37 protein-coding genes and 1 riboswitch are annotated in these 49487 nt (G+C 54.2%); of the genes, 26 read left to right on the forward strand and 11 right to left on the reverse strand.

What is annotated here, in order from left to right:
• The first annotated feature begins 191 nt into the window (after window positions 1–191).
• Window positions 192–1400, forward strand: a complete 1209-nt coding sequence (locus IM700_RS20690; RefSeq protein ID WP_193418818.1) for a hypothetical protein — start codon at window positions 192–194, stop codon at window positions 1398–1400.
• A gap of 243 nt (window positions 1401–1643) precedes the next feature.
• Here the strand turns inward: IM700_RS20690 and IM700_RS20695 are convergent, their stop codons facing one another.
• Together IM700_RS20695 and IM700_RS20700 are read right to left on the reverse strand one after the other, a co-directional pair.
• Entirely contained in the window at window positions 1644–2900 is a 1257-nt protein-coding gene (locus tag IM700_RS20695; RefSeq protein ID WP_193418816.1) for a Fe-Mn family superoxide dismutase, read from the reverse strand.
• 67 nt (window positions 2901–2967) lie between these two features.
• The gene (locus IM700_RS20700) at window positions 2968–3999 is read right to left on the reverse strand and encodes an alpha/beta hydrolase (protein ID WP_155607226.1); all 1032 of its coding nucleotides are present in this window, start codon (window positions 3997–3999) and stop codon (window positions 2968–2970) included.
• Between the two features lie 242 nt (window positions 4000–4241).
• Between IM700_RS20700 and IM700_RS20705 the strand changes: the two genes are divergently transcribed.
• Window positions 4242–4994, forward strand: a complete 753-nt coding sequence (locus IM700_RS20705) for an IclR family transcriptional regulator (protein ID WP_193418828.1) — start codon at window positions 4242–4244, stop codon at window positions 4992–4994.
• 124 nt (window positions 4995–5118) lie between these two features.
• On the opposite strand, the gene IM700_RS20710 is transcribed toward IM700_RS20705, so the two are convergent.
• From IM700_RS20710 to IM700_RS20720, 3 genes are read right to left on the reverse strand one after another with little or no spacing between them, the layout of a single operon-like run.
• Window positions 5119–6744, reverse strand: a complete 1626-nt coding sequence (locus tag IM700_RS20710; RefSeq protein WP_193418814.1) for an alpha/beta hydrolase family protein — start codon at window positions 6742–6744, stop codon at window positions 5119–5121.
• A gap of 23 nt (window positions 6745–6767) precedes the next feature.
• Window positions 6768–7874, reverse strand: coding sequence for a DUF1648 domain-containing protein (locus IM700_RS20715; RefSeq protein ID WP_193418812.1), 1107 nt, complete (start codon window positions 7872–7874; stop codon window positions 6768–6770).
• Window positions 7875–7880: 6 nt separating this feature from the next.
• Window positions 7881–8267 carry a GntR family transcriptional regulator gene (locus tag IM700_RS20720; protein WP_193418810.1) on the reverse strand — a complete coding sequence of 129 codons (387 nt, stop codon included), beginning with the start codon at window positions 8265–8267 and terminating at the stop codon, window positions 7881–7883.
• 125 nt (window positions 8268–8392) lie between these two features.
• Here IM700_RS20720 and IM700_RS23465 point away from each other — a divergent pair, with 125 nt between their 5' ends.
• Complete coding sequence (locus IM700_RS23465) at window positions 8393–9268, forward strand: GNAT family N-acetyltransferase (protein WP_193418808.1); 876 nt, start codon at window positions 8393–8395, stop codon at window positions 9266–9268.
• Between the two features lie 39 nt (window positions 9269–9307).
• Here the strand turns inward: IM700_RS23465 and acnA are convergent, their stop codons facing one another.
• Entirely contained in the window at window positions 9308–12022 is a 2715-nt protein-coding gene (gene acnA / locus IM700_RS20730) for an aconitate hydratase AcnA (protein WP_155607222.1), read from the reverse strand.
• A 236-nt stretch (window positions 12023–12258) separates the two neighbouring features.
• On the opposite strand from acnA, the gene IM700_RS20735 reads away from it, so the two are divergent.
• The 8 genes from IM700_RS20735 to IM700_RS20770 all read left to right on the forward strand — a co-directional run bounded on the left by IM700_RS20735 (window position 12259) and on the right by IM700_RS20770 (window position 19323).
• Window positions 12259–13263 (forward strand): amidase domain-containing protein, encoded by a 1005-nt coding sequence (locus tag IM700_RS20735; protein ID WP_193418806.1) that lies wholly within the window; start codon window positions 12259–12261, stop codon window positions 13261–13263.
• A gap of 40 nt (window positions 13264–13303) precedes the next feature.
• On the forward strand, window positions 13304–14398 hold the full coding sequence (locus IM700_RS20740) for a D-alanine--D-alanine ligase (protein WP_193418804.1): 1095 nt from the start codon (window positions 13304–13306) through the stop codon (window positions 14396–14398).
• A gap of 54 nt (window positions 14399–14452) precedes the next feature.
• Window positions 14453–14776 (forward strand): hypothetical protein, encoded by a 324-nt coding sequence (locus IM700_RS20745; protein WP_193418801.1) that lies wholly within the window; start codon window positions 14453–14455, stop codon window positions 14774–14776.
• Window positions 14773–15774 carry a UV DNA damage repair endonuclease UvsE gene (gene uvsE, locus IM700_RS20750; protein ID WP_193418799.1) on the forward strand — a complete coding sequence of 334 codons (1002 nt, stop codon included), beginning with the start codon at window positions 14773–14775 and terminating at the stop codon, window positions 15772–15774. Before IM700_RS20745 ends, uvsE begins: the two co-directional genes overlap by 4 nt.
• Window positions 15775–15873: 99 nt before the next feature.
• Window positions 15874–16644, forward strand: a complete 771-nt coding sequence (fabI, locus tag IM700_RS20755; protein ID WP_155607217.1) for an enoyl-ACP reductase FabI — start codon at window positions 15874–15876, stop codon at window positions 16642–16644.
• A gap of 256 nt (window positions 16645–16900) precedes the next feature.
• Window positions 16901–17713, forward strand: a complete 813-nt coding sequence (locus tag IM700_RS20760) for an inositol monophosphatase family protein (RefSeq protein ID WP_155607216.1) — start codon at window positions 16901–16903, stop codon at window positions 17711–17713.
• Window positions 17714–17770: 57 nt separating this feature from the next.
• Window positions 17771–18019, forward strand: a complete 249-nt coding sequence (locus tag IM700_RS20765; RefSeq protein WP_155607215.1) for a hypothetical protein — start codon at window positions 17771–17773, stop codon at window positions 18017–18019.
• Between the two features lie 35 nt (window positions 18020–18054).
• Window positions 18055–19323, forward strand: a complete 1269-nt coding sequence (locus IM700_RS20770) for a stalk domain-containing protein (RefSeq protein WP_239484097.1) — start codon at window positions 18055–18057, stop codon at window positions 19321–19323.
• A 277-nt stretch (window positions 19324–19600) separates the two neighbouring features.
• On the opposite strand, the gene IM700_RS20775 is transcribed toward IM700_RS20770, so the two are convergent.
• Window positions 19601–20515: a transposase gene (locus tag IM700_RS20775; RefSeq protein ID WP_239484098.1), complete on the reverse strand. Its 915-nt coding sequence runs from the start codon at window positions 20513–20515 to the stop codon at window positions 19601–19603.
• Window positions 20516–20816: 301 nt separating this feature from the next.
• On the opposite strand from IM700_RS20775, the gene IM700_RS20780 reads away from it, so the two are divergent.
• The 8 genes from IM700_RS20780 to IM700_RS20815 all read left to right on the forward strand — a co-directional run bounded on the left by IM700_RS20780 (window position 20817) and on the right by IM700_RS20815 (window position 33254).
• Window positions 20817–23135, forward strand: coding sequence for a glycoside hydrolase family 65 protein (locus IM700_RS20780; RefSeq protein ID WP_193418793.1), 2319 nt, complete (start codon window positions 20817–20819; stop codon window positions 23133–23135).
• Complete coding sequence (locus IM700_RS20785) at window positions 23132–25462, forward strand: glycoside hydrolase family 65 protein (RefSeq protein WP_193418791.1); 2331 nt, start codon at window positions 23132–23134, stop codon at window positions 25460–25462. Before IM700_RS20780 ends, IM700_RS20785 begins: the two co-directional genes overlap by 4 nt.
• A 211-nt stretch (window positions 25463–25673) precedes the next feature.
• Window positions 25674–26318 (forward strand): beta-phosphoglucomutase, encoded by a 645-nt coding sequence (pgmB, locus tag IM700_RS20790; RefSeq protein WP_193418789.1) that lies wholly within the window; start codon window positions 25674–25676, stop codon window positions 26316–26318.
• A gap of 258 nt (window positions 26319–26576) precedes the next feature.
• A complete protein-coding gene (locus IM700_RS20795; RefSeq protein ID WP_193418824.1) occupies window positions 26577–28367 on the forward strand; it encodes a sensor histidine kinase in 1791 nt (596 codons plus the stop codon).
• Window positions 28368–28387: 20 nt separating this feature from the next.
• Window positions 28388–29713, forward strand: a complete 1326-nt coding sequence (locus IM700_RS20800) for a response regulator transcription factor (protein ID WP_193418787.1) — start codon at window positions 28388–28390, stop codon at window positions 29711–29713.
• 104 nt (window positions 29714–29817) lie between these two features.
• Window positions 29818–30756, forward strand: coding sequence for a carbohydrate ABC transporter permease (locus tag IM700_RS20805; RefSeq protein WP_418888801.1), 939 nt, complete (start codon window positions 29818–29820; stop codon window positions 30754–30756).
• A gap of 1 nt (window position 30757) precedes the next feature.
• The gene (locus IM700_RS20810) at window positions 30758–31624 is read left to right on the forward strand and encodes a carbohydrate ABC transporter permease (RefSeq protein ID WP_155607209.1); all 867 of its coding nucleotides are present in this window, start codon (window positions 30758–30760) and stop codon (window positions 31622–31624) included.
• A 175-nt stretch (window positions 31625–31799) separates the two neighbouring features.
• Window positions 31800–33254 (forward strand): ABC transporter substrate-binding protein, encoded by a 1455-nt coding sequence (locus IM700_RS20815; protein WP_193418785.1) that lies wholly within the window; start codon window positions 31800–31802, stop codon window positions 33252–33254.
• Window positions 33255–33680: 426 nt separating this feature from the next.
• On the opposite strand, the gene IM700_RS20820 is transcribed toward IM700_RS20815, so the two are convergent.
• From IM700_RS20820 to IM700_RS20830, 3 genes are all read right to left on the reverse strand, one after another.
• Window positions 33681–34652: a bile acid:sodium symporter family protein gene (locus IM700_RS20820; RefSeq protein WP_193418820.1), complete on the reverse strand. Its 972-nt coding sequence runs from the start codon at window positions 34650–34652 to the stop codon at window positions 33681–33683.
• A gap of 145 nt (window positions 34653–34797) precedes the next feature.
• The gene (locus IM700_RS20825; protein ID WP_193418782.1) at window positions 34798–36108 is read right to left on the reverse strand and encodes a glutamate-1-semialdehyde 2,1-aminomutase; all 1311 of its coding nucleotides are present in this window, start codon (window positions 36106–36108) and stop codon (window positions 34798–34800) included.
• 283 nt (window positions 36109–36391) lie between these two features.
• Window positions 36392–37504: an LCP family protein gene (locus IM700_RS20830; protein WP_193418780.1), complete on the reverse strand. Its 1113-nt coding sequence runs from the start codon at window positions 37502–37504 to the stop codon at window positions 36392–36394.
• A 130-nt stretch (window positions 37505–37634) separates the two neighbouring features.
• Here IM700_RS20830 and bcp point away from each other — a divergent pair, with 130 nt between their 5' ends.
• The 6 genes from bcp to guaA all read left to right on the forward strand — a co-directional run bounded on the left by bcp (window position 37635) and on the right by guaA (window position 45989).
• Window positions 37635–38123: a thioredoxin-dependent thiol peroxidase gene (bcp, locus tag IM700_RS20835; protein WP_193418777.1), complete on the forward strand. Its 489-nt coding sequence runs from the start codon at window positions 37635–37637 to the stop codon at window positions 38121–38123.
• Window positions 38124–38302: 179 nt separating this feature from the next.
• Window positions 38303–39667: a polysaccharide deacetylase family protein gene (locus tag IM700_RS20840; RefSeq protein WP_193418775.1), complete on the forward strand. Its 1365-nt coding sequence runs from the start codon at window positions 38303–38305 to the stop codon at window positions 39665–39667.
• 119 nt (window positions 39668–39786) lie between these two features.
• The gene (locus IM700_RS20845) at window positions 39787–40755 is read left to right on the forward strand and encodes an AAA family ATPase (protein WP_193418773.1); all 969 of its coding nucleotides are present in this window, start codon (window positions 39787–39789) and stop codon (window positions 40753–40755) included.
• Window positions 40752–41984 (forward strand): DUF58 domain-containing protein, encoded by a 1233-nt coding sequence (locus IM700_RS20850; protein ID WP_193418771.1) that lies wholly within the window; start codon window positions 40752–40754, stop codon window positions 41982–41984. The genes IM700_RS20845 and IM700_RS20850 overlap by 4 nt, the downstream gene beginning before the upstream one ends.
• The gene (locus IM700_RS20855; RefSeq protein WP_193418769.1) at window positions 41971–44373 is read left to right on the forward strand and encodes a DUF4129 domain-containing transglutaminase family protein; all 2403 of its coding nucleotides are present in this window, start codon (window positions 41971–41973) and stop codon (window positions 44371–44373) included. The genes IM700_RS20850 and IM700_RS20855 overlap by 14 nt, the downstream gene beginning before the upstream one ends.
• Window positions 44374–44450: 77 nt before the next feature.
• On the forward strand, window positions 44451–45989 hold the full coding sequence (gene guaA, locus IM700_RS20860) for a glutamine-hydrolyzing GMP synthase (RefSeq protein ID WP_193418767.1): 1539 nt from the start codon (window positions 44451–44453) through the stop codon (window positions 45987–45989).
• Window positions 45990–46060: 71 nt separating this feature from the next.
• On the opposite strand, the gene IM700_RS20865 is transcribed toward guaA, so the two are convergent.
• The gene (locus IM700_RS20865; protein WP_204801188.1) at window positions 46061–47311 is read right to left on the reverse strand and encodes a hypothetical protein; all 1251 of its coding nucleotides are present in this window, start codon (window positions 47309–47311) and stop codon (window positions 46061–46063) included.
• Between the two features lie 199 nt (window positions 47312–47510).
• A riboswitch (purine riboswitch) is annotated at window positions 47511–47611 on the forward strand.
• Window positions 47612–47843: 232 nt separating this feature from the next.
• Between IM700_RS20865 and IM700_RS20870 the strand changes: the two genes are divergently transcribed.
• Entirely contained in the window at window positions 47844–49244 is a 1401-nt protein-coding gene (locus IM700_RS20870) for an NCS2 family permease (RefSeq protein ID WP_193418764.1), read from the forward strand.
• Window positions 49245–49487: the final 243 nt, after the last annotated feature.

The following is a 49487-nucleotide window of genomic DNA, read 5'->3' on the forward strand; positions in this document are numbered from 1 at the left end:
GATTATGCCTCGTTAACTGAAGGTTTTTTAGTTTTGAGATGGGTTTGCGTATCATTATCCTATTTAGAAATCTGGTTAAGTATGGAAGGAAGAAACTGAAAAAACAATATATTGATATAGAATACATAAATGGTATATAATAACAATAAAGGATCTGGCCGGAACCTATTATATTATAGGAGGCTTCGTCAATGAAACTAAAAGCTATAGTATCATTTTCCTTAGCACTATTTTTTGTTACCTCAAGTTCAAGTGCCTACGCTGGTTCAAATATTACGAATATCAAGGAAAAGATAATCGTTATCACAGACCAGATACATGAAGTAGAAAAAAGAGTACAATATAAAGTTTCGGAAGATAATGCAATGAATAACTTTAGAAATAACTATGAAATAAGCTACAATGAAGAGATTCCGCAAGATAATTTTGACGCTATAGTTATCTCATGGGAAAAAGCAGAAAGCAATATGAATATTCTACAAAATATCATAAGTAATGGTCGGGAAGTCTTTGTTTTTGGTGAGAATCTGGATTCTAATAAAATCTCAAAATTTACTCCAAGTAGAATAACAGATCAAGCAAGAGAGAAAGAATCAAAAGAAGAGATGAATGAAGTAATTAATGATAAGGAAGAGTCTTGGAATTTAATCGGATATGTAGATGGTGAACCTAAATTTTTTAGTAATATTCAGTCGTACACATATGAGGGGAAGAAAAAGGCGCTTTATGAGGATGTCGTACTTCAAGAGATTTCACAATTTGGAAAGGATAATGCTGAAGATATCGCATCTATACTTAGCTATGGCACAGATACAATTATTACTAGTGGTTATAATCTCAATAGTTCGTTATATAGAGATGATGCAAATGGAAACTCGATACTACGGGCTACATTAAATGCTGACTACATTTTGAAAAGAAACACAACCGAAGATCAGGATCCCAAGTATGATTATCTTTATCTGAGAAATAATGTAGAATTAACTTCTTATAGTACGGTTACGTCTCTTGAAACAATAGACATAGATCATAGCTTAAAATACCCCTCTTCGGATAATATTTTGGATTGGGGGCCTGACTCGACCAATAATGCGAATGGAAATTCAATTACTGTAGGTTTGCCTTGGGCAGTTTCATGGTCATTCACTCCATCAAATGTATCGACGGATATTTCTGTGTCTGGGGGGCAAACTTCAGATTCATTGCATTGGAGTGTTTACAATGAGGCATTTACAGGATTGAGGTACTCCTTAGGTAATCCGACAAGAATTCAACCTGGTACTGCATGGGCGTCTACTGGATCTTTAGCTTCCATCAACATGGATAACTCTGCTAAAGTTAAGTATGGGACTACGGATTACTACTTGAGTATCTATAAACAAATAGAATATGATTATTAATAAATACATGTATACGTTGAGGATAAGATCATGAATAAGAATATTACCCCGAATAAATTAATACTTATTTTGACGATTCTAATCATAGCAGTCTTATATTTTGTAGTAACGATGAGCTACGCTGAAAATGGGTACGGACTCCTTATCCAACAATTAAATAACACTATTATTATTTTGTTATTAACTCTTATCCTCTTCAAATTGAGTAAATGAAAGTGAATAGTGTGAACAAAATGGCAGCCGTTAAAACGGCTGCCATTTTAATTTTCTTGCCGCCTCGAACCGCTTGGCGACGGCCGGCCAATAGACGACGTTCCACCAAGCTTTGATGTAGTCGGCACGCATGTTCTGATGCTTCAGATAATAGGCGTGTTCCCATACGTCGAGCGGAAGCAACGGAACGACGTCCCATTGCGACAGGTTCTGGTGTTTCTCCGCCGTGAGGATCTCCAGCCGGTGGGCACGCGGGCTCCACACGAGAATGGCCCAACCGCCGCCTTCCACCTTCGCGGCCGCTTCGGAGAACTGTTTATGGAAAGCGTCGTAGCTGCCGAAGTCGCGTTTGATCTGCTCTAGCAGTTCACCTTCCGGTTTGCCTCCGCCTTTTGGACTCATGACATCCCAGAAAATCGTATGAAGATAATGCCCCGCGCCGTTAAAGGCCAGTTCTCGCTCCCAATGCTTCACTAAATCGAAGTTGCCGGATTTGCGGGCTTCCTGGAGCTTCAGCTCCGCTTTGTTCAAATCGTCGACGTACGTCTTATGGTGTTTGTCGTGGTGGATGCGCATCGTCTGCTGATCGATGTGCGGCTCCAGTGCGTTATAAGGGTAAGGTAAAGGAGGAAGCGTATGCCCGCCGATTGGGACGGGACGCTCCGGCGCACGTGCTGCGGCTTCTTCAGCGTTGTCGTTCGCAGCCGGTTCTTGGCGAAGAGGTGCATCTTCCTGCACGGCTTCCGCCTCGAAGTTCTCCTCAGAAGTATCGTAGGTGTCCTCTCTGTTTAACGATGCGGGGAGGGGGGCAGCAGGCGGATAAGGATAGGGTGTCGCTCCGGCCATGTTGCCGGCAATTCCCCCCGGCCGGTTCAACCGCTCGAGGACCTCGAGGAAATACGCCGATTCGCGAATGATATGCTGAAGTACGACCGGAGCGAGCGGTACCATCTTGACGGCATGGCTATGATTCAGCATGATTTCTAGCTGGCGGATGAATTCCCTCGATTGCTGGAACGAGGCTTGCAGAAGCCGTTCCGTCTGCCGGACGACCTCAGGGCTGGAGGCGGCGGAAGGGGTCGCCAAAGCGTATTGCAACAGCCTGTCGGCCGCGGTCTGTGTCCCTTCAAATACGGGCTTCCATTCCTCCAGAAGCTGGACGTAATTGGCCTCCAGGCCGGGAACAATGGCTTGGATCACCTCCGTATGCTCCGCTTCCTGTTGCTTCCAGAAACGGATTTCCTCCAAAATGCGCACAGGCAAAAAAGGCCCGTAAACGAACAACATCGGCCTACCTCCTCAAGATTAAGAAGTACATTACTACTAACTTATGAGCGAGGAGGGTTGGCTTATGCTATTCAGATACAGACCCGATTTGCACATTGGTATTTTGGGATGCTAGCTTGATTTTTCCGAGGAACAACGACACTTTGCGCAAATACTCCTTGGGATGCTCACGGAAAATCAATTCATGATGAGCTCCGTCCACGATCCACACGCCGGAATCGGGGTTGGTCTGGTTGGCTGCGAGTTTCTCCGCGATGGGGTAAGGGGCCTTTTCATCTTCAGTGCCGTGAATGAACAGAGTCGGAAAAGGATAGTCCTCCGATTTAACCTGAGCGTACGGAATTTGCCGCAGGCTGGTCCCGTTTAGCACCGGCAACAGCATGCCGATGATCTCCAGCGAAGGATGGCGGGGCAGCCCGATATGCTGACGGATGTTGTGGTACATCGTATCCGGCTCAAGCAGGAACGTACTGTCAAGGATCATACCGTCAATGTCCGGGCTTTTTAAAGCAGTTTGCAATGCGGTCCCGGCTCCCATAGAGAAGCCCCAGACGATGATTTCCTGGCCGCCTCGCTGCTTGGCAACCTGAATCGCTCCGAGCAGCTGTTGGGCTTCCTTTTTGCCGCCGGTGGCGACTTCCTTGCTGTTTTGCGCGGCAAAGCCGTAATCAAACATCAGGACATTGAAGTTCAACCGATGGGCGAAATTGGCCAGATCATACATCGGAATCCAGGTTTCTTCACGGTTGGCTCCATACCCATGGCTAAAGACGATGGTTTTGACGGAATCCTCCGCAGGAATATACCACCCTTGCATTATTCGGCTCCCGTCGGCTGCGGGAAAAGCGATGTTCTCGTATTCGAGGTTGATGGACAGCTTTGGATTAGAATAAAGCGGTGCCACCTTTGGATTGGACAATACCCAGGCGATATACCCGTGCAGCGAGACAAAACAAAAAATCAGGAAGAACAGCACGGACAACAGGAGAGCTACGAGGATATTTTTAATGCTGACGCGCCGGGTAGTCGCCGCGGGAACATCGTCGGTAACGTAAGCCGAAGAAGGCAAGGGAAGGTCATTTCGGCCAGTGTGGCTCATGCGCTTCCCTCCCAATACTGGATTATATGATTGCAAAAGCGGACAGTTTACCGTTAAGAAAACGCTTTTATAGCAGGTGAACCGGAGAAAATGTCGAAATAACGCGATTCTCCTGAATTTAATCGTAAGTCGATCCCTTATTAATGTCAATGGAAGGTGTTTCATTGACGGAAATTCGCTTCTTTCATATAATTTATGTAACCGAGTTTCATATAGTGAAACCTAAGGAGAGTAGATGCCGGATGGAAGACCGGAAGCTGACAGTGCGCGCGGTCGAGCGGGCTTTGGATATATTGGGTTGCTTCACGAAAGCAAGCGATTTGGGGTTGACGGAGATTGCCGCCGAAATCGGCCTGCATAAAAGCACGGTCCACCGTTTATTGACCACGTTGGAGGAGCGAGGTTTTGTCGTTCGTGATCCGGCGACGGAGAAATACCGCCTTGGTCTTAAGGTCTGGGAGCTGTCGACGCATATGTCCCACAGCGACGACCCGGCCGTGCTGCTGCTGCCGCAGATGGAGCGGCTGCGTGATCGGCTCGGGGAGACGGTCAGCCTGTATTTGCGCGACGGCATCGAGCGGTTGCGGATCCAGGCGGTGCAGAGCAACCAGGCGATCCGCCGGGTCGCGCCGGTCGGTGCGCGACTGCCGCTGTACGTGGGCGCGTCCAGCAAGGTGCTCGTCGCCTACTCGGGCGACGAAGTGCTCCAGGCGGTGCTGGACAGCCCGGATTGGCCGCCGACGGTTGACCGGGCGGCCTATGTGGCGCAGCTGGAGGAGATCCGTAAACACGGATATGCCACCAGCTACGAGGAGCGGGAGCCGGGGGCATCCGCCGTCTCCGCGCCGATCTTCGACCGGACGGGGAAGCTCGCCGCCGCCCTGTCCGTGTCGGGGCCGGTCAGCCGCTTGACGTTGCAACGGCTGGAGGAGTACGGGCCGATCCTGGTGGAAGCGGCCCGGGAGATGGGCCTGATGATGGAGCCAATAAGGTAAGGTGATTAGATCACCTTATTTGTGACTCCGTGTTTCGCGGCATCCTGTGTCTTGAACACGCAAAAGCCCGCCCCTTATGGGGCGGGCTTTGTTGGCATCGAGGGGGCAGTAAGCACAGCGCGGCTTACTTGGTCCCGCGAACCCAAGCCGCGATATCGCCGACGATCTCTTTGGACACGTTGGACGGCTGGTTGTATTCGGCGCCGATGGAGAGGCCGTCCACTTTGGCCAGAAGATGATTGACCTGTGGATACGACTTGAACGTGACGTCTTTGCGGTTCTGCATCGCCGTTTTCCAACCTTCGAACTGTTTCATCGTCACCTGCCAATCGTTCTCGCCTTGCAGGATCAGCATCGGACTGGATTGCCGTTTGGCGAGCTCGGCCGGCACATAGTTTTTCTGCTCGAACCACCAGTAAGCAGGCTGGGACGGGAATTGCTCCGGCATATGGTCAACCGTATACTGCGGGTCGTTGACCATCGCGGCGATCGACGTGTACACAGCCGCTTGCTGCTCGTAAGGCGCCGGGTCCTGGCCAAGCTGCTTCACACGGTTGACGAGTTCGGCTTGCTGCTCTGCCAACACGTCGGCGAATTTGCCGCTCGGCCCGGACAGCAAAATCGTCCCGGCGATGTCGCCGTTAGCATCGCCTGCGGTAATGAGCGGCATAGCGTAACCGCCTTGGCTGTGACCGGCGACGAAGATGCGAGAAGCATCGATCTCCGGCGTTTGTTTCAATAATGCGACCGCCTTCAGAGCATCGTCGACGGTCTCTTTCTTTAGTGTGAACTTCGGATCCGCTGCAACCTTGAACGTATGCTCGTACGACACCTTGTCGTAGCGCAGCACGGCGATGCCTTGCGCAGCCAAACCAACCGCGAGGTCACGGAAGGGCTTGGAGCTGCCAATCGCCTCGTTCCGGTCGTTCGTGCCGGAGCCGTGCACGAGCACTACTGCCGGGTAAGGACCTTTGCCCGCGGCTGGCAGCGTCAATGTGCCCGGGAGGGCCATGGCGCCTTCGCCAACGGTTACTTCTCGCTCGGTGTAAGCGGCAGCGTCGTCGTAGGTGGGTTTTTGGTATGCCGAGCTGGTCGCAGCGGCGATATACATATCATCGACCTCCCCGGCGGTGTTAAGCCGAAGCGTCAGGTTCACCGGAAACGCCGCCGTTTGGAACGCATACGTTACGTTGCGATGTATCGAGTTGGTCGTTTCGCTTTTGGACGGAGCGCCCGCCGCTTTGCCAAAAATCGTTTCATAGTTGGCCCACAGCTGGTTCAGCATGGCGGCCGGGAGGGCATAGGACGAAGAAGGGCTGACATATTTCGCTGCTTCGGCACCGTTTCCGGCAAGCAGCGCGTTCAAGAACAAGTCGGCGTGATCTTTCGCCCCGACTTCAGGCTGATTCGTGCTCTTTACTTCAAACGCCCCAGTAAGAAAATCAGCGTCAACTAGCGCGCGGCCGTCAGCAACGCGTACCGGCTCGTCTAAAGTAACGCGGTTACCGTCAAGCTGAGCCTCCGCCGAACCGATCGTTAGCACCAGTTTATGGTCGTCCTTCGTCACAAGGATCGTAGCGCTCCCGGACTCCCAGCGGACTTGTGCGCCAAAGCCTTCGGCAGTTTCTCGTACCGGGGCCAGCGCCGTGGCGCTTTGCTTCGCCGCAAAGGCGGAAGCGGACGGAAGGGTCAAGCTGAGCGCCAGCGTTGCGGCGGCAGCGTTTTTCAACAATTGGGATCGTTTGGTCATCGTAATCTCCTCCTTAATAACTTTTATTTTGCGAGCCAGGCAGACCAACCGATGACGGCCAGAATGCCAAGCAGGGTAATCCAGGATAGCGGATTAGCAAAATTCATCGTCCAGCCGATGCCGCTTCGCTTCTCGACAAATAACGATGGGTCTTGCGGATTGAAGTAAATGGAACCTAGCTTCCAGTAGCGGTCATCCGGAACCGGTGCTGTGCTTGTACCGGTAGCTGCTGCGGTACCGCGGCCGATTCGGCTTCCGCCTTGTCCCGTGGTGAAGGATAACACCAACGCGAACAGCACGATGAAGACAGGGACGGCCATGCTAACTAGCGTGATAATGTTCTTGTCCATCGGGCGAATCAGGTTCACTTGCATGAAAGAGAACATCAAGATCAACGCCAGCGAGGACGCGAGTGTAAAAACGGACCATCTGCGACGGAACGCGACGTTTTGGCGGAGTGAACGTTCCGGGTCGGCGGCTTGAAGCTGCTGCTTGCTGTGTTGAATCGACCAGTTGACAAACCCGAACAATATAGTCATAATCACCTGCATCACGTTGGGAAACAACACGACGCGGTAAGATTTGGTGGCGCTGCGGACTACTTCCCCGGAGAAGTCAAACTTCATCGCGACGGGATCTGGTATGGCGGCGTATTGGCTTAACACCAAGGCTACACTGGCGGCAATAATCCCTGCGTGGATCAAGAACCACTTGCCGGAAAGCGCCAGCTTTTGCCGGCGAAAGCCGGTGTCCACCGCCAGTAGAGTGGGAGCGGAGGAGGCGACTGGCAAGGCCGGACGGATCTTTTTCATACGGAAATAAAATACAAGGTAGAGGGCCGTAGAGAAGATAATCGTCAATCCGATATAAACGCTAAACCAGACTCCTTGGGCGTTCCCGTCCTTGTTCCATACACTAAGCAGGCACGCAATCAGCAACAGGGAATAAATCCCCCCGCTCACAGCGGCATATTGCCGACGTAACCGACGGATCGGTTCGCTCCAATACTGCTCCGGGCTGACCGATACGCCGAAGCTTACCGTTTCCCAGGTCAAATAAGGCATGAAGGCCAGAGATGCTACCAGGGGTACAAACATAAGCAGCAATAACAAGGTAGATAGAAACATCATAGGGCACTACTCCTCTCGAGTAATTTCTTGGTGGATTTGTTCCACTAGGGAGAGCAACTCGTCCTTCTCGATCCCGCGGCAGATGGCCTCCGCTACGATCGGACGCAGTTCTCGCCGTTGTTTCTCGCGGAATTCGGGAGTCACCGGGGGCATACCCTCCGGATCAATGACGACGCCTTTTTGGCGATGGACCTGAATATATCCTTCCTGCTTCAGCAGCGTGTAGGCTTTGTTCACGGTATGCAGGTTAACGCCGATGTCGGAAGCCAGACTTCGTACCGATGGCAGGGGCTCCCCCAATTGAAGCTGCCCGCTGGCAATTCCCTCAATAATTTGATGGACCAGCTGCGTATAAATCGGGACATCCGATTGTAAATCCAGCTGTATAATCACAATGTGGCATCTCCTTCTCTTGTTCTAACTGTTATACTTATAATATAACAGATGGTTGTTGTAGTGTAAAGTAGTCGTTTGGTTTTATTAACATGTTCTTTTACAAATAGAAGGGGGCTGAATCGGTGCCATCCTATATCATCGTAAAGCTATCGGAAGTTACGCCGGAATTGCTGGAACCGATTCACTGGCTGGAGCAAGTTTGCCGTCAAGCGGACGGGTCAAAATTGAACATCGGCCTGGATAACTTGAGCAAAGAAAGCGGCGATCACGCCTATCTCTACCAGGTGGAAGGGAGTTTGCGCGGATATTTAGGTTGGTATACCGCGGATGGGGTGGAGGCGAACTTAATCGCCATGGTTCACCCGGAATCGCGCCGCCAAGGCGTATTCCGACGGTTGCTGGAGGCTGCGATCACGGAGATGGACGAGCAGGGGATCCAAACCTACCGGTTTAAGGTTCCCGCCGATTCCGAACCCGGCTTACGCTGTGTGGAGCATCTGGGCACGCGGTTTGACGGCTCGCAGTTCGCCATGGAACTCACCTCCTGGCAAGAAGATTCAGCCGGTCACGCGGACCTGACGCTTCGTCCGGAGGAGCTTGAGGATTTTGGCTTTATGGTACGTTGCTTGTCGCAGGCGTTTGGCGATACCGAGGAGTGGACTATTCTGTATTTGGGCCATACTCGGGAGCCCAGCCGCCACAACTATATCGGCTGCTGCGGGGAAGAGCGGATCGGCTTGATTCGCGTCAATCTTCTGGGGAACGAAACGGCGGTGATCCACGATTTTTGCGTGCTTCCGTCCCAACAGGGGCGTGGGTATGGAGGAGAGATGCTAGCCCAAACCGTGCGGTTGCTTCTGGCGCAGGGCCGTACGAGGATCCGCTTGAGCGTGGCCGCAGATAACCGCAGCGCATTGGAGTTGTACCGCAAGACTGGTTTTGCAATTGTATCGGAATCGCGATACTACGTCTGCAAAAGAAAAGAGTTCCCTTCATAAGGTTGAAGGGAACTCTTTTATATAGAGAAGGTTGGACGATCAGTTTGAAGCAATCATTTGACGCAATACCGTTTGCAGGATGCCGCCGTTGTGGTAGTAATCGACGTCAACCATGCTGTCGAGACGGGCGATAGCCGGGAATTGGAACGTAGTCCCGTCCGCGCGAGTTGCCGTTACGGTCAATTCTTGACCCGGCTTCACGTCATTGCTGAGTCCGTCGATATCAAACGTTTCGGTACCGTCGATGGCCAGCGTTTTCCAGCTCACGCCTTCCTGGAACTGCAGCGGCAGAACGCCCATGCCAACCAGGTTGCTGCGGTGGATCCGTTCGAAGCTCTCGGCAATGACCGCTTTGACACCCAGCAGATACGTGCCTTTAGCTGCCCAGTCGCGGGAGCTGCCGGTGCCGTATTCTTTGCCGGCGATGACGACGAGGTTCTGGCCGCCTGCTTGATATTTCATCGAAGCGTCGTAGATGGACATCACTTCATCCGTTGGCAGATACTTGGTTACGCCGCCTTCTGTGCCCGGCGCCACTTGGTTGCGGATACGGATGTTCGCGAATGTGCCGCGCATCATGACCTCGTGGTTACCGCGGCGGGAACCGTAGGAGTTGAAGTCCTTCCGTTCGACGCCATGATCGGTCAAATATTGACCCCCAGGGCTGTTTGGTGAAATGTTACCCGCCGGGGAGATATGGTCGGTCGTGACCGAATCGCCAAGCAGGGCCAGTACGCGAGCGCCGCGGATGTCGGCGATGTCGGACAGCCCCTCGCCAATCTTCTCGAAGAATGGCGGGTTCTGGATGTAAGTCGATTTCTCATCCCACTCGTACAGCTCGCCTTGCGGAACCGGAATCGAGTTCCACCGTTCGTTTTGCGTGAAGACGTGCTCGTATTTGCTGCGGAACATCTCCGGACTCACCGATTGGCCGATCGCTTCCTTGATTTCCGCGGAAGAAGGCCAGATGTCCTTCAGGTAGACCGGCTGATTGTCGCGATCGTAGCCGATCGGATCGTTTTGCAGGTCGATGTTGACTGTGCCGGCCAACGCGTAAGCGACGACAAGCGGCGGGGAAGCCAGATAGTTGGCTTTCACCTGGGCATGGACGCGACCTTCGAAGTTCCGGTTGCCCGAGAGGACCGCCGCAACGGTCAGATCGTTATCGGCGATTGCCGTGCTGACTTCGTCCGGCAATGGCCCGGAGTTCCCGATACAGGTTGCGCAGCCGTAACCGGCAACGTGGAAGCCGAGAGCTTCCAGCGGCTCGATCAGGCCGGCTTTTTGCAGGTACTCGGTGACCACGAGCGAACCTGGCGTCAAGCTGCTCTTCACGTAACCCGGTTTGGTCAGACCGCGTTCTACGGCTTTCTTCGCCAGCAGGCCGGCGCCGACCATGACGCTTGGGTTGGAGGTGTTCGTGCAGCTCGTGATCGCCGCGATGACAACCGCCCCGGCTTTCAGTTCGCTGGTCGAGCCGTTCGGATGCTTCACCGGCACGGACTGTTCGATTTTTTCTTCGCTGAGGCCGTAGCCGCCTTTCTCAACCGGCGTGCGGATGATGGTGTTGAAGCTTTCCTTCATCGCAGTGAGCTCGATGCGGTCCTGCGGACGTTTAGGGCCAGCTAAGCTTGGTACAACGGAGCCAAGATCCAGCTCGATCAGATCGGAGAATTCCGGATCTGGCGTATCGTTCGTGCGGAACATGCCTTGCGCTTTGTAATACGCTTCAACAAGAGCGATTTGCTCTTCGGAGCGGCCGGTGCCGCGCAAGTAAGCGAGCGTTTCCGTATCTACCGGGAAATAACCGATCGTTGCGCCGTATTCCGGGGCCATATTTGCCACGGTCGCGCGATCGGCGAGGCCGATGTTCGCCAGGCCCGGGCCGTAGAATTCTACGAATTTGCCAACGACGCCTTTCTTGCGCAGCATTTGGGTTACGGTCAGCGCCAGGTCGGTCGCGGTTGCGCCTTCGGCTAGACTGCCGGTCAGCTTAAACCCGATGACTTCCGGCGCAACAAAATAAAGCGGTTGTCCCAGCATGCCGGCTTCGGCTTCGATTCCGCCAACCCCCCAACCAACGACGCCAAGGCCGTTGATCATCGTCGTATGGGAGTCGGTACCGACGAGGGAATCCGGGTAGACAACCGTTTCCCCGTTCACCGTCTTGGTAGCGGCCACGGAAGCCAGATACTCCAGGTTCACCTGGTGAACGATCCCGGTAGCCGGAGGTACGGCACGGAAGTTGTTGAAGGCGGTTTGCGCCCAGCGCAGGAAGCGGTAACGTTCCTCGTTGCGCTCAAACTCGACCTTCATGTTATACTCGAGCGCATCCGGGGAACCAAACGCGTCGACCATAACGGAGTGGTCGATAACGAGATCAACAGGCACGAGCGGGTTGATCTGCTTCGGATCGCCGCCGGCTTTCTTTACGGTATCGCGCATGGCGGCGAGGTCAACGACAACCGGCACGCCGGTGAAATCCTGCAAAACAATACGAGCGGGGATAAACGGAATCTCCTTATTCTCATCGCGGCCTTCGCTCCAACCTGCGATTTGCTTCACATGCTCCTGAGTAATGGCTCTGCCGTCGTATTGACGTACAGCGGCCTCAAGCAGCACTTTAATCGAGAACGGCAACTTGGAAATGCTGCCAAGCCCTTGTTGCTCGAGAGCCTGCAGGTCGAAGTAACGGTAGCTCTTGCCGCCGACTTCCAGCGTACGGGCAGAGGAGAAAAAATCGTTCGCTGACATGAATGAACCTCCTTAGTAAGTTTCACCTAATGAAACATAATTTCAAATTTTCTTTGATTTAAGTATACCTTCCCTCACGTGGTGAGTAAAGTACTTTTTGTACCCAAATCTCACCTTGTTTAGGCTGCTCCGGTGCGGATGAATGGGTTTTCAGACCCCTCCGGGACAGGTGCAAAACATACTCCCTCCGAGGCGTTCATATAATGACTAACAGTGGAAAAAGGAGGCGTGGACGTATGGCGGATGAATGGAAAAAGACGTTATCGGTTTACGTAAACGAACAAAACCAGGATGAAGTGGACTATCGCACGCCTAGCGGGGGCACGGTCGTAACCGATGTGGATTATTTGCTGCAACGGGGCGAACGGAAGCGCTGGCTGGAGAGTTGGTATCGTGTTCGAGGGGCTGCGCCGCTGCGCTGCGAGACTCGGGCCAAGCTGGTACGCGAAATCGAAAACCGCGAGGGCGAGATCGAGGTCGATCTGCAACTATCGCGTAAAATATACTATGAAAAAGGAGGCGCCCGCCACCAGGAGGAGCGAATCGATAAGCAGCGCCTGACTTTGGCGCGGGACGGTGCGGGCTGGACCGTCATCAAGGTAGAGCAGCCGGTTCCTGAACGACATCCGGCGTTGGTGCTCCCTGCTAATGATGAGGGCGAAGCGACAGGCCATAAAGGGGCTGTGCCGAGGCCGTTTTTAAACCGCGATGTCCTTGGGGGCGGCAGTGCCCGCAGCATCGCCTACCGGCGCGCGGAAGCTGTTATATATGCCGATCGGTGGTGGGACAGTTTTAATCCGGAGTTCGCCGCCTTCGAGGTCGACTGCACGAACTATATCTCCCAATGTCTCTTTGCAGGCGGAGCCCCAATAAACTATACTGGAAAAAGAGAATCGGGCTGGTGGTACAAAGGCCATGTCGGCGGGCGGGAGCTGTGGAGCTACAGCTGGTCTGTCGCCAATGCGCTGGAACGCCATCTCGGCCAAAGCCGAAACGGGCTTCGCGCCGAGTTGCTCGAACGTCCGGAACAACTCCAGCTCGGAGACGTTATCGCCTACGACTGGGACGGAAACGGCACGTTTCAGCATAGTACCATCGTAACTGCGTTTGACGCCGGCGGAATGCCGCTGGTCAACGCCCATACGACGCCAAGCAAACACCGCTATTGGGACTACCGGGATTCCTATGCCTGGACCGACAATACGGTGTATCGTTTTTTTCATATCGCGGACCGGTTCTAAAGTCGGCTGAGAACTACCTATTTAAGGAAAGAGGTTTATTATGGGACAGGATAGAATCACCGTAGGACTTATCTACGGAGGCAAATCGGGAGAACATGAAGTTTCGCTACAGACAGCTTTTGCCGTATCTAAGGCATTTAATTACGACAAATACGAACTGCTTCCTTTTTATATCGACAAGCAGGGGAAATGGAAGGTCGGCGGTAAGTTAAGCGCGCCGTTTGCCGCCCTGGAGGATTTGAAGCTTGGGGAGAGCGCAGGGGATACGTCAGCCGCAATGGGGCTCTTGTTCAGCAAGCTTTCGTCTGGTCAATCCAACATTGACGTGGTATTTCCACTTCTGCATGGAACGAACGGCGAAGATGGAACCATCCAGGGGCTCTTCGAAATGGCCGATTTGCCTTACGTCGGAGCGGGGGTGCTCGCTTCCGCAGCCGGAATGGATAAGGTCATCATGAAAAAACTGTTCGCCGAAGCAGGTCTCGAACAATGCGCTTACTGCTACTTCACCGCTACGGAGTGGGAGCGATCCAGTCATACGCTGGTACAAGGAATTGAAGAGAAGCTCGGTTACCCCTGCTTCGTCAAACCGGCGAACTTAGGCTCTAGCGTCGGGATCTCCAAAGCGAGAACACGTGAAGAATTGCTGGCATCCGTGGCGCTAGCTTTCCGCTACGATGTGAAGGTAATCGTTGAGGAATTCGTTGACGCCCGCGAAGTGGAAGTTGGGGTGCTCGGCAACGACGAACCGCTTGCCTCCGTGCCGGGAGAAATTGTCTCTTCCGGAGAATACTATGATTACCAGGCCAAATACCTGGACGGTAAATCACAGATGCTGATTCCTGCGTCCCTCGATACCGAACTGGCTGATCGAATTCGCGACTTGGCGGTCAGAGCGTTTAAAGCCATTGCCGGCAGCGGGTTGTGCCGGGCCGATTTCTTTGTGCGGAAATCGGATCACAAGATTTGGATTAACGAAGTGAATACGATGCCGGGCTTCACTCCCTTCAGCATGTATCCGCTTCTGTGGCGCGAAACTGGAGTAGCCTATGAGTCGTTGTTGGATCGGCTGATCGAACTGGCACTGGAGCGTTACGCGGCCCGGCAAGAACTGGAATTCGAAAGCGGCGTATAGACGGCGGCGGTCATCGCTGCCCGGACGAACGGCTAAGGAAAGGAAGGGATGACGATGGGGTTTCAAACCGAATTCAATTCGGTCTGTAAATTCAAGAAAGAGCAGGAGCTTTACGAACTGCTGGAATATGGCCGCGGCAAAATGCTCAAAGAAGGGCTGCGCGTCTTTCCGACAGGTCAAAAGGTGATTGCTTATTCGCCCGAAAATAAGGCGGTAGCCATTGTGAAAATCACCGCCTGTGTTGCCGAAATTAACTTCAATGGAGAGGAAGTTACCTCGGTTGAGCTGGAGTTGGTCCGTCCGCTGACGGAAGAGGAGATCGCGGTGCAGACCGCTCTGGCGTATGAAATGTTCTTCGGAGATCCGGACCGAAAATGATCGTGCGCTTTGGTTATGTAGCGATGTCCACTGTGATCGATAACGCTTCGCCGTCTAAGACGATGACGCTGAAGACGTTTAACGGAATTGCCGACCGTGAGGCGGCGATCCGGAAACTAGAGACGATTGCCGGGGATAATCTACATAACACACTTCGCCTGCTTCGACATAACGTCGGCAATGATATTCAGGTCTATCGCTTCTCCTCGAAGCTGATTCCGCTTGCGACCCACGAGTCGCTTTCAGACTGGAATCCCTTCGAAGCGTTGCGGGAGCCTTTTGCTGCCGTGGGGGAATATGTCAAGGAGCACGGCCTTCGGGTGTCGTTTCACCCGGACCATTTTACGGTACTAAGCACGCCGCGGCCTGAGGTACTGAAGTCTTCCATCCGCGACCTGAATCATCATGTCGCTATGTTTGACGCCATGGGCCTGGACGCCCGGGCGAAGAACAATATTCATGTCGGCGGCGCTTACGGGGACAAGCCTTCTGCAGGAGCCCGTTTCCGAGAGAATGTGGCGGCTCTTCCGGAGCGCATCAAGCAGCGACTTACGTTTGAGAATGACGACAAGACATTCAACGCGACCGAGACCTTGGAGCTATGTGAAGCGCTGGGCATTCCGATGGTGCTCGACATTCATCATCAGTGGGTGAACAATGAAGGCGAGAGTCCGGCCGAGCTGTGGCCGCGGATCCTGGCGACATGGCAAACGCCGTACGCACAAGCCGATTCGCCGGTAGACGATCCGCTTCCGCCGAAAATCCACGCGTCCAGCCCAAAAAGCGCCAGCGATCCGCGTGGACATGCCGATCATGTCATCGTCCTTCCGCTGCTGGAATTTCTGCGCAGCATCGCTCCGATCACCGATCGGGTCGACGTCATGCTGGAGGCGAAGCTGAAAGACGGGGCATTATTTGCGTTGATGGAGGACTTGGCACGTTACCAGGGGGATGGCGTTGAGATTTTAGACGGAGCCAGCGTGCGCATCAATCCGTAATTGTTGGACAAGCCGCGCTTGTCTCCCGTCTCTCTTGAAAAATGCAGGGAAATAAGGTAAGTTGTACAAAATGAAAGCGCAATTTAGAGGAGGATATTCATGGGTGATTTATTAGCGGGGAAAAATGTGATCGTGATGGGTGTTGCCAATGAACGCAGTATCGCTTGGGCGATCGCGCAAAGTTTGGCAGAGCAAGGCGCCCGTTTGGCTTTTACATATGAGAGCGAACGTGTGGAAGGCCGGGTACGTAAGCTGGCCGAAACGATTCCGGGTTCGCTGATCTTGCCGTGCAACGTGACGGTGGATGAGGAGATTGACAAGCTGGCCGACACGCTGCGCGGCGAATTTGGCGTGCTGCATGGTCTCGTGCACAGCATCGCGTTCGCTAAAGGCGAAGACTTGGCGGGTGAATTTGCCGATACGTCTCGCGAGGGTTTTGCATTGGCCAACGACATTAGCGTTTATTCGTTGGTGGCTGTGTCGAAGCGCCTGGCTCCGCTTATGACGGAAGGCGGCAGCATTATGACGATGACGTACATGGGATCGGAGCGCGTAATGCGCAACTACAACGTGATGGGTGTAGCCAAAGCCGGGCTGGAAGCTTCGGTTCGTTATTTGGCGAACGATCTGGGACCGAAGAATATCCGCGTCAACGCGGTATCTGCCGGGCCGATCCGTACATTGGCAGCCAAGGGCATCAGCGATTTCAACTCGATCCTCAAGCAAGTCGAGGAGAAAGCACCGCTTCGCAGAACGACCGAAACGGCAGAAGTCGGCGACACGGCGATGTTCCTGATCAGTCATCTGTCCCGCGGCATTACCGGCGAGGTTATTTTCGTGGACGGCGGGTACAATATCGTAGGCGCATAATGTAAAGACCGCATGTGGTCAGTCAGCTGAAAGTTCGTTTCCAGCGGGGCGAAACCCCCGCTTTTGGACACGGACTTTTTGCATATAGTGCAAGGCGTTCGCTTTATTCTGCGCCAGGACAGGCGAAAGGACGCAACTTTGCAATTTCAAAGACGTATAGTTTTTAAGGAGTAGATTATCAGTTTACGATGAAAGTAGAGTGAATCGATTGGAATCGAATCCGAAAGTTCCATATGTGGTAGGTAGTAAAAGTCCGATGGCCGTAGCGATCAATTGCGCCGCAAAAGCGGGAGAATGGATCAAGAGCCGGCTTGGGGGCTACCAAGATTTGAATACGAAACAGTCGCCCCAAGACTTGGTGACGGACGTGGATAAAGGCGCGGAGGCGATGATCCGCAAGCTGATTCTGACGCATTTTCCCGATCATGCGATCCTCGGCGAAGAAGGGGTGGCGCCGGGAGCGGCGGCATCTGCTGCGGCACTGAAGCAGGCTAGCAAATCGGAGTATTTATGGATCGTTGATCCGGTGGACGGAACGACCAATTTTGTGCACGGATTTCCGTTCTTTTGCGTATCGATTGCGCTGGCATATAAAGGTGAAATCATTATCGGCGTCATTTATGACCCGATGCGCGACGAGATGTTTGTGGCGGAGAAAGGCAAAGGCGCGTATATCCATGGGCAACCGTCAAAAGTATCCACCGATGCGTCTTTGTCCGGCAGCATCGTTGCCGTTGGCTTTAACCCGGACCGGGAGTTTGCGCTGCCGGTGAACATGCGTGGCCTGAATGCGTTGTCCGGTGAAGTGCGCAGTCTGCGCGCCGCTGGATCGGCAGCCCTGCATCTGGCTTATGTGGCCGCCGGTCGGCTGAGCGGTTATTACGAGGTGGGGCTAAACGCCTGGGACGTTGCCGCGGGTGCGCTGATCGTGAAGGAATCGGGAGGAATAGTGACCGATACCACAGGCAACCCTTATCACATCGGCGTACGTCATTTGATTGCCAGCAATGGCAAAATCCATGAAGAACTGCTTGGTGTGGTCCGGGCCGCGGATGCGACAGGGCTGTAAAAGCCAGCTTTCACAGCAGGTACGCTTGATCTCAGAATACCGGAAGGAGTGTCCAGGATGAGCGATAGCAAGGATTTGGAACGCGAGCTCAGCGAGATGCTGACCGAAGGGGAATACGGCAGCGAGGAAGAACGCCGCGAGGAAGAGCGCAGAAAATTGTCACCGAAGTACGAGATCCGCATTCAGACGACGTTGGATCCGATCGTGGAAGAGACGTTGAATTACCGAAAAATGGCCAAGGAAATCGATGGCCGTTATGATGATTATTTGAAAAGAACCGAACGCGTAGAGAAGAAGCCGGATTAACGGCTTCTATCTACTATTTAAAGGAGTTGAAAAGCTTGTTGAAGAACATTCGCTTAAACTTGGCTTCCGTCCTGGCGGGAGCGCTTGCTCTGATCCTTTTCCTATTCAACGTCACCGCCGCCGCGCCGGTTAAAGCCGCTGAGGCGGTCCAAGCCGACGACTACCTTATCGTAGCGCTTGGCGATTCCATTACCGTCGGGTACGAGCCGGGGATGACTGAAACGAGCGTTCCGTACGGCTTCGTCGATCGTTTGAAAGAACAAGGACTGTTCCATGGCCGAACTTCGGCGGTTAATTACGGCATCCTCGGTTTGACCAGCGAAGGCTTGAAGAACTACATAACGGCGATTCAGGCAGGCTCACCGGTTACCGCTGCCGACATTCAGGCGAATGTGCCGGATCCACGGATTGCTTCATTTGCTTCCGGTATCGCGCAAGCGAAGGCCGACCTGCAGAAAGCCGATTTGATCACGATCACGATCGGTGGGAACGACTTGCTTAAGCTGCTCCCGGATGTGAAAAACATCTCGCTCGAGCAGCTCCGTGCCCAAAGTGAAGTGGTGTTGAAGGCTTATGGTGACAACCTCCGCGAGGTTATCCGCGTCCTGACGGAACTCAATCCGTCGGCGCAAGTCGTGGTTGCCGATCAATATCAACCGGTGCCAAAGCTTGCCGACGCCTCCATTTACGAGGAGCTGCAGCAGTTGGCTGGCAAGTTTACTGCGATCGTGGATGGCATTGTTGCCGATCATGCGAACGAAGCAAAGCCGGTGAAGGCAGCTCATGTGGCAGCAGCTTTTACGGGACGCGAAATATCGCTGACGCATATTTTTTCCGATACGGATATCCATCCGAATCAAGCTGGATATGAAGTGATCGCCAAGACTTTCGCCGAGACGGTTTGGGGCAGCTTCCGTACAACAACGGCGAAGTCAGGCGGTGCGCCGATATCCGTTGTGGTCAAAGGAAATGAACTAAACACGCCATATCCGCCGATCCTGAAAAACGGTCAAACGTTTGTGGCGATCAAGGACATCACCGACGCGGTTGGAGCGTTAAGCAAATGGGATACCCGTAGTTCCACTGCCACGATCACTTACGGCAGCCGGACGGTTGTCATTCCGGTGGGCTCCAAGCAAATCCAGGTGGACGGCACGCCAGCCGCCACAGCGACTCCGGCCTTCCTTCAAAAGGTTGGTAAGGAGAACAAAACCTATGTGCCACTGGCCTTGCTCGTGCAGGGACTAGGTCTCGATGTACAATATAGCGGAAAAATGAAGACGGTATTTATCAACGAAATCTAATATTGTCGTTAGGGTGGGCGGTAGAGCAGCATATGCTTTACCGCTCTTTTGCATGATTATCCCGTTTGATCAGGTTATAGATAATCGAGATGTACAGAGCACAGGGAATGAGATGCTCAAAGAGATGAAGGCAGGCAAGCTTAGGAAAGATAAGATAAGCGGAAAGAAGTAGTAGGATAGGTTGGGTTGAGGCATTGGTGTAGTAGACAGGAAATCGGCCCAAAGAGCAGCATAAAGGGATCAAGAAAGCAGGACCAAGGAGGTAGGAGTGTCCCGATCAGGCAGCTGCCACGGGCAAAGGGAAGATTTGATGGCGATGGCGCGTAGTTAGCTGCCGATAAGAAATCGTTGGAATGGCTGCACACATATGCAGCAACTCTTGGCGCATCGTTCTTTCTCCCCCGGACTGCCGCAATCGGCGTCGTCCCGTGTACTCGTTCAGGTATGCTTGGAGATGCTTGCGACCCAAAGCTACATACGTACACTTCAGCGATTGCCAAGCCTCGCGGACCACTTTCCGCAAGGGTGCGTATAGTCGAAAGGCCAAGGGAAACAATTGCACTTCAGATGCATGAATATCTACATTTCCGGTGATGAACTCGGCGAGATCGTGACGACTCGCCCTTTCTCCGTATGTTCTGTTTTGTGGGGGGACTAGATGAATTTTAACTCGTTCGGGTTCGCCAGACTCCGTTACTGCGCATCCTGCCACGACCACCGAGGCATGAGGGTGCGAAAGCTGACAACGCGACGGATCATATCCGTACAGATCGTTGTTGACCTTCACTACTCCGCTTAGCAATTCCCGAGCATCGAATTCCCCCATGGCATGACGTATTTTGTGCAACATTAACCAAGCGGTCTTGTAGGTAACCCGGATCACCTGGCTCAGACGCATCGCCGAAATGCCGTCGGGGAGCAGGAACAACTCCAAGGCTTGAAACCACTTCAACAAGGGCAAATGGGTTCCCTCAAAAATCGTACCGATTAAAGGTGACGTTTGGTGCCTGCAATTCCCGCACTCGAACAAAGGGATGCGTCGGGTGGTGAGACGGCTGCAGTGGGTATGAGCACAGCGCGGGCAGATAAAGCCGCCCGGCCATTTCATCGCAATAATCGCCGCCGCACACTCTTCCTCATTCTTGTAAAGGATGCTAAAGTCTTGAGAATCAATTCCCGTATGTATCCCCATGTCCGCCCACCTCCAAGTCATCGCAATTCGTACGTATGTTCTCTTTTTTTATTATACCAAACATATGATCCCCTATCAAGAAAAAAATCCCAATCTCCCTTAACTTCGCCTCCTGAACTAAAGGGATAATCATGCAAAGAGAGGCCAAGAAGGGATCCCGGACTTCAACACGGTTGATCCAACTCCGTAATATCGCACATAAGCTCCTTAGTCCTGGACATTTGGAGGCGGCGGACGTTTCGCTAATCTGAATGATGAGCGGACTTATCGCATGAGTAAACATAAAAGGAGAGGGCGGAGCATGCCGAAAATCGCGGATAAATATTTGCAGGTCGACCCCTGGAAGGTCGTGGAGGAAGGCTTTGATCCGGGACGCAACCGGGTCAGCGAGTCGATTTTTTCGCTGGGGAATGAATATATGGGGGTCAGGGGTTACGCTGAAGAGGGGTATAGCGGGGATACGCTGCTGGGCAGTTATTTCAATGGGCTCTACGAAGAGAGTCCGGTCACGGCTCATTATAAAGGCATCATTAAATCGCTGCGGTTCATGGTAAACGCGGTCGATTGGCTGCATACGCGGATCACGCTTGACGGCGAGACACTGGATTTGGCCGAGAGCAAGTTCAGCGGATTTCGTCGGGAACTGGACTTCCGAACTGGAATTTACACCCGGGAGTTGGTGTGGCATACGGCCGGCGGGAAGGACGTGTTGCTTACGTTCGAACGCTTAGTCAGCATGAAAGTGTCGCATCTCGGGGCACAGCGGATCACCTTAACGCCGCTGAACTTCTCCGGTATGGTCCAGGTGCGTACCGGATTGAACCTCGCGGTGATCCATGAGGATCAGCAACGCTATTATTGGAAACAGCTGAAGCAGGGAGAAGCATCCGTATCCAGTGGAGCCGGGATCTCAGGGATCCTGGGGGAGACGGTGAACACTGGGAACCGATTGTTTTCCGGTTTTCGCGTAGATACATCGGACGCCGTGAGCAACCAACTGGTACAGGAGGAAAACTACATCGGTCGTGAACTGATCCTGAGCCTGCAACAGGGGAAGCGCAGCGTGCTGGACAAACTGGTCATCAACGTGGCGGAGAAAGACCCTGCGACCCGTAGCGACGACCTCTGGCAAAGAGGGATCGAACTCGCGACTCGGCATGCGCAGTCGGGATACGATGCGGTAGCGGCCGAACAGCGTGCTTACTGGTCCCAAGTGTGGGCCGAATCGGACATCGCTATCGAAGGCGATCCAGAGAATCAACAGGGAATCCGCTTTTGTATTTTTCAGCTGTACCAGACTTACCACGGGGATAATCCCGGTTTCAATATCGGGGCGAAGGGGCTGACTGGTGAGGCTTACCGGGGGCTGGCTTTCTGGGACACGGAATCGTATTGCTTGCCGTTTTATATTTTCAACAATCCGAAAGCGGCGCGCAGTCTGCTCGAGTTCCGTTACCAATCGCTACCTGAAGCATTAAAGCGAGCCAAGGAATTGGATTGCGAAGGGGCATTTTATCCCATTGCAACGATCGACGGGACGGAAAGCTGCGACCTGTGGCAACACTCCAATCTCCAACTGCATGTCGGTACGGCAGTAGCCTACGGGTTGCGTCATTATGTGAACATTACGGGCGACAGAGCGTTCCTGTTTGAAAAAGGCGCGGAAATGCTAGTCCAGATCAGCCGTTTCTACGCGACTCGGGGGCAATGGGGGCAGCAGTCAGGGAAATACGGTTATTTCGGTGTCATGGGGCCCGACGAATTTCAACTGATGGTTAACAACAACTGTTACCTCAACCTGATGGCCAAAAAGCTGTTCGAGTACACACTTGAGGTGCTGGGAACGATGCGGGACGAAGCGTCTGCCGCATATGACGAGCTGGCAGCGCGACTCGGCTTGACGGGGGAAGAGCAGGAGGATTGGCGGAACAAGGCGCAGCACATGAAAATTCCTAAGGATGAGCGGACGGGGATTTTCGAAGAGCATGACGGTTTTTTCGACTTGCCTCATTTGGACATTCATGCGATTCCCGTGACGGAATTCCCGCTCTATTCGCATTGGTCGTATGACCGGCTATACCGGTATGACATGATTAAGCAGCCGGATGTGTTGATGTTCATGTTCCTGTACAACAGTGAATATTCGCTGGAGGAGAAACGCGCGAACTACGATTACTATGAATCGCGCTGCATTCACGAATCCTCGTTGTCGCCGTCGATCCACTCCATTCTGGCGGCGGAAATCGGGCGTTCGGAGGAGGCATATAAGTTCTTCGAGTTTGCGACCCGTCTGGATCTCGACAACTATAACCGGAATACGCGGGAAGGCTTGCATACAACGTCGATCGCTGCAGCCTGGATGAACATCGTGTACGGGTTCGGCGGGATGCGTTCGGATGGAGATCGGCTCGCATTAAACCCGAGTATCCCGGAACGTTGGAAGAGCTATCGGTTCATGATCACCTACCAAGGTGTGAAGCTGCTGGTGGAAGTGGATCAGAACCAGGCCTCCATCCGCGGGATGTCCGGCCGCGAGGTGGAAATCTCGGTGTATGGGAACCTGGTTAACGTCGGTGAAGCAGGCATTCGGGTGCCGCTGCGAAAGGCGGTAGTTCAATGAGCTGGATCGTTAGAGAAAGCGGGTTCGACCCGGAACGAATCGCACATCACGGCAACAAGTTCATGATCGGTAATGGGGTCTTGGGTTATCGGGGAACGTTGGAGGAGTTCGGCAAAAGCGAGCTGACCGCCACCATCGTCGCCGGTCTGTACGACAAGGTTGGGGATAAATGGCGTGAGCCAGTGAATGCCCCGAACGGGCTAGCGACGACAGTCGATTGGGAAGGGAAGCCGCTGAGCGTGCTGAAAGCCGGACCCCGCGTAGAGGCGGATGGAAACGGCGGTGGTCCGGAATTGGTGGCTCACGAGCAGTCGCTGGACCTGCGCCGCGCCTTACACCAACGGCGATCGGTGTTCCTCATGGCGGACGGCACGGAAGTAACGATCACGTCGGAGCGGTTTTGCAGCGCGGTGCGTTCGGAGCTGATCGTATGCCGTATCGCGGTGGAGAGCAGCCGGGACGGCGCGCTGACGATCGTCACCGGGATTGACGGTGACGTCTGGGATATCAACGGCCCGCATCTGGAACGGATGGAGAGCGAGTCGGATGCGACCGGAGAAGTCGTGTTGCTGACCGCGTGGACGCAGGAGCTTGGCGTGCCGGTAACGGTGGCGGAAACGGCGGACATCGTTGGTGAGGGGAGAGGGGAGCTTCTGCGCGAGGAAACCTCAATCCGTCGCAGAATCCACATCAATTCCCGGGCCGGCGAACCGGTCGAGCTTGTTAAATACGTCGCCATATTCACGGGGCAAGACGGGGCTCCTGAAGAAGATGTTCGGGCGTCAGCGGTGCAGTCCGTCTCGGAAGCACGGCAACTCGGTTACGACCGGCTGCTGCTCGAGCACGCCGAGCGCTGGGAGCGTAAGTGGGAAGCCTCCGACATGAAGGTCGAAGGCGATGACGAGGCTCAGCTGGCGTTGCGCTACAGCATGTACCAACTGCACATCATCGCACCGGATCGTTCGGAGCGCGTGTCCATCCCGGCCCGCGGATTGTCCGGGCAGGTGTACAAAGGTGCGGTGTTCTGGGATACGGAGATGTTTATGCTGCCTTTTTTTCTGCATACGGAGCCGGAGGTAGCCCGCAATTTGATGATGTACCGGGTGCATACATTGGACGGCGCGAAACGCAAAGCCGCGGAATATGGCTATGATGGGGCATTCTATGCTTGGGAAAGCCAGGAGACAGGGGACGATGCCTGTACGCTGTTTAACGTCAACGACGTGTTCACGGGGCGCCCGATGCGTACTTATTTTCGCGACAAGCAAGTGCATATCAGCGCGGATGTGGCTTACGGGATCTGGCAGTATTACGCGTTTACCGGTGATGTAAGTCTGCTTCTGGACGGCGGGGCCGAGGTGGCTTGGGAGTGCGCCAAGTTCTTTTACTCGTACGGGTACTTCAATCCGCGGAAGCAGCGGTACGAAATCCTAGACGTTACCGGACCTGACGAATATCACGAGCGGGTGAACAACAACGCGTTTACCAACCGGTTGGTCAAGGAGTGCCTGCGCATCGCATTGGATGTCATGGGGATTCTGCGAACGCACAACCCACGTCGGTACGAGGCGCTTGCGGCGGGGAGCTCCGTTAGCCCGGAACAGATCCGCGACATGCATGACCGGCTGTACGTTCCACAGCCGGACGTCGAGACCGGCTTGATTGAGCAGTTCGATCGCTATTACGCGCTTGAGGACGTCTCGCTGCCGGATTTGAAGGCTCGGATGCTTCATCCGCACGAATATCTCGGTGGAGGAAACGGCCCTGCGACAACGACGCGAATTTTGAAGCAAGCGGACGTGGTGCTGATGCTGCACCTGTTTAAAGGCGATTACGACCGGTCTGTCAAACAGATGAACTGGGCTTACTACGAGCCGCGCACCGAGCATGGGTCTAGCCTCAGCGCCTGTATCTATGCCATGGTGGCGGCAGATACGGGATCTCCGGATTGGGGTTACCCTTACTTTATGCGAACGGCAACGATCGACCTCACCGGGGAATCGAAACAATATGTCGGTGACCTCTATATCGGCGGTACGCATCCCGCGGCGAATGGCGGGGCTTGGATGGCGGCAATACTGGGATTTGCCGGCTTGCGATACGATGGCCTTAAAGCAGCGCTTCGGCCCGCTTTGCCTTCCGCTTGGCAAGCGATGGAGTTCCCGGTCCGCCTTCGCGGCGGTTCCTACCGGATTCGCATCAGCCGGGAAGAGGTGAGTATTGCGGCACATAGCGATAATCCGACCGCTATGCGGTTTATCGTGGGGGATAGGGAGCTGGCGGTGGCACCGGGGCAGGACGTTTGCGTCCCATATGAAGTTGACTGAAAGTTTGGATAGATATATACGAAAAATCGAATAGAATTTGCTGATTCCGGCGACTTTGGCTTAATGTATATGAAATTTCATGCTTAATTGGTTCATAGGGTGATGGAAGCCGAGAATCTGTATGAAATATCGAATAGAATTCGCCAATATTGTCGTTAGTAGCGAATTGTATTCGAAAAATCGAATACATTCATCGAAGGAGAATTCAAACATGCTGGAAACGATGAAAGGCGCGATCTTCGATCTTGACGGCGTGATCGTCGATACGGCCAAATACCACTATCTCGCCTGGCGGGCGCTCGCACGCCGTCTCGGTTTCGAATTTACCGAAGCCGACAATGAGCGGCTGAAAGGCGTTAGCCGCATGGAGTCGCTTCGCATCTTACTTGAGGTGGGCGGTGTGGAAGCGACGGAGGCAGAACGCGAGCAAATGGCCGCGGACAAAAATGATGAATACGTCGATTCGATTTCCAAGCTGGAGCCTTCGGAAATTTTGCCGGGGGCGAAGGAATACTTGCTGCAGCTGCGCGAGCGCGGCGTGAAGATTGCCCTCGGATCGGCGAGCAAGAACGCCGCGTTCATCTTGGCCCGGCTTGGCATCGCGGAGCTGTTCGACGCGGTGATCGACGGCACCAAGGTGTCCAAGGCGAAGCCGGACCCCGAGGTGTTCCTCGCCGCCAGCGCGGCGTTGGCGTTGCCGCCGTCCGACTGCGTCGTGTTTGAGGACGCGGAGGCGGGGGTACAGGCGGGCATAGCCGCCGGTTGCCGCGTCGTGGGCATCGGCAGTCCGCACATTTTGGCAGCGGCTGACCTTGTTGTCAGCGGGCTGCATGAGCTGGTGCAATCGGTAAGATGACGACTTGCGCCAAATGGAATAAGGTCCCCCGGACGTTGACCGGGGGACCTTTTATTTTTTGCTGGCAAGATTCCCAAAATCCCCTACACTAAGAGGTAAGGCACAGAGGCCCAGACCTACGCGAGTTAGAATCGGAGAAATCGCCACGATCTTCGTAGGATCGCGCATCCTTGCCGATTTTGATTATTGCTATATTTGAATTGCCGGAGGTGCATTTCGTTGAAACCAGGCAACCGAACTAGAAACCCGTTCGCCAACATGAACGTCAAACAGCAAATGATTCTTCTGTTCGTCGTGATGGTGATTCCCTTATTTATCCTGAATGCCTACGGCAACTACAAAGCCGATCAGATCTTGAAGCGGAACGTCACCAATGCTTATATCGAGCTCAACAAACAGAACTTTCGGCTGATCACCCGGGACATTGAAGCGATCAACAAAGTAACGTCTACCGTGTTCCAGCATCCGTTGCTTCAGCAGCTGAATCCCAGTGGCGAAGGGACGGAAACCGTCCTGGAGCGGGTCAAAAATTACGAAAAGCTGGAGACGTTGCTGTTCAATTATTCCCAGGAAACCGACCAGCGCGAGCCGCTGTATTATTCCCTTTACGTGTATGATCCGTCCAACGCGTATTTTTTTGCCCCCTATTATCCGGAGGCGCGGAAGGCGGGCGTCTATTTCTTTCTCGAACAGGAGAAGCCGGAGTGGTTTGAGGAAGCTGTCGCAAAAAAAGGAAACGGTTACCTACGCCTGATCGATCATTTGTCCCCGCCTACGCAAGGGCAGCAAAACCAAAAAACGCTTGCGTATGTCCGGGCGATCAACAGCATTTACAAAAACGGCACGATCGGCGTGCTCGTCGTCTCCAACGTCGACGGCCGCATCGGCGAATCGTTGCAAACGGTCTCGATCCCGGAAGGGGAGCTGTATTTTACCGATTGGGGCAACCGCATCCTGACTTCGACGCCAGCGGAGACGCCGTCCGGGGCAATCCTGAATCTGCCGCCGGAGGCCGATCTGGGGGATTCCCTGATTGGAGTGAAGGACGTCATCACCGATGATTTTATTTATGTCATTAATTATAATTACGTCCTACAGCAGAAGCTTGTTTATAAAGTGCCTGTCAAGGCGCTGTTACAGCAACAAAACGAAATCAAACGAATCATCCAGCTCATCTCTATCGCTTATTTTGCGGTGGGTCTGGTGCTGATTTTGTATTTCTGGCGGTCGCTCATGACCCCGATCCAGAAGCTGGTTTATTTCGTCCGCCGCTACGAGCCGGGCAACGTAGTGCCGGAGACGCCGCACCGCGATCGCAATGACGAGGTCAGCGTGTTGATCTCCACGATTTACGAGATGGCGCGCCGGCTCAACGGGCTGATTCATTATAAATACCAGATGGACATCAAGCAGAAGGAAGCCCAACTGCAAATCCTGTACCAACAAATCAACCCGCATCTGCTGTACAACACGTTGGAAAGCATCTATTGGAAAAGCGCCATGGAGGGAAACAACGCCTCCGCAGAAATGATCAAGGAGCTGTCTAAGCTGATGAAGATCAGCCTCAGCCGCGGCCGGGAGCTGATCACGCTGGAGGAGGAGCTGGAGCACGCCTCCGCTTATATCAAGCTGCAGGAGCATCGGTACGAGTACGGATTCCGCGTGACCTGGGACGTGCCGGCCGAGTTGAATGCCACTGTCATTCCCAAAATCACGCTCCAGCCGCTCATTGAGAATGCCATCATTCATGGTGTTAAGCATATGGGGGAAGACGGCGAAATCGCCATCCGCGCCGAAGCGGACGATGCGCAGGGCCTAGTTCGCATAACAATAACCGACAATGGATATAAACCGGTTGATTTCGAGGCGATCGACAGGCTGCTTAATGACGAGACGCCAAGCCCGTCCTTCGGTTATGGGATCCGCAACATCCATCAACGGCTCCGGCTGCACTTTGGGGCGGAGTACGGCTTGAAGTACGCGGGGAGAGCTGAAGGCGGCACCGCAGTTACGATTACCTTGCCCCTCGCGGCCGACCGAAACGAATGACGAACAGGGGGAACAAGCACATGTATAACATTTTGGTCGTCGACGACGAACCGTTGATTTGTAAAGGATTATCCGGGCTATTGACCGCCTCGGGTCTTGATATCGGCCAGATCTACACTGCATATAACGGGCATGAAGCGCTGGATTACGTGAGGATGGAGGATATCGATTTGCTGGTCACCGACATCCAGATGGGGGAAATGAACGGGATCGAGCTGATGCAGCAGGCGAAGCTGATCAAGCCATGGGTACAGACGATCATTATCTCGGCGCACGAAACGTTTCAATACGCGCAAATGGCAATCCGGCTAGGGGCCAAGGATTATTTGATCAAGCCGCTGAACAGCGAGCAGTTCCTCGATTCCGTGCGCAACGCGCTACTGAAGATGGATAAGCCGATGCCGCAGACCGAGGAGTGGTTGTCCGGGGGAGCAGAACACTTCCGCATGGTGGAGCCGCTCCCGGAATCTGGCGATCGGCTGAGCCGCCTTTTGCGCGAACCCTCCGAAGGAGATCAAGAGCAGCAGACCGCCGAAGCCGAGCGGTTGGGGCTTACCGGGCCGTATTTTTCCGTGATCAAGATCAAGCTGGTCATCCCCGCTGAGAAGGAGCCGTCGGCTGACCAGGACGAGGATACCCGCCTATTCCGCTACGCGGCGCTGAATATTGTCAACGAGCTGCTGCATCAGGAGTGGCGGGCGGCGTCTTTTTACACTCGGAGCCTGGAGATGGCCCTCATCCTGCAGTGGAACGAAGCGGAGTATGCCGAGCCAAACCTCAACAAAATCAACCAGCTCGAAATGCTGGGCCGCAGCCTGCACCATCATATTCACAAGTATCTTGGCTTGCTATGCACGGTTGGGATCAGTCAAATTCTCAAGGGCGCGGGGTTCTTGGATGCACTGAGCCGGCAGGCGGACAAAGCGATGTTGTGGGGTGGGGGACACGGGGATTACCATGTGTTTTATTACGGCGACTTCAACTGGCATAACTATACCCAGGACCCTTCCACCGAGGAGTTGACGACACAGAGCAACCGGATCGTGGAGAGTGCCAAGAAGTATATCGAGGAGAACTACCGGCAGAAAGGGTTAACTATTCATGAGGTGGCCCGCAGCAACCATGTCAGCCCCAATTATCTAAGTTACCTGTTCAAGAAAAATACCGGCTATAACCTTTGGGAATATGTCATCAAGCTGCGGATGGAGGAAAGCAAAGCGCTGATTCTGAACACGGACCTGCGTCGATACGAGATTGCCGAACGCGTGGGCTACGAGTCGCCCGAGCATTTTAGCAAGATATTCAAGAAGTATTTCGGTGTCAGCCCCACGGAGCTGAAGAAATAACGATGAAGTAAGAACGACTATAGTTCACATAGTTTTAGACATGTTCGCCTGGGATCCTCTTTTTTACAATGGATAGAGACACTACGTAGAAAAGAGGGAGAAAGATGGGGGAACCCGTGATTTCACCGGGGAACATGCAGCAGGACACGGTTAGGGCGGACGTTATGCGGTCGCCGCGGCGGGGATCAAACTGGAAGAAGTACATGTGGGGTTATCTATTCCTGATTCCGGCGATTGCCATATTTATCGTGTTCTTATGGGTCCCGATCATCAAAGGGATGGTTTACAGCTTTTATAATATCGATTTCGTCAAAGGCAACACGTTTGTCGGAATGGACAATTACGTGAAGGTGTTCAACAACCCCGACGTACTTCTGTCGGTTCGCAACACCTTGTATTATATGCTTCTTTGCTTGGTGATCGGCTTTTGGGTACCGATCGCCGCATCGATCGCGATTTCCGAACTTCGCTGGTTCCAGGGCTTCGCGCGCATTGCGGCGTACCTCCCGTTTGTCGTGCCGGGCGTCGTCCTGTACGGGATGTGGCGCTGGATGTACGACCCGGTTGGGCCGATCAACGCATTGCTTGGATGGTTTGGGGCCGATCCGGTATCCTTCGTCTCCGACGGCAGGTGGTCGATGGTCTCGATCGTCTTTATGGAGACGTGGCAGCAGTTCGGTTCGGCGATGCTGATTTATTTGGCCGGGGTGCTGAGCATTCCGCGGGACTGGTACGAAGCGGCGGAAATCGATGGAGCCGGCGTCTGGGCCCGGATCAAATATATTACGCTGCCCTCGATGCGGAACTTGATCGTGCTGATGTTGATTCTGCAACTGATTGGCACTTCTCAGGCTTACCAATCGCAGCTGGCTTTGCTGGACGGCGGTCCAAACAAAGCAACGTTGACCTACGCGCTCTTGACGGTCAAATATGCCTTTACCCAGCTCGACTATGGGGCAGGGACTGCGCTGGGCGTCCTGATGTTCCTCGTGCTGAGCGTGCTTGGCGTGCTGCAATACAAGCTGAACAAGGAGGAGTACTGATATGAAAGAAAGAGGCATCCTGTCGCCCTCCGATTTGCAGAAGCCGCTTAATAAAATCGTTTACGGATTTATGGTGTTGTGCATCGCGGTTATGGCTTTTACGATGTTATATCCAATCGCAATGACGATGTTCAACGGGCTCAAAAGCAATCAGGAGGTCAACTCGTTCCCGCCGCGGTTTTTGCCGCAGGAGTGGCATTGGGACAATTTTCCGAAAGCTTGGGGTTATATCGATCTGCCGATGTTTTTGAAAAATACCCTGCTGATCTTCGGCGGTAACCTGCTGATGACCATCCTGGTACTGGGCCTCGCCTCGTTCAGCATTTCGCGTATCCGCGTGCCGTACAGCCGGGCGATATACTTCTTCATTCTGCTCACGTTGTTTATTCCGGCCTCGAGCTACATGATCCCGAACTTCGTGAACCTGAAGGAGTTGGGGCTGTTGAACTCTTACTGGGCCTTCTGGTTGCCTGCCGGGGCAAATGCGTATTATTTCCTTCTGATGAAAAACTTCTTCGACGGCATCCATCCAGAAATCTTCGAGGCAGCCCGGATTGACGGGGCTTCCGAGTGGACCAGTTACTTGCGGATCGCGGTACCGCTGTCGGTGCCGATCTTTGCGACGCTGGCGATCTTTATTTTCTCCACGGCCTGGAATGACTGGTTCTGGCCATCCCTGGTCATGCATACGGAAGACAAGTACACGCTGGCGACGGCGATTTACAAGTATGTGATTAACGCGCGGAATATGGACAGTAGCCTCAAGTTCAGCATTTTGTTCATGGTCATGATTCCGCCGATCTTCGTGTTCCTCGGGTTCCAGAAGTTTATCATGCGCAGCGTCAACTTGTCCGCGGTCAAAGGATAGGTAGTTCAAAAAGTAATCTTTCCATGACGAAGCAGAAAACCTGACTTTTTGAACCTTCATTGTAACGATCGTAGGCCTGCACATGAAAGTCATAAGATCACACATCGATTGCGAAATCGTTCTCTTTTATGATGAACATGCAAGATAACCTAACTTTTAGAAAAGGGGAGTTTCAATGCGCAAGTTTTCAGCGGTGTTGATGTGCCTGATGCTGTTCGGCTCGTTGCTAGCGGCCTGCGGTGGAGGAAACAACAAGGAAGCCCAAAATAACGGCGGGAATGTGGCGGCCACGGGCAACAACGGGGGAGGCAATGCCGAACCGGCTGCGGGAGAAGCCGATGACATCACGCAGCGCAAAGTTACGATCAAAATCCACTATCCGCTGCCGGACGAAACGACGCTCCGCCAGCAGGAGGACGATAAAATCGCTCGCTTTCAGGCCAAGTACCCGAACGTAACGATCGTGAAGGACGACTGGCAGTATAGCGTCAACGAAATCGGCGTGAAGATGGCGTCCAACGAAGCGCCAACCTTCTACAATACTTGGGCAACGGAAGCCCAGTTCCTGGTCGAACGCGGCTGGGTTGCCGACATCACGGAGCTGTGGAACAACTGGGAGTACAAGGACGAAATTAACCCGGTGCTGCAAAACCAATTTATCGTTGACGGCAAGGTGTACGGGATCACCCAAAACGGTTACGTCACTTCGACCGTAGTCAACAAGAAGCTGCTGGACGATAAAGGGATCGCTGCTCCAGCGTTCGACTGGACTTGGGATGACATGTACAACGTAGCCAAAGGCGTCGCTGATCCGAAGAAGGGCATTTCGGGGATCGCTCCGATGGGCAAAGGCAATGAAGCGGGCTGGAACTGGACCAACTTCCTGTTTGAAGCCGGCGGCGACATCGAAACGAATGAGAACGGCAAAGTGACCGCCGTCTTTAACTCCGAGGCCGGGGTGAAGGCGCTGGATTTCTACAAGAAGCTGAGATGGGAAGCCAACGCGATCCCGCAAGACTGGGCGCTGGGCTGGGGCGATGCCGTCAGCTCCTTCCAACAAGGCCGGACCGCGATGGTGATCGCCGGGGCGTTTGACGTCATTCAAGCGGCGCTGAACGAAGGCGGCATGAAGCCGGAGGACGTCATTGCTTACCCGATGCCTGCTGCAGAGAAGGGCGGCAAACATTATGGCGTTCTGGGCGGCAATTACCTCGTCATCAATCCAAATGCCACGAAGGACGAACAGGAAATGGCGTTCCGCTATATCACGTTTGACTACTTCACCGATGACGCTTTGAAATCGGTCGAAGACACGATCAATGCCCGTAAGGCTGAAGGCAAATACTACGTGCCGACGCCGCTGGAATATTTCAGCGAAGATTCCGACTACGCCGGCAAAGTGAAAGCCATTTACGACAAGTACGACAACGTGTACAAATACGATCCACAGTTGTTCAGCCTGCTGGAAGGTAAGCCGGAAGCGCAGTTCGGCACGCAGGACTACTACGCGACGATGTCGAACGTCGTGCAGGAATCGTTCTCGAAGAAGGGCACCGATTCCAAGAAACAGCTGGATGTCGCAGCGAAATACGTACAGGAGAATTTCTTCGATAAAATTCAACCGCAATAAGCGGCAGGTTGCTAAGGAGCCTCCCCGGGTGGTCCGTTTGGACTGTGGGGAGGCTCTTTTTTGCGTTGAATGTGTCTGAAGGAGAGCGGTAAAGGTTGGGGTGCGGGAGAATGGAGAGTTGAGTTGCTCATTTGGCGCTGGAATAACACCAAAAGATGCGGCGGCAGGCGGGGAGTGGGAGCTAGAGTTGTGGACGGTGAAATCAATGCTAACGGAACGGAGAGACGTTATTTCTCATTTTAGGCGTGGATCAATGCTTGTTTGGGCCAAATAGCGTCATCTGGTTCCGTTAGGCTGGGAAATGGTCGGGAAATGGACGAATAAGGTCATTTGGTTCCGTTAGAGGGGGAGAGGGGCGGAGTTAGCAGAGGCGGAAAGAGTGTGGCCGCTGAGGCGAGTGAACGCATACTGCCGAGTTTCGATGGATCACGCCGCCGCCGCCGTTTTGTCCTTTTGCTGGCGCGCGCGGGCTTGTCGGCCCAGCACCAGGCCAACGAGCGAGGCCATCATCTGCTGGAACACCATGCCCAGCACGACCGGGACGGCCACCGGAGCAGGGAAGTAGGTGACAGCCAGCACTGCGCCGGCGCTGATGTTGCGCATGCCGCCATTGAAGACGAGCGCCACCTTGTCGGACTCGTTTAGGCCAATCAACCGGGACAAGCCGAAGCCAAGCACGTAACCGATCGCCGCGAGCGTAACGATGATGGCGGCGAGGCCCAGCAGCCGCGGGCTAAAGTCGGTTAGATAAGGAGCGACAACTGCACCGTTGATCGCCACGACGGCAGCCATAGCTAGCTTCGAGAACGGGTTCAACCAAGGTCCACAGGAAGCGATCACCCGACCTTTCGTCCATTGGTTCAACAGCATCCCAACCAGCGACGGGACGACGATCATCCAGAATAGGCTGGTCATCATCGCAGCGGCGTCGAGCTGCACACTCGCGCCGACTAGCAGCGACAGGATTCCGGGCACGACAAACGGTGCCAGCAGTGTATCGATTAGGATGATCGACAAGGTCAAGGCGATGTTGCCTTTGTAGATGCTGACCCACACAAAGCTGCTGACACCAGTTGGAATTGCTGCAGCGAGAATGAAACCGGTAATCGTATAGAAATCCCCGGGAAACGCCACATGCCCCATCCCCATGGCGATCAGCGGCATGGCGAGGTGGAGGATGAACAGGCAGAGCACCAGGGGAAGCGGTTTTTTGAGCACGTTCAAGAAATCCTTGAAGCTTAGGCTGATGCTCCCGGCAAAGGTCATGAAAGCAAACAGCCACGGAGACCAGGAGGTGTATGCGGCAAGTTGGCTCCCGCTAAGAACGCCGATCAATATGCTGGCAGGCGTGATTAGTGGCATAAGTTTGTTTAGTTGTCGATTCAACGTTTGCAGCAAATTCATCGTCAGGTCATCCTTTGGATTATAAGCTTCTTGTAGTATAGAACGTTCGCGGAGAATCGTAAATGGGACGGAGCCGGGATAGCACTTGAACGAAAAAAAGTCTGCCTGATCGTAACCGAACCAGGCAGACTTAGTAGGTTTAGCGGGTAATTTCCTTAAACGAAGCCTCGGCAGCCTCCAAGGTGAAGTTGATGTCGGCATCCGTGTGCGCCGTCGTCAGGAACCAGGCTTCGTATTTCGACGGAGCGAGGTTGACGCCGCGACGGAGCATGGCGCGGAAGAAGGCGGCGAACGCTTCGCCGTCCGTGTCTTGCGCCTCGTCGTAATTCGTGATCGGGTGGTCGCAGAAGTGCGTGGAGAACGAGCCGCGAATCCGGTTGATCGTCAGCGGCACTCCAAGACGGCGGGCCGACTCGGACAGGCCGTCGGTCAATTTTACGGCGAGACGGTCCATCTCATCGTAAACCCCGGCGCCCTGCAGCACCTCGAGGCAGGCGATGCCGGCGGAGATGGAAGCCGGGTTGCCCGCCATCGTCCCGGCCTGATAGGCCGGACCGAGCGGCGCCACCTGTTCCATGATCTCCTTGCTGCCGCCGTACGCGCCGATCGGCAGCCCGCCGCCGATGATTTTGCCGAGGGCGGTCAGATCGGGCCGGATCGCTTCGTGATTTGAGAGGCCGGCGTACGTTTGCGCCGAGCCGTAGTGGAAGCGGAAGGCCGTAATGACCTCGTCGTAGATGACGAGGGCGCCGTACTGCCGTGCGAGCCGGCAGAGCTCTTCCAAGAACCCGGGCTTCGGCATCACCATGCCGAAGTTCCCAACGATGGGCTCGACCATGACCGCGGCGACGTCGTCGCCCCACTTGTCGAGCGCCTCTTTCAGCGCCGTAGCATCGTTAAACGGCACGGTGATCACCTCGTGTGCGATGCTGGTCGGAATGCCGGCGCTGTCGGGGATACCCAACGTAGACGGGCCGGAGCCGGCGGCCACGAGCACGAGATCGGAATGGCCGTGGTAGCACCCGGCAAATTTGATGATCTTGTTGCGTTTCGTATACGCGCGCGCAACGCGGATCGTGGTCATGACCGCTTCCGTGCCGGAGTTGACGAAGCGCACCTTGTCCATCGAAGGGATCGCTTCCTTCAGCATGACGGCCAAGCGGATCTCCAGCTCCGTTGGCGTGCCGTATAACGTACCGTTCGCCGCCGCCTCTTGGATGGCCTTCGTGATATGCGGATGGGCATGTCCGGTAATGATCGGCCCGTAAGCCGCTAAATAATCGACGTATTTATTATCGTCTACGTCCCAGAAATACGCGCCCTCGGCTTTTTTCATAAAAACAGGCGCCCCGCCGCCAACCGCCTTGAAAGAGCGGGAGGGGCTGTTGACGCCACCTACGATATGCTGCAATGCTTCTTCGTACAATCGTTCCGATTGCGATCGGTTCATATTTCTATACTTCCTTTCTGGTTGAAGAATTGGAGAGAACTAGTTTGACAGATGCACCGGTGATCCAACTGCAAAAGTACATTTGATTTACCTGAAAACCGGCGTTTTCGTGCGATCAGCTGCAATAGTGCGGGATAGGTCACCAAAAGTGACTTTTAAGAGGAAATGAACTGCACTTTTACATCCGGCGAGCCCATAAGAGCGGTTTTCACCAAAATGAACTGCACTTTTACATCTCGTTGCAATTGGTGGTGCGATTAGCGCGCCTTTAGAGGCGCCAGCCTCAAGGGCTGGCCGCCTCCAGATTCGCGTCGTTACCGGCGTTCGCTCCCGTCCGGCTAGAGCCGCTTCCACCAGCACCGGCATCGCCGCTGCTGTCGTTGCTCCCCGTTCCGCCGGGCTCGCTGCCGCTTTCGGCCCCGTCGCCGGTGCCCGTTTCTTCGCTCTTATTAAATACGTCCTGCACGTATTGCTTTAATTCATCTTCGCTTCGGACGCCCAGCACGGACGAACCGCCAACGCTTTTCTCGACCAGCAGGTCCATCGGCGGAATTTGCTCGCTGGCGGACATCTGCGCGTCATACCCGACGGTGGCCAGCTTCCACATATCTTGAACCGACAGATTCGTGTCGATGTAAGGATTGATTTTCTCTAAAATCGAAGGTAATTTCATGATCGAGGTCGTCGATTTCAGCTTATCCGCTACGGCCTTCAGAAAATTGCGCTGCCGCTCGGTCCGGGTGTAATCGGAGAGGGCGTCGTGCCGGAAGCGGACGTATTGCAGCGCGGTTTTGCCGTCGAGGTGCTGCTGTCCTTTTTTTAAATCGATGTCGTATTCATGGTTATCCGCTTTGCTGGTGTAGTGCATATCTTTTTCCACGTAAAAATCCACCCCGCCGACCGCATCCACCAGCTCGATGAATCCTTGGAAGTCGGTATACACATAATATTGAATCGGGATGCCCAGCAGGTCGGAGACCGCCTGCATGGCCGTATTCGGACCATGGGTGATCGCCGTATTGATCCGATCCGAGCCGTGCTCCGGAATTTCCGTATACGTATCGCGCAGAATCGAGAAGAGGTAACCCTTCTTGCTCACCGGGTCTAGGGATGCGACCAGCATCGTATCGGAGCGGGGGATTTCCCCTTTCTTCAAACCGCGCGCATCCACGCCCATCAACAGGATGTTCACGCGTTCCGTGCCTTCCCATTTCGGCGGTTCCGGCACTTTCGTCTCGGTTGGCTGCACGTTATAGAAAGGAGACTGCTCTCCTTCTTTTTGAAAATTGTCCACTTGGTTGTAGATGGCGGTAAAATAGTATGCCGCAAAGGCGGCCAGGACGACGACCACTCCGATCACCGACCAGAGAATCGCCCGTTTTGTGCGTTTCGTCATTGGGTTCGTTCCTTTCAGATCGTACGATAAATTCGGTTTCTATTATAGATATACTACATATCTTTACATTATAATTTTTTTTGTAAATACAATCAATTTCAGGGTTGGAGAGGCCCGAGGAGGAGTTCACATGTCGGAACAACCGCAGGAAGTGCAAATCGGCAAGCCCGTTCCGGACTTTCGGTTACCCGCAGACAGCGGGGAGGACATTTCGCTATCGCAATTTCGCGGCCGCAAGGTCGTTCTTTATTTTTATCCCAAAGATTCAACCCCGGCTTGCACCCAGGAGGCTTGCGATTTTCGCGACCTCGCCCAGGCGTACGGGGAGTATGGAGCCGTGGTGCTTGGAATCAGCGGGGATACGGTAAAATCCCACGGAAGGTTCGTCCAGAAGCAGGGGCTAAATTTTCCGCTTCTATCGGACGAGTCCCATGAAGTGTGTGGGTTATTTGGCGTGTGGCAGCTAAAAAAAATGTACGGTCGCGAATTCGAGGGCATCGTTCGTTCCACGTTCCTCATCGACGAGGAGGGCAAGCTTCTCCGCGAATGGCGCGGTGTCAGAGTGAAAGGGCACGCCGAGCAAGTATTAGAGGCGCTTCGGGAGACGAATAAGATGTAAGTCGGGGGCTAGGTTTATGCGCCAGGTCACCCCTTTTGTCAAGCGACAAGGGGTGATTTTTTAATGCCTTTGGCAGCGAATCCGGAAGTCTATTTGCGTTTCTACCTTCATACAATCTACCAGATAGGCCATGGATTCATAGAAAAGAATTTGATCCTAGCTGCGGAGGTAGAAGGTCGATGAAACAAAGAAGAATTTCCGGACTTATGCTGGTTCGTATGATGCTGCTTACACTGGTGCTGATCGCTGCGATTGGCGCCCCGCTGGGCTTTCAGCCGCAAGGCTTGCCCGAGGTGAAAGCCCATGCCATGAAGGAACAAGCCGCGGTGGGATCCGCGACCCATAAAGTGAATCTCGCTACACCCCAGAAGGTGCAAACTGTAAATCATTCAGCCGTTGGCACGGCCGCGATACCGGCGGCTTTGGCGTCGGCTAAACCGAAGAAGAAAGTCGAGACGTCTCAGGAAACAAAGAAGAAAACGCAAGGCAAGACGGTGTACCTAACCTTTGATGATGGGCCAAGCCCGCATACGGATCAGGTGCTTGAGATTTTGCGGCAGGAGAAGGTCACCGGCACCTTCTTCGTGCTTGGTCAGCAGGCCAAGCGCTACCCTGAGGTGATCCGGCGTATCGTCGACGCCGGTCACGCGTTGGGAAATCACACGTATAATCACGACTATGATGCGCTGTACGACAGCTTTGGCCATTTCTGGAAGCAGGTCAAGGCAACGGAGGAGGTGCTGCGGGAGATCACGGGAACCCGTACGCCGCTGGTACGTGCGCCGGGCGGGACGTACGGGCATTTTGACAAAACGTACTTTAGCTTGTTGGAACAAGGCGGGTATAAGGTTTTTGACTGGAATGTGGACAGCGGTGATTCTAAACGCAAAGGCGTTCCGGCGGACGAAATCGTAAGCAACGTTAAGAATGAGAAGCCCCAGGACCAGGTGATCGTATTGATGCATGATGGAGGGGGACATGAAGAAACCGTCAAGGCATTGCCGGAAATTATCCATTACTATAAAAAACTAGGTTATGAGTTTTCAACATTGTCCGCGGAGCAGAAGCCCGTTCAATTCACGCTGGATCGGGGGATTGGCAAGAAAAACCGCCCTGCACCTTCAGCCGAATGGGTAGCATCCAATGTGGCTCCCAATGCGGCTTTGTTTGAACCGGAGCTGCCGTTGACGGTGGAAGCGGGCAGTGTGCAAATGCGTCTGGATGCCGGGGAATATGAAATGCTAGACGGCCAGTATCTGGCACCTGTTCGCACGGTGATGGAGCGCCTCGGCGCCGAAGTCTATTGGAGCGAGGCGACGCAAAGTGCCTTTATCGAATGGGGGGAGGCCTCCGTCATCGCCGATACGCGTCGCGGGGTGCTGACCGCCGAACGCAAGGATGGATCGGTCGTCGAATGGGAAGTGAGGTTTGACCGCAAAGCGCAGGCGTTATGGATTCCGTTGCGTCCGCTGCTGGAAGCATTGAACCATCCGATCGTCGAGGCGGTTTCGACTGCAACCGAACGGCGGGTTTCGGCACTCTAGCAAGAGCTGGTCGCGAGCTGGACGTATCCTTTCTCTCTTCCATGTCTATTTTCGCTAGTTTCTGGGGAAACTGGTTGATAGATTACGGCCATGGTTTAGAAATGGAGGGGGAAGTCACGATGAATCACGATCAAGCGCAGGCGCTGTTGGAGCAGCTTGTTCACAAAGTGGATCGGGTGATTGTAGGGAAAAAGAAGGAGATCGAGCTCGCGGTGGTGGCGATGCTGAGCGGCGGTCATATTCTGCTAGAGGATGTACCCGGAGTGGGTAAAACGATGTTGGTTCGCACGTTGGCGGCCTGCATTGGCGGTTCGTTTGGCCGCATCCAATTTACGTCGGACCTGTTGCCTTCCGATGTGACCGGCGTAACGGTATACCATGCGCAAAGCGGTCAGTTCGAGTTTCGACCCGGACCGGTGTTTGCGAACGTCGTGCTGGCCGATGAGATCAACCGGGCGGCGCCGCGAACGCAATCCGCGTTATTGGAAGCGATGGAAGAACGGAAAGTGACGATTGACGGAGTTACGCGGGCATTGCCGAAGCCGTTTCTGTTGCTGGCTACGCAAAATCCGCTCGAATACGAGGGGACCTATCGCCTGCCGGAGGCACAGTTGGACCGTTTCCTCATGCGGCTTACGCTGGGGTATCCCCAGCCGGAACAGGAGGTAGCTATGCTCAGCCGGATGCAGGATCCGCCAAATCCCGCTGAGTTGAAGCCGGTATTGCTTCCAGAGGAAATGGCCGTGATGCAGCGTCTGGTGCGGGGCGTCCTGGTAGACGATGTCATCAAGCGCTATATGGTTGGAGCCGCGGACGTTTCACGGCGTCATCCGCAAATTGCGCTGGGCTTAAGTCCGCGCGCGACGCTCGCCTGGATGGGCGCTGCACAGGCGATGGCGTACTTCAAGGGGCGGACGTTCGTCACGCCGGACGATGTGAAGGCCGTTGCACCCGCCGTGCTAACGCACCGGATCGTGCTCCGGACCGAAGCCAAACTCGCCGGCATCGATGGAGAGCAGGCGCTGGCGAGTGTGCTCTCTAAGGTCAATGTGCCGATTTTCGCGCGGGCATCGGGGAGTTCGTCATGAAGAACGCGGGATGGGGATGGCCGGTAGCGATCGTGTTCTTGGGAACTTTAGGGGGCTGGTATGCATGGCGAGGCGGGGCATCAGCCTTGTTCTTATTGGTGTTGGCTGGCTTTGTCATGTTGCAAGGCGCGCTGGTGCAAGCGCTAGGCCCAAAGCGCTTTAAGGTCGAGCGTGCCTGGCAGCCGGAGTTCCCGGTTGCCGGTGAACCGGTCACTATCACGTTGAAGGTTCGCTGCGAAGGAGGGCTACCGCCCATCTGGTTGCAGGTTGAGGATGAGCTGGCTGGGGCCGCTGCTGGACAAGGAACGAACCGCCCGGGGGTCCGGGGCGGTAGTTTGTTTTTCGCCGGATTCCGTCGGGATTATCGGGCTATGTATACGATTCAAGGCTTGCCTCGGGGGGTCTACAAGGATATGCCCATACGGTTGAGTTGGGGCGATTCCTTCGGTTGGTTTAAACGCAGCCGTGGCACCGCTGCAGCCGAGGTGATGGTTATTCATCCCGCGCCCCTGGCGGCGGATCCGCCGGAAGCAGAGGAGCGGGGCGAGCAAGAGGGCGGCGGGGCTTGGCAGCCCCAACTGGTCATGTCTTCCCCGGCGCCTGGCCGTTTGAGGCCTTATGCACCGGGAGATCCGCTGCGCCGAATTCATTGGAAATACTCCGCGAAAAAGGGAGAGTTGCTCTCCCGCATCCCTGAGGAACAAGGCGTGATGCCGAGGTATTTGCTGTTGAGCGCGCAGCAAGGGGAATACTCGAATCCCGCGGGCTTTGAGCTGGCGATCTCAGCTGCCGCAACTTGGCTGCGTCGTGAGGCCGGCGATTCGGGCGCTAGTGAGCTCAGGTTCAGCCACGGAGCGATGGCCGGCCCCTGCCGGGTCACCGGTCGCGAGGGCATGATGAGCGGCCTGGAACAGCTCGCCGGTCTTCGACGGGGGGACGGCCTATATGCAGGAGAACTGCTCCGCAGGGATTGGTCCGAGGTGCTATCCCAAGGGCAAAGCCTTACGGTTATCACGGGTAGGCTTACGACTGAATTGGCCGGAGACTTGCTGCATTTGGCTGAGCTTGGGGTGACCGCGGAGGTTTGGTGTGCCGGCGGTCTCGGCGGATCGGGTCAACCGATCCCACTGGCGGGTCGGCTACGGGAGCGGGGCGTCATGGTAGTGGATCTCACGTTGTATCGAACGAAGTCCCGGCAGAAGGAGGCGAGCGAGCATGTCAGCGCCTAAACACGTAGTGCTCACGACCGGAGGGACCTTAGCGGCGGCGATTCCTTCTCGGCGAGGGAGCCATCCTGCGCCTTCGACCATCCTGCGGATCCTGATCACGCTGCTGCTTTTCGGATTGTTCGGGGAATGGTTGTATCCCTTGCACGCGATGATGCCGGATAGGCAAACGGAGCTCATTCCGCTGTTCTTTATTCTCACCGGGGCATTGCTGCTGTTCGGTAGCCTGCGTCTTCCGTCCGGACTATTTGCACCGTTACCGCCGCTGCTGATCGCCGGAGCCATGCTGTATCTCTTCGGACGGGAAGAAGGGGTATCCTGGTTTAGCGGTTACGCGCAAACGATCGCTGCCGATCTGGACGAGTTTTTGAGCACGGGAAGGCTTTACGCCATCAGTATGGAGACACGGGCGCTGCTGTTATTGATCGGCTGGACACTGCTGGTCGTATCCGTACAAATGCTGGCGCTCTCGCGCCAAAGCATTTTGTTATTCTTGTCAGCTACTGTGATTTATTTGTTGGTACTCGAGGCAGCCGTGGGCCTGGAATTGTATTTAGGTGTCATCCGCACGGCGGCGCTGGGTCTGGCGTTGCAAGCGGCGGCGTTCCATCGCGGCGAGTCCGGGGCGAGCCGGGGAATCGGGAGCGTTGCCGGCGGGGGCGTCGTGCTCGTTTGCGTTGCCGGCGCGGCGCTGCTCAGCTCGTTGCTGCTGCTGCAGCCGGTGCGGGCGATCTCTTGGGAGCAGGTCGCCCGCAGCTTGTCGGACTGGAGCGGTGCCGAGCTGACCGGACAGCCGGGCGGTGCCGCGGCGGTCAGCGTATCCGGCTACGGCCGAGACGACTCCAAGCTGGGCGCGCCGCTGCGCCTGCGCCATGACCCGTATTTTACGGCGTTGTCGCCGTACAATACGTACTGGCGCGGCGAAAGCAAAAGCGTGTACACCGGCCGGGGCTGGATTCAACCGGCCGGAGAAGGCTCGCCCACGATCGCCGGGACGGAGCGCTCCGGCGACCTCGCGGGCGATATGGCCTTAGGCGCTGCCGCCGCTGCCGTCGCCGGCGTCGACACCGGCCGGGAGCTGATCCGCCAAACGGTGACGTTTGAAGCGCCGTTGACAGGGCGGGTGGCCCTGCTGTCGGGCGGGCTTCCGGTCCAGGCGGAACGGATCATCGCCGGAGACCAGAGTCAGTCGGTGCAGTTGGAGCCCCGGTTTGACGCCTGGGCGGATGCCTTCATCGTCGATTATGCCGCCTCGGCGGAGCAGATTTACGGCTATGAGCTGACCTCTTCGGTGCCGACAGCGTCCACAGACGAGCTGCGCCAAGAGGAGGGGCCGGACCCGCTGGAGGTCCGGGACCGCTTTCTGCAATTGCCGGAGGCTCTGCCGGAGCGGGTACGGAAACTTGGCGAACAGCTTGTCGCCGGAGAAAGCAACCGCTATGATGCGGCAGCCGCCGTCGAGAGTTACTTGAAGCATCGTTACGCCTATAGCCTGGATTCCCATCAGCCGCCGGAAGGGGCCGATTTCGTTGACCGCTTTTTGTTCGTCGACCGCATCGGCTATTGCGATCATTTCTCGACGGCGATGGTCATCCTGCTTCGCAGCGGCGGGGTCCCAGCCCGTTGGGTCAAGGGTTTCGCTCCGGGCGAACCTGTGTCATCAGCCGCTACGACAGCTGCCGAAGCGGACAGCAGAGTGGCACCTGCATCCACCGTTGGCGGCACCGGTTCCGTTGAACTGCATCGGTATACCGTGACGTATGCTGATGCGCATTCATGGGTGGAGGTGTATTTTCCCGAGACCGGTTGGGTTGCCTTCGATCCGACGCCGGGGTTCGGCGCATCCATGGTTTTAGGCGTCAACACTTTAGCGGATCATGGGCTAAGTGGCGCAGTTGCTGAGGCGACTTTTCCGCTGTTAGCCAAAGCAACCGAGGTGGCCAAGCTCCTGCAGCCGAAACTAACCGATCTAGCCGCAAAAAAGTTCGCCGCGATGAATCCGAAGCTGCGCTTGTTCGATTGGACCGTCCTGGCGCTGGGTGTCGGTTTCGTATTGCTGCTGGCGAGGGAAGTGAAGCAACGCAGACACTTGCTCCCGCTTGCCTTTGGACGCCTGCGCCTGCGAAGTGCCTTTCCTGGACGCCGTGAACTGTTGGCTTCGGCGGATCGGGTGTGGCGCGAGCTGGCAATCGTCTACGGACCTAAACCTGCGTCTATGACAGCCCGGGAATACCTCCAATCCGCGCTTCTCGCGGATCAATCTCAAGCCGAGTCGACTGAGCAGTTCGTGCGGACCTGGGAGATGATCTACTACGGGGGATTGCGGCCAGAGCGAAAGGAAAGCGTGAAGTTCCTGGAACAATGCCGGAATTTGGCCTTTCGTCGCCGCTGAAGTTAGCGCCGGGCTTCCTTGACGACCTCTTTTGTCGTTTCGTATAATAGGTGTCATAATTTGAGGGAGGCTCGGTCATGAATAAGCCAAATGAAATGATTGTGGTCCTTGATTTCGGAGGACAATACAATCAGTTAATTGCAAGAAGGATCCGCGACTTAGGCGTGTATAGCGAACTAATGCCGTTTAATACGCCGGTGGAACGCCTGCGGGAAATCGCGCCGAAAGGAATCGTGTTTTCGGGCGGACCGTCCAGCGTTTACGCGGAGGATGCCCCGCACATCGACCCGGCCGTGTACGATATCGGCGTGCCGATTTTCGGCATCTGTTACGGCATGCAGTTAATGGCGCACCAGCTTGGGGGCAAGGTGGAACGCGCAGCGAAACGCGAGTACGGCAAGGCAGACGTCGATTTTGCGGAACATTCGGCATTAACCCGCGGGCTCGATGCGAAACAGACGGTTTGGATGAGCCATGGGGATCACGTGACCCAGCTTCCGGACGGCTTCGTGGTTGATGCTTCAACGGAGCATGCACCGATCGCCGGGTTCGCCAACCCGAACCGCAACATGTACGGCGTGCAATTCCATCCGGAGGTTCGTCATTCCGTGCACGGTAACGAGATGATCCGTAACTTCCTTTACGAGATCTGCGGCTGTGAAGGCAACTGGAGCATGGAGACGTTTATCGAGGATGCCATGCGCGATATCCGCGACAAGGTTGGAGACGGCAAAGTACTGTGCGCGTTGAGCGGCGGCGTTGACTCCTCGGTCGTAGCAATGCTGATTCATAAAGCCATCGGCGACCAGTTGACCTGCATGTTCATCGACCATGGTCTGCTGCGTAAGGGGGAAGCGGAGAGCGTGATGGAGACCTTCGTTGGCAAGTTCGACATGAAGGTCGTCAAGATCGATGCGCGCGAGCGTTTCCTTTCGAAGCTGGCTGGCGTTGACGATCCGGAACGGAAGCGGAAAATCATCGGCAACGAATTCATTTACGTCTTTGACGAAGAGTCGGCTAAATTCGATGACTTCAAATTTCTGGCTCAAGGGACGTTGTATACGGATATTGTCGAGAGCGGAACCGCGACGGCCCAAACGATCAAATCGCACCACAATGTGGGCGGGCTGCCGGAGGACATGAAATTCAAGCTGATCGAGCCGCTGAATACGCTGTTCAAAGACGAAGTGCGCAAGGTCGGCGAAGAGTTGGGATTGCCTCGGGAAATCGTATGGAGACAACCGTTCCCGGGACCGGGACTCGCCATTCGCGTTTTGGGCGAAGTGACCGAAGAGAAATTGAAGATCGTTCGGGATTCCGATTACATCCTGCGCGATGAAATCGCCAAAGCCGGACTGGATCGTGAGATCTGGCAGTACTTTACGGCGCTGCCGAACATGCGTAGCGTAGGAGTTATGGGCGATGCCCGTACCTACTCTTACACGGTAGGCATCCGTGCCGTAACGTCCATCGACGGCATGACCGCTGACTGGGCGCGTATCCCTTGGGATGTGCTGGAGAAAATCTCCGTGCGTATCGTTAACGAGGTTGAGAACGTGAACCGCGTTGTTTACGACATTACGTCGAAACCGCCGGCGACGATCGAGTGGGAATAGGTTGAAAAATAACGAATGCTCTCTTTTAGATGCCGGTTCAGGCAAATTAAAGAGAGCATTTTTTTGTGGGGTTATTTTTGAACAGAGGTTTCGATATTCAGGGTCGTTTTTTTGCTGTCCCAGCTCATTTTAGCCCCCAGCAGCACGGGAAGATCACGTGCCCAGATGTAGGTCGTCCCCGAAAAGGTATAGAAATGCGGCACAGCCTTCCCTTTTAGGGTTGGGTTTTTTTTAACATTGTCGTACTTGACTTCAATCCCCAGCAAGTTGCTGACCGATCGCAGCGGAACGTAAGTGGCACCGTCAAAAACCCGTCCCGGTCCGGCGGTTTTTCCGTTTACTTTGATTTGGACGACTGCCGCCTTCGCAAACATTCGCTCATCTGGGATACGGGTGACGTAGACGACTTCCTTTTTAATTAACTCAGGTGCCCCCTTCGGGTATACCTGGACCTCGTGTTTACCTGTCACATTTCCGAAAGTAGCGGTAACCTCTGCTTTTCCTAACGCGACCGCCTGGATATTTCCGTAAATGGGTGACGTAATAACCTGCTGATTGGTCGTGTCCCATGAAGTGAATTCCGTGATATAGGACGTGTCTCCATTATTGAAAATAGCCAGCGCGTTTAGCTCCGTGCCGCTGTTCAAGCTTACGTTGAAAGGATCAGAAGTGGGCGGGAGAGTGCCACGAACAATCTCAATTTGTTTAGGAATGCCGACATAAACCTTCGCGTACGTTGACTCAAACGCTTTAAAGGAATTTCCTGCGGCATCCTTTAACACCGTTTCTTCAGCAAGAACATTGATCGAAGTATTCTGAGTCGGAGCTTCCTTGTTCACCGTAAGGTAAAATGAAATAAAGGCTTCATCCTTCTCGGAGTGGATGAACTTGTTATTTAGGGCGGAGATCGACAAAATCACTTCTTGTCTGCCATCCGCAGGATCTAGATCGACTGGATAGGGAGCTTCAATGAGATAATCTTTAGTCTCGTACGTTTTGGATGGAATAACATAAGTATCGGCTCTCCATATGTATTTTCCAAGAGTCTCATCAAAGCGTACTTTGCCCTCGGTATTAAACGCTTTTTCATCATAGCTTAAGGTAAGCACCGCTGACCGGAGCTTTTGGTTCTCATGCGTGAGATCGGATAGCTTAACGTTGATCATCACGCTGCTGCCGGGAATCAGGGAGGTCTCTCTCGTTGCAACCTCAATGGACACCTGATTCGAGCCGGCTGCAGAAGCTATGCCGGTTATGCCGAGAAGCGACAAAAGCAAGGCAAAAGCCAGTAGAGTTCGCGCCGTCTTTCTTAATAGATTCATAAAACAACCCCCATACCAGAATATAACAGGTATATCGGTTATTTTTGAATACGATGTAAATCTTCACGATTTCTTCAAATGGCGAACAATACAAGCTCAATCTTTATCGAATATTCGTTTTTTCTGTTGACAATTTGGAGGCCTCGGCCTAGAATAAGTGATGTGATAAGCCTTCGTCATGAGGCTTGTCAGGAGATCGACAAAACAACATAGTCCTTTTCGTATAATTCCGGGGATGGGCCCGGAAGTCTCTACGAGGTCACCGTAAATGATCTGGCTACGAAAAGAAGAAGCGTATTTTTGGTGCAGGTTAGGCGAAGCTTCGGGATCACCCGAACTAGATTGCCAGCTTGCTTCCTTCTCTGAAGCCCGTAGGCTTTCAGAACGGTTGCGTTTCTTCTGGACGTACGGTAACCCGAGGGATGTCACCTCGGGCTTTTTGTCGTTTTCCGAAGGGAATTCAATAAAGTAGTGCGGAAACGCCGGCTTTTTGAACCTTGATTGTCATATTCTAAGGGGGAGTAATTTTATCATGGATCGGTTTTTTAAACTGAAACAGAACGGTTCGACAGTACGTACGGAGATTATGGCAGGCCTGACCACGTTTATGGCGATGGCCTACATCCTTACGGTCAACCCTAACACGCTGACGGCTTTTGGTCAGATCGATATGGGGTGGTATTCTGTTTTCTTGGCAACGGCGCTTTCCGCCGGGATTTTCACGATCGCCATGGGCCTGTTCATTAACTTTCCTGTAGCGCTTGCGCCGGGCATGGGTCTTAATGCATATTTTGCTTCCGTTATTCTTTCGTCGGCAACAACGGATCACCCGTTTACTTGGGAAATGGGCTTGACCGCCGTATTCATCTCGGGTTTGATCTTTATCCTGTTAACCTTAACTAAAGTTCGTCAAATGCTGCTTGACGCCGTTCCGGATTCGCTGAAGCATGCGATTACGGTCGGGATTGGGTTGTTCATTACGATCATTGGTCTGAAAAACAGCGGACTGATGACGGTCGGCGTCGAAGCCGGCAGTGATATTGCGGCGCACACGTTTACGGATGTTCTTTCCTTTGAAACCGTCATCCACTTGGGCAGCCTGGAAAATACCGACGTTCAGCTCGCTTTGATAGGCTTATTGCTCATCGGTATTCTGATGGTCCTGCAGGTTCGAGGTGCGATTCTGCTGGGGATTCTGGGAACCACGATCGTCGCTTTGCTGATGGGTGTTGTCGATTTCGGTACTCTGTCCGATCCGCAAACGCCTTGGGTTCCGGACTTCACGCAAATTAATTTCGCGCGGTTTGACTGGGATGGTATTCTGCATACGGGGATTATTTCCGCCATTGCGACGTTTACTTTCGTGGAATTGTTTGATACTTTCGGCACTTTGGTAGGCACGGCTTCCCGTGCAGGTATCATGAAAAATCCGGAAGAAGGCAAAAAACGTGTCGGCAAAGCCATGCTGGTTGACGCAGCGGCTGTTACCGGCGGTGCTTTGCTGGGGACTTCGACAACGACCGCATACGTCGAAAGCGCGGCGGGCGTAGCTGAAGGCGGACGTACCGGCCTTACCGCCGTTACGACGGGTGTTTGCTTCTTGGCGGCACTGTTCTTGGCTCCAATCGCGGCTTTGATTCCAGGTTCCGCTACGGCGGCGGCCTTGATCATCGTCGGCGTACTGATGGTTCAATCGATCAAGGAGATTGATTTTACCGATATGGTCGTAGCAATTCCGGCATTCTTGACTGTAACGATGATGCCTTTCACCTATAATATTGCGAACGGGATTTCGTTCGGGATCGTGTTTTATGTGGTGCTGGCTTGCGCAGCCAATCTGCTCGGCAAGAAAAAATACAGCATTCACTGGTTGATGTGGGTATTGTTCGTCCTCATTATTCTTCGTTACATTTTCCTTGGCAGCCAAGGATAAGTACGAAACAAAGGCCTCTCAAGCCTGCAGTCCCTTTAGGGAATGCAGGCTTCTTTTTTATATAGTAGATACTCGAATCCGGATGACGATTTCCAAGTATTGTATTTGTGTTTGTTCCCGAGGTTTGGTATATTATAAAAGTCGCTCGCAGCGATAGGCATTTACGAAAAATAAACGAACTTGATTCAAAAAAAAGTTCTTGCTTTTGAGTGGATGTCTTGATATAATATAAGAGTTGTCGCT

Origin of the sequence: Paenibacillus rhizolycopersici (assembly GCF_014947195.2) — a bacterium.
Lineage (GTDB): Bacteria > Bacillota > Bacilli > Paenibacillales > Paenibacillaceae > Fontibacillus > Fontibacillus rhizolycopersici.

What these genes read in the sequence shown, in the direction of transcription:
- IM700_RS20815 (WP_193418785.1), top strand. Translation starts at nt 31,800, where the DNA reads ATGCGCAAGTTTTCAGCGGTGTTGATGTGCCTGATGCTGTTCGGCTCG.
- guaA (WP_193418767.1), top strand. Translation starts at nt 44,451, where the DNA reads ATGAATAAGCCAAATGAAATGATTGTGGTCCTTGATTTCGGAGGACAA.
- IM700_RS20855 (WP_193418769.1), top strand. Translation starts at nt 41,971, where the DNA reads ATGTCAGCGCCTAAACACGTAGTGCTCACGACCGGAGGGACCTTAGCG.
- IM700_RS20845 (WP_193418773.1), top strand. Translation starts at nt 39,787, where the DNA reads ATGAATCACGATCAAGCGCAGGCGCTGTTGGAGCAGCTTGTTCACAAA.
- IM700_RS20705 (WP_193418828.1), top strand. Translation starts at nt 4,242, where the DNA reads ATGGAAGACCGGAAGCTGACAGTGCGCGCGGTCGAGCGGGCTTTGGAT.
- acnA (WP_155607222.1), bottom strand. Translation starts at nt 12,022, where the DNA reads ATGTCAGCGAACGATTTTTTCTCCTCTGCCCGTACGCTGGAAGTCGGC.
- IM700_RS20735 (WP_193418806.1), top strand. Translation starts at nt 12,259, where the DNA reads ATGGCGGATGAATGGAAAAAGACGTTATCGGTTTACGTAAACGAACAA.
- IM700_RS20810 (WP_155607209.1), top strand. Translation starts at nt 30,758, where the DNA reads ATGAAAGAAAGAGGCATCCTGTCGCCCTCCGATTTGCAGAAGCCGCTT.
- IM700_RS20825 (WP_193418782.1), bottom strand. Translation starts at nt 36,108, where the DNA reads ATGAACCGATCGCAATCGGAACGATTGTACGAAGAAGCATTGCAGCAT.
- pgmB (WP_193418789.1), top strand. Translation starts at nt 25,674, where the DNA reads ATGCTGGAAACGATGAAAGGCGCGATCTTCGATCTTGACGGCGTGATC.
- IM700_RS20800 (WP_193418787.1), top strand. Translation starts at nt 28,388, where the DNA reads ATGTATAACATTTTGGTCGTCGACGACGAACCGTTGATTTGTAAAGGA.
- IM700_RS20850 (WP_193418771.1), top strand. Translation starts at nt 40,752, where the DNA reads ATGAAGAACGCGGGATGGGGATGGCCGGTAGCGATCGTGTTCTTGGGA.
- IM700_RS20780 (WP_193418793.1), top strand. Translation starts at nt 20,817, where the DNA reads ATGCCGAAAATCGCGGATAAATATTTGCAGGTCGACCCCTGGAAGGTC.
- IM700_RS20760 (WP_155607216.1), top strand. Translation starts at nt 16,901, where the DNA reads ATGGCCGTAGCGATCAATTGCGCCGCAAAAGCGGGAGAATGGATCAAG.
- uvsE (WP_193418799.1), top strand. Translation starts at nt 14,773, where the DNA reads ATGATCGTGCGCTTTGGTTATGTAGCGATGTCCACTGTGATCGATAAC.
- IM700_RS20740 (WP_193418804.1), top strand. Translation starts at nt 13,304, where the DNA reads ATGGGACAGGATAGAATCACCGTAGGACTTATCTACGGAGGCAAATCG.
- IM700_RS20765 (WP_155607215.1), top strand. Translation starts at nt 17,771, where the DNA reads ATGAGCGATAGCAAGGATTTGGAACGCGAGCTCAGCGAGATGCTGACC.
- bcp (WP_193418777.1), top strand. Translation starts at nt 37,635, where the DNA reads ATGTCGGAACAACCGCAGGAAGTGCAAATCGGCAAGCCCGTTCCGGAC.
- fabI (WP_155607217.1), top strand. Translation starts at nt 15,874, where the DNA reads ATGGGTGATTTATTAGCGGGGAAAAATGTGATCGTGATGGGTGTTGCC.
- IM700_RS20700 (WP_155607226.1), bottom strand. Translation starts at nt 3,999, where the DNA reads ATGAGCCACACTGGCCGAAATGACCTTCCCTTGCCTTCTTCGGCTTAC.
- IM700_RS20795 (WP_193418824.1), top strand. Translation starts at nt 26,577, where the DNA reads ATGAACGTCAAACAGCAAATGATTCTTCTGTTCGTCGTGATGGTGATT.
- IM700_RS20830 (WP_193418780.1), bottom strand. Translation starts at nt 37,504, where the DNA reads ATGACGAAACGCACAAAACGGGCGATTCTCTGGTCGGTGATCGGAGTG.
- IM700_RS20695 (WP_193418816.1), bottom strand. Translation starts at nt 2,900, where the DNA reads ATGTTGTTCGTTTACGGGCCTTTTTTGCCTGTGCGCATTTTGGAGGAA.
- IM700_RS20785 (WP_193418791.1), top strand. Translation starts at nt 23,132, where the DNA reads ATGAGCTGGATCGTTAGAGAAAGCGGGTTCGACCCGGAACGAATCGCA.
- IM700_RS20870 (WP_193418764.1), top strand. Translation starts at nt 47,844, where the DNA reads ATGGATCGGTTTTTTAAACTGAAACAGAACGGTTCGACAGTACGTACG.
- IM700_RS20690 (WP_193418818.1), top strand. Translation starts at nt 192, where the DNA reads ATGAAACTAAAAGCTATAGTATCATTTTCCTTAGCACTATTTTTTGTT.
- IM700_RS20775 (WP_239484098.1), bottom strand. Translation starts at nt 20,515, where the DNA reads ATGGGGATACATACGGGAATTGATTCTCAAGACTTTAGCATCCTTTAC.
- IM700_RS20805 (WP_418888801.1), top strand. Translation starts at nt 29,818, where the DNA reads ATGGGGGAACCCGTGATTTCACCGGGGAACATGCAGCAGGACACGGTT.
- IM700_RS20715 (WP_193418812.1), bottom strand. Translation starts at nt 7,874, where the DNA reads ATGATGTTTCTATCTACCTTGTTATTGCTGCTTATGTTTGTACCCCTG.
- IM700_RS20840 (WP_193418775.1), top strand. Translation starts at nt 38,303, where the DNA reads ATGAAACAAAGAAGAATTTCCGGACTTATGCTGGTTCGTATGATGCTG.
- IM700_RS20710 (WP_193418814.1), bottom strand. Translation starts at nt 6,744, where the DNA reads ATGACCAAACGATCCCAATTGTTGAAAAACGCTGCCGCCGCAACGCTG.
- IM700_RS20865 (WP_204801188.1), bottom strand. Translation starts at nt 47,311, where the DNA reads ATGAATCTATTAAGAAAGACGGCGCGAACTCTACTGGCTTTTGCCTTG.
- IM700_RS20745 (WP_193418801.1), top strand. Translation starts at nt 14,453, where the DNA reads ATGGGGTTTCAAACCGAATTCAATTCGGTCTGTAAATTCAAGAAAGAG.